The organism is Tropicimonas sp. IMCC6043, from assembly GCF_004146235.1.
Classification (GTDB): domain Bacteria; phylum Pseudomonadota; class Alphaproteobacteria; order Rhodobacterales; family Rhodobacteraceae; genus Tropicimonas.
Window position 1 is genome coordinate 114,213 of record NZ_SELO01000002.1, and the last position, 55,990, is coordinate 170,202.

Sequence of the window (55,990 nt, forward strand, 5' to 3'; positions counted from 1 at the left end):
CGCGGTGGTCGGCAACCGCGGTCGGGCGCTCACCGCAACCGGCAACCTCGCCGGGGCGATCCTCGGCACCGCGGCGGCACAGGCCGTGCTGCACCTGGCGGGCGCCCGCGCCATCAGCATCAGCTTCGAGATCCACGCCGGCGTTTGACTCGCGGTCGCACTGCCGCTCCTTGTCATCCTGAGACTGCGCGCGGACGCCAACCGGGCCGCCATCCATGTTCCGACCGGGACGCTCCCCCCGCTCCGCCCCGCCCTGCTGCGGCACTGGCGAGAGCTCCTCTCCGGCTGCATCTCCTGGTGCGCGATCTCGATCTACATCGTCTTCCTGCCGACCTGGTTTTTCGATTGCGGCCTGCCCCGCGCGCAGGCGCTCGCCGTCCCACTCATGCTGCTCGGCTCGCTCGCCGCGCAGCTCTCGAGCGCCGCGCTCGCTCGGGCTTTCCCGGCCGCCAGTGGCATGACCGCGCTGGCCCTCGGCATCGCAGCCACCCTCGCGGGCGGCGCCCTCCTCAGTGACTTCGCCGCGGCGCTCGGCTGCCTTGTCGCCGGGGCGGGCGCCGGCCTGTCCTTCCGCTGTGCGCTGGTGCTGCTCACGCGCGGCGCTTCGCCTGCCGGACAGGGGCGCCTCGCCTCGGCCTATGCGGCGATTACCTATCTCGCCGCGGCCGCGCTGGTGCTGCTCTGCGGTGCGCTGGTAAACCGTTTCGGGTCGACCGACGTCACAATGGCCCTGTTCGCCGCCACCGCCGCCGCAGCACTGTCCGCGCGGCGGTTCGCGCCGAGGATCGGCCGCCTCACGACGCCCTGACGCTCCGGCGGGGACCGCTCTAGCCCTTGCCGAATTTCGCCAGCGACGCCGCCAGCTCCGGATGGCTTTCGCCGAATTCGGCGAGCGGAATGCCCCGCTCCGCCGCCTCCCAGGCCTGCCGGATCGCCGTCACTCCGGCCGCCGGCCCCATCGGGTGGCCGTGGATGCCGCCCCCGCCGAGATACATCAGGTCGAGCCGTCGCCCCGTCCGCGCGTAGGTCTCCGGTGCCTGCCCGCCCCACTGACCGGAACAGACCACCGGCAGCGCTCGATCGGCCTCCGAGAAAATCGGCGTCAGGCAATCGTCGAAGCTCCGGACAAAGCTCTCGTCCGGCTCCCAATACTTCGCAGCGATCCCGTTGACCTGGAACTGGTCAACTCCGAGCAGGCGCCAGATCTTCTGATAGGCGCGGAATTCCATTCCAAGCGCCGGGTGGCGGGTCAGGATGTCCCAGCCGTTCCGGTGCGCGTGGAGGCAGAGCGCCGAGCGCTTGCGCAGGAAACTCATCCCGCCGTAGCCCACCGAATTGATGTTGATCACCGCGGCCCGCCCGCCGGCGGCATGAACGATGTCGTGGTTGCGCATCATCTGGTCCGGATCAGCCGAGGAGATGCCGAAGGCGTAGAGGACGCGCTTGCCCGATTTCTGCTCATGCGCGTCGATCACCGGCATGATCGCCGCGACCCGCTCTTCGAGCGGCGAATAGCCCGGCGACATCAGCTTCTCGTCATCTTTTATGAAATCCACGCCTGCTGCGCAGAGCTGGCCGATCACCTCCGCCGTCTCCGCCGGTGTCAGCCCGAGCGCCGGCTTGATGATCGAGGCGATCATCGGCCCTGCAGGCACACCCATCAGCGCCCGCGAGCCGGAGATGCCGAATTGCGGGCCGGGGTGGCAAGCCCATTCCGGCGGCAGGTCGAAATCCATGACGCGGACGCCCGAGAGCCCGCGCGCCGAATAGACCCCGCCCACGGTGATCGTCATCAGCGCGGCGATATCGGTGCCGACTGCTTCCAACGGATATGCGATCACTGCATCGCCGCGAAGGTAGCGCGTGCCGTCGGGGTCGCCCGGACGCGGGAAGCCGGGCGTCTCTGCCGACTCCAGCTCGGTCAGCCCGACCACGCGGGCGGCACAGCGCGCCTTGACCTCCGCCGTCTCTCCGGGAAGCTCGGTAAAGGTCCCGGTTGACTGGTCAGACGCGATCTTTGCCGCCATCGCCTCGAGGCTCGCCCCGGCCACTGCCGGCACTTCCAGCCGGTAGGTGACGCGTATCTCGTGCCTGGGCGCGCGGCTTTGCATGGGTCTCTCCTCGTCCAAATTAGGCGTGCTCATTATACCACTTGGAGTAGCGCTGTCACGCTCCGTCCGAGTCGACGGAAACGAGCGTGCCGAGGCCCACGGCCTTCGCGAACATCGCGCCGAGGTTGGTGAGTGCGTCGTTGGGAGTTTGCGGTGCCTGCGCCCGGACGGGGTCTTCGCCCGGAGCCGTGCGCGGATCGCGGCAAGCACCGGGGCTGTTCAGGTCGAGCCGCCCTTGCCGAAGAAAATCCGCCGCCCCTCCGGGACGGCGGATCCGTTCTCAATGCAGTCAGGCGCGCGGCAGGATGCGGCGCAGGGTCTGGAGGTTCTTGCCGCAGACCGACAGTCCGTCGCCGCCATAGCTCTCAAGCAGGATCGGGCTGGCGAAGCCTTCGGCCAACGCCATGCGGATCGCCTCGCGGTAGTTGATGATACCGAATTCGATCGGCACCGGAGCGGAGGAAATCGCACCCGTCGCCGGGTCCTCGTCACGGATGTAGTTCTTGACGTGCCAGTATTTCATGAAGGGCGCGACTTCGGCCATCATGACGTCCCATTTTGGCATCGGCCGGTGCAGGCGCACGAGGTTGCCGATATCGGCACAGATACCGACATTGTCGCGATCCACGTCCGTCACGAAGCGCACCGCGCTCTCAGGCGTGCCCATGTAGGTGTCTTCATACATTTCCATGGCGATGGAAATGCCGACCTCCTTGGCGTGATCGGCCAGTTCGCGGATGCGGTCGACGGCCAGCTTCCAGGTCTCCGGATCATCGGGGTTCTTGTATCCTTCGGCCAGCCAGAACCAGAGCACCTGCTTCTGCGCCTCGGTGAACGGCCCGAAGAAGCCGAACGCGACCTCCTCGGCGCCGAGATCGGCGGCAGTGTCGAGGAAGCGGTGGCAATAAGCCAGCATCGCGTCACCCTCGACCGGGTCGATCACGCATTTGCGCGAGGTCGACATCGCCGGGATCGTCAGCCCGGCTTCCTTCACAACCGCCTTGAACTCCTCGAGGCGCGGCTTCTCGAGATCGGCCACCCGCATCCAGCTGTCGGTCGGGTCGAGCTCCGTGAAGCCTTCGTCGGCCACTTGCGCGAGCGTTTCGGCCCAGACTTCGGCCGGCGCGTCCTGCACCAGGCTGCCATCGGGCAGCGTTGGCGCGAACGGGATCATCGCACAGGCGATCGGCCAGTTGTCCCGGGTCCATTTGTATTTCGACATGGTATTAGCCTCCGATTTTTCCGCCCAGCTCGTCATCGATATGGATGCGGATGATTTCGTCAAAACTGCTCTCGGCGGTGAAGCCGAGCTCGCGCGCACGGGTGCCGTCGAAGCGCTGTGCCCAGCCGCCGACGATGCCCCGAATGGTCTCGTCAGGAACGCGCTTGATCAGCGCCGCGACCTTGGGTCCGGCGACCCGTTCCAGCGCAGCGATCTGCTCGCCGACCGTGGCCGAGAGGCCCGGCATCGACAGATTGCGACGCGGACCGATCTTCGACGTGTCCATCGTCGCGGCATGCGTGAAGAAGCCCACCGCGGAGCGGGGGCTGGCGAACCAGTGGCGCACGCTTTCGTCGACCGGCAGCACCGCTTCCTGGCCTGCCAGCGGTTCGCGCAGGATGTTGGAGAAGAAGCCCGAGGCCGCGGCGTTGGGTTTTCCGGGCCGGACACAGATGGTCGGAAGCCGGATGCCGACGCCATCGAAGATGCCGCGGCGCGAATAATCAGCCAGCAGTAGCTCGCAGATCGCCTTCTGGGTGCCGTAGCTGGTGAGCGGCGTGCAGAAGAAATCGTCCGGGATCGACGGCGGGAAGGGCGCGCCGAAGACAGCGACCGAAGAGGCGAAGACCATCCGCGGGCAATAGGGCGCCTTCAGCCCCTCGGCGCGGATCGCGTCGAACAGCGCCCGCGTGCCATCGAGGTTGACGCGGTAGCCCTTGTCGAAATCGGCCTCGGCCTCGCCTGAGACGACGGCGGCCAGGTGGATCACGAGGTCGGGCCGCTCGGCGGCCAGAGCCGCGGCAGCGCCCGGCTCGGAAAGGTCGACCGTTTTCGAGCTCGACACCCCTGCGAGCGCCGCAGGCGCCTCGGGTGCAAAGACATCGACGAGGGTCAGGCTGTCGATCTGCCCTCCGAGCACGCCGGGCTCGGCGGCCACCTTTTCCAGCAGCTTGCGGCCGACCATTCCGGCCGCGCCGATCACCAATACCTTCATCTCGTCACTCCCTTGTCCTGCGCGCCCGGCGGGCGCCGTTTCGTTCGCACCCCGGCCGCGCCGGAGCGATTCCATTTCATCCCGTAGCCACCGGCGCGACCCGGAAGGCCGGCGTGTGGCAGGGATGGTCGAGCAGCCCTTTCAGCTCCGCGTCGAGATGCATCATCGTCACCGACATGCCGACCATGTCGAGCGAGGTGCAGTAGTGACCGGCCCAGCTTCTGGCCACGACGACGCCGCGCGCCTTGAGCCGTTGGCGCACCCGGCGGCCGATGATGTGCAGCTCCATCAGCGGCGTCGCCCCAAGCGAGTTGAGGAGCAGCGCCACTTCGTCGCCCTGCTTCGGGTCCATGGCGGTGAGGATCCGATCCACCACCAGGTCGGCGGTGTCGTCGGCGTTTTCCAGCGCCTGGCGCGCCACTCCGGGCTCGCCATGGATGCCGACACCCACCTCCATTTCACCGGCGCCAATGGCGAAGAGTGGCCGCTGCGTCTCGGGCAGCGAGCAGGGCTCGAGTGCTACGCCGATCGTATAGCTGCGGTCGTTGGCCTTGCGCGCCAGCGCCGCAACCTCGACGAGCGGCAGCATCCGGTCCGCCGCCGCCCCCGCCGCCTTGAAGACGAGGACATTGCCCGCCACCCCGCGGCGCGCCTGCCGCTCGCCGGCGGACGCAACGTCGTCGGTCGTCACCAGCGTCCGGACCGCGATCCCTCCGGAGTCCGCCATCTCCGCAGCCATCTCGAAATTCATCACATCTCCGGAATAGTTTCCGAAGAGGTGTAGCACGCCCGCCCCGCCGTCGGCGGCGCGGGTGGCGTCGAGGATCGGCCCCGGTGGCGGCGAGGCAAAGACATTGCCGATTGCCACGGCATCGGCCATGCCGCGGCCAACATAGCCGAGGAAGCAGGGGTCGTGCCCGGCGCCGCCGCCGATCACCACGCCGACCTTGCCCGGGCGAGGCCCGTCGAGCGCGACAAGCGCACGGTTGGACCCGCGCACCGGCCGCAGGAAGCCGGCATAGTCCGCCACCGCCCCCTCGAGCGCCTCGTCGACCGCCTCGTCGGGCGCATTGAGGAATTTCTTCACGCGGGTCCGCACGGGCAGTCCCGCGACGGTTTCCTGGCCGGGCCGAACCTGCGGCACGGAAAGGCCCTCGGCATGCAGGATCCCTGCCCCTGTCGCAGCGTCAGTCACCAGCACGTTGGCATGGCCGCCGCGCAGAGCCGCAAGGATCGCGGGGACCTTGTCGACCCCGCCGGCAATGGCGATCCGCTGCGGCACGCGGGCGAGATCCTCGAGCGTGATGCCGATCATCCGCGCCTCAAGCGGACCGGAGACCGGCAGACCGCGCGCGTCGACGAAATGGCCAGCAATCTCACCCACCGCACCGGCATAGGCGTCCCGGAACATCGGACCGTCCTTTAGCAGGCCCGAGGCATGCAGGGTCGAACTCGGCCGCATCGAAGCGATGCCAAGGACGATCCGGTTGAGTTCGGCGAGGCAGGCGAGTTGCTCGCGTACCGGGCTTTCGCGGCAGAGCAGGTCGCGCAGCTCGGGGGTCGAGACGATCGCCGGCGCTGAGAGCGGAATGCATTCCGCACCGATAGCCGCGGCCATGGCCGTCGCGCAGGCGGCGGGCGTATAGGGCACGTGTGCGCTGGTCGAGCCGGTCACCTGGACGACGCGGATATCCTGCAGCGCCTCGGTCGAGAGCGCCTTGGCCGCCGCAAGTACCGAGCGGCCCCAGCCCACCCCGATCGTGTCGCCGGAGCGGAAGAGCGCACGCAGCGCCTGTGCGCCGGCCGCGCCAAGGCTCTCGACCAGCGGCCGCTCACCGCCGGTGCTAGGGATGACCAGGCAATCCTTCAGCCCGAAATGCTCGGACAGGCTGCGAGCCACCGAGAGCGCGCGCAACCTGTTCGTCTCGATGGAGATATTCACGATCCCGCGGGTTCGCGCATCGGCCAGATAGGAGATGACGGACGCTCGCGAGACACCGATGATCCGGGCGATGTCGCTTTGCGTCATCCCTTCTTCGTAATAAAGCCAGCTCGCCCAGAGCAGCAGGTCGTCTCCGAAGCGCAGCGGCACCCCGGCGCCGGCATCGGCACCGCGGGCGCTTCCGGAGGAACTGCGCGGCGGCATCACCCGGCCCTCAGCGCGAGAACGTCGGCAAAGGCGGCGACGAGGATCGCTGCGGAGGCTGCGCCGGGGTCGACATGACCGAGGCTGCGCGCCCCGAGCCGCGCGGCGCGACCGCGCGACGCGGTCATGCTGCGCGTCGCCTCGGCCGATTGCGCTGCGATCTCCTTGAGATCGGCCAGCGTCGCGGCGAGCGGTGTGCCCCGCGCTTGTTCGGTCCTCGCCGCCTGTGCCACCGGAAGCCAGACATCCATCATCGTCTTGTCGCCCGCCGCGGCCTTTCCCCGCTGCCCGATACCTTCGGCAAGCGCGACCAGAAGCATCGGCGCTTCCGCCGCCGGAAGCGACTTGCGCCCCTCGGCCCAGGCACCCGCGCGCAGGAGACCCGACGCATAAAGAGGCCCGGCGGTCGCACCCACGGCATCTAGGAAGCTTCCGGCACAGAGCGCGAAAAGTGCCGTAAGATCGGTGGCGGCGGGATCGACCTCGTTCAAGGCCCGCAGAATGGCGGCGAAACCACGCGCCATGGTGGTGCCATGGTCGCCGTCGCCGATCGCGCCGTCGAGGCGGCCGAGTTCCTCGGTCGCTTCGGTCAGCCGCGCCGCCGCCTCGCGCAGCACCGCCATCACATCCTCGACGCCGACCTCGGCCATTTGCATGTCTCCCGCGGGCCGCCCGCTCACGCGTCCGACAGGCGGCTTGCAGTGCCCTTCGCGAGCGCGCAGAGGATCAGCGCACAGGAGGTGGCTCCGGCATCCTGTACCCCGCGCGAGCGCTCGCCGAGCCGCGCCGCCCGGCCGACCTTCGCCACCATGTCGATGGTCGCGTCGCGCCCGGCCTCGGCTGCCGCGCACATCGCCTCGAGCGCCGCCGACATACCGCTGCCGGCCGCGAGCGCCTTTCCGTAGGCGTCGACCGCCGGCACATAGGCGTCGAGCAGCGTCTTGTCGCCGGGCTCGGCCGAGCCAATGTCTCTCACCTCGTCGAGCCCTGCCTGCAGCATCGCGCCGAAATCCTCGGCGTCGATCTCTTCTGCGCCCTCGATCGCCTCGGCCATGCCGGAGAACATCATCCCGTAGAGCGGCCCCATCGAGCCGCCGATCTCCGACATCAGGACGTCCGACAGCACCGAGAGCGCCTCGGCCAGGCTCTCGCCGCCTTCCAGCCGCTCGGCCGTTCGACCGAACCCCTTGGCCATGTTCACGCCATGGTCACCGTCGCCGATCTTGCCGTCGATCTCCGAAAGCCATGCCTTGTTCTCGACGATGACGGCCGCCAGTTCGGCAACCAAGCCGCCATTTCCGGCATTCGCAATGCGTTCCATGATATCCTCCTGCTGACCCCGGGCGGCTCGGGCGTTTCGACACGCCGTCGAAGGAAGCCGCCGCGCCGAGCGTGTTCCGAGCCTGACGCTAGACCCGGGAGTGACATCTGTCAAATTCTTGGTGACATTTGAGTTTTTGAGAAATGCTATACATTTCAGTTCACTGAAGTGCGGGACATCCCGTCAATCCCGCCCCGTAACGAAATGTCACGCCCCCAACGCCCAAGGAAAAGGCCGCCGGAACGTTACGTTCCGGCGGCCTGTGCGGAGCCCACGAGGGAAGAGGCGCCGCTCTCAGAGAATGGACTGCCCGGTCGCGGCCCAGTCCTTGGAGAACTGCTCGAGCCCCTTGTCGGTCAGGACGTGCTTGGCGAGGCTCTTGATGACGCCCGGCGGAATCGTCGCCACGTCGGCACCGACGATCGCAGCTTCCTTGACATGGTTGGGCGAGCGAATCGAGGCGGCGAGGATCTGAGTCTCGTAGCCGTAATTGTCATAGATCGCCCGGATCTCCCGGATCAGTTCCATGCCGTCGATATGGATGTCGTCGAGCCGGCCGAGGAAGGGCGAGATATAGGTCGCGCCCGCCTTGGCGGCAAGCAGAGCCTGATTGGCTGAGAAGCAGAGAGTGACATTGGTCTTGACGCCCTTGTCGGTCAGATAGCGGCAGGTCTTGAGCCCGTCGAGCGTGAGCGGCAGCTTGACGACCACGTTGTCGGCGATTGCGGCGAGCACGTCGGCTTCCTTCACCATGCCCTCGTAATCAAGCGCGGCAACCTCGGCGGAGACCGGGCCGTCGACGATCTCGCAGATCTCGGCGATCACCTCCTTGAAGTCGCGTCCCGACTTGGCGATCAGCGAGGGGTTGGTGGTGACCCCGTCTAGCAGACCGTAATCGTTGAGTTCCTTGATATCCTCGGTCACGGCAGTATCGACGAAGAACTTCATCTGGCTTCCTTTCTTCTCAGCAACGCCCCAACCCGGGCGACGAGGGCACCGATACGATGCCACATTCCTTCCAGACCATCGAGTCCGCTGCGCTGCAACCCCGGACGACCGGCGGATTGCCCGCTGCGAGGCGCCGGGTCCGGCGGTGGCCTGTGACAACCGATTCCCTTGGCACGTCGCGCCTCTCGCCACATTCTATTAACGCAAACGTCACATGTGTTCAACACAATATCCCATTAATTGCGTTACAGAACGGGGAAAATGGTTGTGATTCCCACATGAGATGTTACAAACGGCCTGCACGCATGACGCACTCCGCGGCCTTCAGCCCTTCCACCTGCACGACGCAGGGAAGGGCGGCCGCCGGAAGAAAGGACCGAAAATGAAACTTGCAGTGGCCGGCGATTCCGCCGGCAAGGGCCTCGCCCACGAGCTCGCCGAATATCTCAAGGACCGCTACGAGGTGACCGAGGCCACCGCAGGCCCGGAAGGCGAGGAGAAATTCTACGCCGACATGGCTGACCGCGTTGCCTCTGCAGTGGCCGACGGCACCTATGACAAGGCCATCCTCTGCTGCGGCACCGGGATCGGTGTCTGCATGTCCGCCAACAAGGTGCCTGGCATCCGCGCAGCGCATCTGCACGACTGCTATTCCGCCGAGCGCGCGGCCCTGTCGAACAACGCCCAGGTCATCACGATGGGCGCGCGGACGCTCGGCGTCGAACTGGCCAAGAAGATCGCCGACACCTTCCTCGAGCTTACCTTCGACGAGGCAGGCCGTTCCGCCGGCAATGTCGACGCGATCAACAGGGTCGACGCGAAATACAACAAAAGCTGAGCTCCGAGGAGCATTCTGGGTGAAATGACCGGCGCGTACGAAAGGAGGCGCCGGTTTCCTTGTACCGTCATCGTGCGGACCCCGCTCTTGGGACTGCGTCTTGCTGAATTGCGCCGTCCGGCGAATGACGGCGGCAGGGGCCGACCAACACGGTCCCGGGCCTTCATGAGCGTTGACCTACCGCTCTGAACGCACTGACGGAAGCGCGCCGGCCGCGGCCTGTCTCAGCGGGCCGCGGCCGGCGATCTGTTTAGACGGGCGCCGGATATGCTCGTATCGGGGAAAGAACGCTCAGGCGGCTTCCTCGTGGTCGTGCCCATCTTCTCCGTCACCACCACTGCCTTTCTTCGCCTTCCCCTGATCGTGGCCTTGGCTGTTGCCTTGGCCCTGGCCGTGACCTTGGCCGTTGCCTTGGCCGTAGCAGTTTCCCTTGCCTTTCCCCTGGCCATGGCCCTGATCCTCGCCGTCATGGCCACCGCCATGACCTGGCTCTTCAGGCTCGGTCGTGGGGTCGGGCTCAGTGGTAGGGTCAGGCTCGGTCGTCGGGTCGGGCTCGGTCGTCGGCTCCGTAACTGGGGTCGAGACGGGCGTCGGCGTGACCGCAGCCGGGGCTGGCGTGGCAGCGGCAGGCGCGCTTGTTGGTGCGGCACTAACCTCTCTACCCGAACCGCCGCCACGTTCATCAGTGGCCCGGTCACGGCCGTCGCGGACTGGCGCGGACCTCAGCGAGGCCGTCGGCAGATCCGTGATGGCAACCGCAAGACCCACGCAGGACGACTCGAACCCGTCGACGAGGTCGAGAAAGTCCGACCGTCGCTGCAGATAGGTCACGGCGCCCCGAGTGATTGCGCCGCAGTTGCACAGGGCGTTCTCCTTGCCCTGGGAAATGGCGGCCCGAACGTAGTCGCGTGTGCAGGCTTGGTTGGTTTGCGCATTCGCGTTGCTTCCCGGCACGAACAAGGCAAGTACCAATATCGCTCCGGAAACTGTTCCAAAAAGATGACTTCTGGTCATTTCAGCCTCTCTTTTCCAAATTGCCCAGGGCCGGCGGCGCAGCTGGCAGCCGCCGGCACCAATCGCGTCTAGTTCGTTGCAGAGTGAGACAGGTCCTCCGGGATGGCATATTCATGGATAAACTCGATCACGGCGCGCGCATCGTCGGCTGCGAGCGTGTAGGCATCGAGAGTGCCGCTTCCGCTTACGTCGTCTCCCTCGAAAACTTCGAGATAGACATCGACGCTTTTCTCCACCCAGACGCCGTCCTCGAAGACAAGGACATCCACCATCACGCCGCCATAGGTATCCGAACGGTCATAGCTGAAGTCCGAATAGTCGATGTTGGCATAGGTGACGCTGTCGATCGTCTCGGTCTCAATGCCAAGGAAGGCATCGATATAGGCGATCTGGTCGGCGGTGAGTTCGCCCGACTTGTCAGTGGCCGCAGCGAGAAATGCGGTCGAGTAGGCGAGGTCCTCGGCTGTGAGCTGACCGTCGATCAGGAAGTCGAACTCATCACCCGGCAGATCGCCGACACCCGGGATCGTGCCCTCTGTCAGAAGGGCGACATAGATCGCCAGGTTCTCGAGCGGCGAGTCGATCGTCTTGGCCTCTCCGTCGATGGTGAGCACCAGCCTGCCCGCGGCGTCGGTCGTGATCTCGTCCGCATCTTTCAGCACCGCAACAACCTCGTCCTCGCGCGTGCTGAGGACATGGGACGGGGACCGCCCCACATTCAGCCGGCCGATCTCGACTTCCTGTGCGAGGTCTTCGTCGATCGGCATGCCCTCCTCGTCGAGCGGGATCAGGTTGCCGTCAGCGTCCACCGGCTGAACCCAGATGGTCGGGGAGCCGGAAATCACCACAGGCTCTCCGTCGACAAGCACCGGGTCGCCGAGATCATCGACTTCCACGAGCAGGTCGCTGCCATCAATGTCCACCAGCCGGACCAGGATGCCGTCGCTGGTGATCAGGATCGGTGTGCCGTCGTCGTAGCGGGCAATCACCCAGAGGTCGCCGAAGAGATCGCCCTTCCTGTCCGCCGCGCTGTCGGGCTTGCCGCCTCCGGTGGTCGGGCCGCCCGGGACGCCGGCCCATTCCGGTCGGTCGGAGTCACTGTCGTCGTCGCTCTCTCTTACAACCGGCCGCAGAGATTGAGCCGGGGCATTCCCTCCGCCGCCGCCCCTTGCTGCGGATTTGCCTTTACTGGACGGCGCCTTGCTGGGAGCAACATAGACCGGCGCCTTGGGAGCGCTTTCTGTTGCCGCCTTGTCGTGGGAACTGCCGCGGCTGGATTCACGATCCTCGCCACCGCCGGAGCGGCCACGATCCGATGAATCCCCGCGGCCCGACGCGCCACCGCGATCGGTCGATCCGCCGTGGTCGGACGGTTCGTCATGATCGGACGATTCGCCATGATCCGTTGCAGACGATCCGCCGCGCGATTCCGCGCGCCCGGCACCTCCTCTGCCATTTCCCCCAGAATCGTCTCCCTGTCTGCCAGCGGCGCTGGCAAAGGAGAGGTCGAATTGGCTGAGATCAACGGGGGCTGCAGCGAATACAAATGTCGCTGCGCTGCCCAACAGCAACGTCTTGAAAAGCAATTGGGATTTTCTGGGTCTGGTCATCACATCCTCCTGCCCTTTGGGGGGACACTCCGATGTGCGCTTTCTGTCGGCGCATCGAAGCGCCATGCAGCGAATGCGAGGGGCGAGACACTTGAACCGTTGCCACACCCACCATTGGCAACAGGCATCCCTCGCACCCGCCAATGAACTGTAATGTATGTATCAAATACTTAACATAACTGGTTAAAAAATTAATGATTTAGGTCATTTTACACAGGTGTAACCTATCTTTTTTGACATCCAGAGAATCATGAAGGTTTACGGCTAGGAGACGATCGGGTCGGCGCGTCCCACCATCGCGACCATTGGAGAGGTCCGACCAGCGCTTAGCCTTGGCAAATGAGTCCATGGCGACATCGCTCGGAGACGGTGTACGCAAGAGGGAACCGTGGTGCCGACCGTGGCCCGCGGCTATCCAACAGTTCTAATTGAATGTGCAGAAGACCGGCCCAATCGTTGGGCTTCACCGACTCCGCGCCCCTCCATCTCAGATCACTGCCGAGCAACGCGCGAGGATATCGAGATATCCCTCGACCTGCCAGGCCGACCGACCGATGAACAGCCCGTCGATCGACGGGCAACCGATCAGTTCCTCGCAGTTACCCGGATTGACCGAGCCGCCGTAGAGGCAGGGCACACGGCGCCCCAGCACATCTCCGGCGACATCGATGATCTCGGCCTGGCGGGCGTCTGCATAGTCCGATGTCGCCGGAATGCCGTTAACTCCGATCGCCCAGACCGGCTCGTAGGCGAGCAGGATCGTTGCCGCCTTTTCGTCTCCCTCAAGCAGCGCCAGCGCCCCGCGGACCTCCGCCGAGAGCACCTCCTGCGCCCGCCCCGCCTCGCGCTCCTCCAGCGTCTCGCCGATGCAGAGCAGCGGGATCAGTCCGTGGCGCACCGCGGCGGCGACCTTGAGCCCTGTCGTCTCGATCGTCTCGCCGAAATTGTGCCGCCGCTCGGAATGGCCGATCTCGACGATGTCGAGATGGCAGTCAGTCAGCATTACTGGCGAGATCTCGCCGGTCCAGGCGCCGGCATCCTCCCAGTGCATGTTCTGCGCCCCGACCTTCACAGACGTTTCCGCAAGGATTTCCTTGACCTCCCGTACCGCCGTAAAGGGTGGGATCACGAAACGCTGGATTCGTGCATCGCGCGCCGCGTCGGCCGCGGCCAGCGCCTCGGCAAAGGCGCGCGCCTCGGCAAGCGTCTTGTTCATCTTCCAGCTGGTGCCGATCCAGAAGGCTGCGTCGGTCATTGTATCAGGTCCCCTGCGATGTTCAGTTCAATCCCCGCCTCGCGCAGTTCGCCGAGACAGGAGCCACCGGGATCCGCATCGGTCAGGATGGCGTCGAATTCGCCAAGCTCGGCCATGACATGCAGGGCCGAATGGCCAAAGCGCTGGTGGCCGACGAGAAGATACCGCCGGCTCGCCGCCCGCATCATCGCCCGTTTCGCCCGTACCACCGCGTCATCCATGTGAAAGCTGACGAGGCCGGACACGGCCGGGCTCGATATGAAGGCGACATCGGCACGCAGCCGCGACAGGCTCTCCTCGGTCAGCAACCCGAAGAAGCCGTTGTATTTGGCCGAATAGCTGCCACCGAGCGCGATCAGGCCGATGCCGCGCTCGGACTGTAGCGCCTCGATCACGGCAAAATTGTTGGTGATGACGGTAAGCGGGCGTCGTTCGACGAGCATGCCGCCCAGCACCGCGGCCATCGAGCCGTCGTTGACGATCACCGTTGCGCCCGGCTCGACAAGGTTCAGCGCGGCACGCGCCATGAGCTGCTTGGCCGCGCCGCCCTGTCGCTCGCGGAATCGGAAATCGCTCTCGAACTGGGTGCCGGTTTCGATCGTTGCCCCGCCGCGCACCTTGCGCAGCACGCCGGCCTGTTCCAGATCGTCGAGGTCCCGGTGGATCGTCATGCGCGAAACGCCGAAATGTGTCGCCAGAGTTTCCAGCCCGACCGAGCCCTCCTGGACAAGCATGTCCATGATCTCCTGCCTGCGTACCTCTCGCTTCACCAAACGTCTCCGTCCGAGCACGGCCGCATCCAGAGCCGCAAGCGACAATCTAGCCGGAAACATCACAAAATCAACATGAAATTCGATTTTTTGTGGCATAAATTAGCAAAAGCGTCACGATAACGTATCAAACTCCCGCCCCGGGCCGACAGGGCAAATCCGGTTTGCCTTTCTGCCAGGTGGGCCGAATGGGTCGAACGCAACGCCGCACCACGCGATCGGACATGCCGGCAGGATTGTCGGGTCAAAGCGTTTGCATTTGTAGGGGAACGTGCTAAAGGCGGCGCAGTTTTCGGCTCGGTGCTCTCACGGTGGCGGGCCCGGGAAGGACTCCCGCGGCAGACGGGGCAGAGCCTCGCCACCGGGGCATGAATAAAAACGCCCGCACGGGCAAGGAGATACGCCCAGCCGGGCGCGGAGCAAGAACGGGCATGAATGCCCCAAAGGATGAGGAACTGACATGAGCGACATCGCCGATCGCGTGAAGAAGATTGTTGTGGAGCACCTGAGCGTCGAGGAAGACAAGGTCACCGACAGTGCGTCCTTCATCGATGATCTGGGCGCCGACAGCCTGGACACCGTCGAGCTGGTGATGGCATTCGAGGAAGAGTTCGGCATCGAGATCCCGGACGACGCGGCCGAGACGATCCAGACCTTCGGCGATGCGGTGAAGTTCATCACCGAAGCCTCCTGATCGCCACGCGATCCCACTCTGGGAATGGCGCCCGTTTCGGGCGCCTTTTTCTTTGCCCGCTCTCCGGGGATGCTCCGCATCCCGAGGCGATGATGCCGCTAGCACGAAGAATCTTATGCTGCGCCGCAGCATCAGATTTGACCAACTGCGGTCCTCGGTTACCATAGTCCGGTGTTCACATCTTCGCAGCGCGAGAGGCATGCATGCCCAAGGCTCCCATTGACGTCAAACCCGACTGGTGGCGGGGCGCGGTGATCTACCAGATCTACCCGCGCTCCTTCCAGGACAGCACCGACAGTGGCTCGGGCGATCTCGCCGGCATCACGCGGCGTCTCGATCATGTCGCTTCGCTTGGCGTCGACGCGATATGGATCTCGCCATTCTTCACCTCTCCCCTGGCAGACATGGGCTATGACGTGTCCGACTTCTGCGCGGTGGACCCGTCCTTCGGCACGATGGCGGATTTTGACGCGCTGCTGGCCAAGGCGCACGCACTCGGGCTCCGGGTCATCATAGACCAGGCCTTCTCGCTCAGTTCGGACCAGCATCCCTGGTTCAGCGAGAGCCGCCGCAGCCGGGACAACGCCAAGTCGGACTGGTATGTCTGGGCCGATCCAAAGCCCGACGGTTCGCCACCGAACAACTGGCTCTCGGCCTTCGGCGGGCCGGCCTGGGAATGGGACGGGTTGCGCCGGCAATACTACCTGCACAACCTCCTGATCCAGCAGCCCGATCTCAACTTCCACAACCCGGCCGTGCAGGAGGCCGTGCTCGAGATCGTGCGCTTCTGGCTCGACCGCGGGGTGGACGGATTCCGGCTCAGCGTGTGCAACTATTACTTTCACGACCGCAAGCTTCGCTCCAATCCCCCGCACCCGGTGGACAACAACCGAAAGCTGCCGGCCAACCCGTATGGCATGCAGCTCCACCTGCACGACAAGTCGCAACCGGAAAGCCTCGGCTATCTCAAGCGCCTCCGGCTGCTGCTCGATCAGTATTCCTCTCGCATCTCGATCGGCGAGATCATCGCCGAGGAACGCACGCTGGAAGTAGTGTCCGACTATACCGGAGGCGGCGACAAGCTGCACATGAGCTACACATTCGACCTGCTGTCGAGCGACGGAACGCCGACCCAGATTGCCAGCGCTATCGAGCGTTTCGAGGCCGCGGTGCCGGAGGGCTGGGTATGTTGGTCTCTCTCCAACCATGACGTGCCGCGGCATCTGACGCGCTGGCTACGACCGGGTGAGGACCCGACCCGCGTGGCCAAGCTCGCGGCGACGCTGCTGATGAGCCTTCGTGGCTCGATCTGCTTCTACCAGGGCGAGGAACTCGGGCTCGAGCAATCCGAGATCCCCTTCGAAAAGATGCAGGACCCACGTGGAATCCGCTTCTGGTCCGCCGACGAGGGCCGCGACGGTTGCCGCACGCCAATGCCCTGGGAGGCCGAGGCCGAGCATGCGGGTTTCTCCACTGTGGAACCTTGGTTGCCGCTCGATGCGCGCCACGCCGAACGGGCGGTGGACCAGCAGGGGGCGCCCGGCACCGTGCTCGACCACTATCGCCGGATGCTTGCCTTCCGGAAAGCGCATCCGGCGCTCGTCACCGGAGACATCCAGGTGCTCGAGGGGAGTGGCGACCTGCTCGCGTTCGACCGGATCGACGGCACCTCCCGGCTCCGGATGGTCTTCAACACAGGGCGCGACACGTTCGTCTACCGTCTGCCCGAAACCGCCCGGCTGCTCGCCCTGCCCGGTTTTCCGGATGTCTCGGCAGAGACCGGTCACCTGAAAATGCCGCCGCGATCGGCGGCCTGCTGCCAGATCGACTGACCGCTACTGGCGCGACGGTCGCTGAGAGCCGGGTGACGGGCTTTCCGGCCTGCCCGGAAAGGCTCATGGCGTGGCGCCCTGCCCGGCCATTTCGGCGGAAGCGCAGATCTGCTCGAGCGCCGCGCAGGCGTCGGACACGCGCAACCGAAGCTCCGATATCTCGACCGCGCCCGGCGGCAGGTCGGTCGATCGTGCCTGTGCTTCGATCTCCCGGGCCAGCCGCTCCACGCCGGCGATGCCGAGCAGGCCGGAAGCGCCGGCGAGCGAATGCGCGGCGTTGGCGACAGTATCCCGATCAAGCCTGTCGAGACCGGCCCGAATCGCCTCGACATGACGCGGCGCGCTTTCGAGGTAGGTCCGGATGACCCGGCAACCGCGTTCCCGCCCGAGCTGAGCGACATGGTGCTCGGCGACGCTCCATTCGGCCGGCGTTTCGTGGGGGCGTGGCGGTGGCGGTACCACCGGTCGCTCTCCCGTGACTCGCGTAATCTCCTGAGCGAGACTCGCCGCGTCATAAGGTTTGGCGAGAAGCCCGTCGGGGCGGGCGCGACGCGTGGCCTCAGACCGCATATCCTCGGCCGAGGCGGTCACCAGAATGACCGGGATACCGGGATTGACCCCTCCATCACCGCCACGGATCCGTTCCAGAAGGTCGAGCCCGCTGATCTCAGGCATGCGGTTATCGGTGAGCACGAGGTCGAAGCGCTCCCTGGCGAGCATGTCCAGGGCAGCGGTGGCGGCGGCGGCGCTCTGCGTCGCATGGCCGAGCCGCGCCAGGACGCCCTCGGCCACCATCCGGCTCACGGCGTCGTCGTCGACCACGAGTATCCGCAACGGCGCACCCCGCGCCGGTTCGACGGGAGCGACAGCGCCGGCGCGGGCGGGCGTCAGCGGCAGGATGAAGAAGAAGACGCTCCCGCCACTGGCCCCTGGCCGGCAGCCGATCTCGCCCGCCATCCGCTCGACGATCTTGCGGCAGATCGAAAGGCCGAGGCCGAGACCGCCGCGGGCGCACTTTCCTTGTGAAAACGGATCGAAGAGCCGGCCCGTCGGCCCTTCCGGAAGGCCGATCCCGGTGTCTCGCACCTCGAAACGGATGCGGGCTTCTGCTGCATCCGACGCCGCGTCGGTTTCCGGCAGCACCCGGATCTGAACCGTGCCGGAGTCGGTGAACTTGATCGCGTTATGTGTGAGGTTGAGCAACACCTGCCGGATCATAGAGGCGTCGCCGTTGAGCCGCGCCGGCAGGTCCCGGGCAATTTCGGTATCGAGCTCCAGCGCCTTCTCACCGGCCAGCGGCTCGGCCACCATCAGCACCTGCCGGACCAATCCCGCCAGATCGAAATCCTCCGCCACCGGAGGTCGTGCGCCAACCTCGGCCTGGCTGAAGTCGAGGATATCGCCGACCACCCCGGCAAGCAGCTCGGCCGAGGAGATGATACCGTCGACAATGTGGCGCTGGTCGTCTTCGAGGGGCGTATCGCGCAGCAACCGGGCGAGGCCGAGAGCACCGGCGATCGGCGTGCGGATCTCGTGGCTCATGGCCGCGAGGAAGGTCGACTTGGCGTGATCGGCCGCGCGCGCCTGGCTGAGCGCGCGCTTGTATTCGGAGACATCGTTGAGGATGATCACGGTGCCGTCGAACTTGCGGCTGACATCGAGCATCCGTTGCAGCTTGACGTTGAATTCCCGTGTTCCAGCCAGCGTCTCGATCACCATGTCGCTGCCCGCAGTGGCGCATTTCCGAAGGATCTCGGCGACCTGCGCGGCCAGCAGCGGACTGCGCAGTGCACCGTAGTAGGATGCCCCAGGCGCCACCTCGCCGCAGAACAGGCGATGGGCGGCGTCGTTGAGATGCACCGGGCCACCCTCTGCGTCGAGCAGAATGACCGGTTCGTGGATCGTCTCGAAGATCGTGAGATACTTGTTCTTCTCGTTGACGAGCCGTCTGTTCTTGGATTGCAGGTCGCGCAGCCGCCGTTCGTCGGGCACCGCGACCCATTCCTTGCACAGAACGATCTCGAGCCGGTCGAAAAAGTCGAAAATGTAGTAGCGCAATCGACGCGCATCCTCGGGCGCGACGGTATTCTCGTCGATCAGGTCGAGATAGGCGCGGCGATAATACTTGAGCAGGCCGATGAAATCGGCGAGCCGGATTCCGCGAGCGCGATGCTGCTCGGCCTGCCTGACCCCGAAGGCGACGATCGAGTCGCGCGCCTGCCCAAAGCCTTCGGCGGCGGCATCACCTGCATCGACCGCGGCGATGGCTTCGAGGATCGGCCCCGAGAGCCCGCAGATCGAGGCGCGCCAGGCTTCGCGCAGGGTGGAGGTGTTCTGCGCGAACCCCTCGATGACGGCGTAGTGGACGACGCGGTCGACGAGCCAGTCCTCGTTCTCGACGATCAGGGCTTCGAGCGTCTTCATGGGCGTGCCTCCTCGATGTGGATCGTATCGCTGGCGTGGCGCTGGAGAAAGGCGAGAATGAGCGCCTGGCTCTCCTCGGGAAGGCCGGTGCGCGGCCCCATGACCTTCAGATAACTGCGCCACTGGTTTGCGGTGTAGTTCTCCGGAACGCGGCGCTCATGGCAGGCCGTGCAACTGGTGGCAAAGAGCGCCCAGGCCGCCTCCCAGATCGGCGTGCGGCTGGGGCGGAGCGCCGCTTCGGCCACCCAGCCCTCGAGCCGCATTTCGACCCAGTCGGTCCCGGTGTCGGGATCCGTCTCGCGTGCGACGGGCACGAGCCGGCCCGTCTGCGCCCGCGGCAAGCGGGCGACGATGACCTGTTTGCCCGGCCAGGCAAAAAGGACCCGCTCGGCGCCAGGGCGGGCCCAACCGGTCACGGCGACTTGCCGGTACGCGCCATCTGACGCCAGGGTTTCGACCGCCGCGGCGATGCCGAGTTCGGCTATGGTGACGCTTCTGGTGTCGACCGTCGCAAGGAGCGGCGCGGGCTCTGCCAGGAAGACCGGATCGGCGGTAGCGGGCAGGACAGGGATCAGGCTGAAGACCAGCCCCCACAGCGCAGATACCCAGCCGCGCAGGCGCGCGGCCGGGCCGTGAGTGGAGTTCAGTTCGCCGGACATCCCAAGTCCTTGCGGGCGGGGCCGTCGCGCGGCCCCGGCCCTTTTCGCGTCAGCCCTCGGCGGGGGCCGAGAAGACATCGGGTGCGGGGGCGTCGCCCTCGTATTTCTCGATATCCGCGAGCGCCGTGTGGCCGCAGTTGCCCTGGGCGAGGCTCGAGGTGCCGATGCCCACGGTCAGGTTGTTGACATCTCCATAGGTGTCGAGAGCGCCGATCTCGCCGCCCGGGGCCGGGTCATACCAGCCGCCCTCCGCGACGCGGATCACGTTCGGTCGGATCGCGTCGGTCACCATCGCCCCGGCGAGAATCTGGCCGCGGTCGTTGAAGATCCGCACGATGTCGCCATCGACGATCCCCTTCGCCTCGGCATCCACCGGGTTGATCATGCAGGGCTCGCGGCCCGAGATCGCGTAGGTCTCGCGCAGCTTGGTGCCGCAGAGTTGCGAGTGCAGCCGCGAGGACGGGTGCGCGGTGTCGACGTGGAACGGGTATTTCGCCCCTTCCCCGCCAAGCCGCTCGACCGGCTCCATCCATGTGGGATGCGGCGGGCAGTCGTCGTAGCCCATCTTCTCGATGTTCTTCGAGTAGATCTCGATCAGGCCCGTGGGCGTGCCGAGCGGCTCGAGCAGCGGATCGTCGCGGAAGTCGCCGTAGCGGACGAACTGCCGGTTCTCCTCGGGGATCTCGAACTCGAGAATACCGGCCTCCCAGAACGCATCGAAGGCAGGCACCTCGATCCCGCGCGCCGGCGCCTGTTCGGCCGCCGCATCGTAGAAACCCTTGATCCAGGCCATCTCGTCCTTGCCCTCGGTGAAGGCGTCGCGCGCGCCGAGCCGCTCGCAGATATCCGCGAAGATGTCGAAATCGTTGCGGGCCTCGAACATCGGGTCGATGACCTTCTTCATCGCGACGATCGCGCGGGCCGAGTAGTCGCCGACATTCTCGATGTCGTTGCGCTCGTAAGCCGAGGTCGCCGGCAGGACGATATCCGCGAAGCGGGCCGTTGCCGTCCACTGGAAGTCATGCACGACGACGGTTTCAAGCTTCTGCCAGGCCTCGACCATCTGGTTCCGGTCCTGGTGATGCGAGAACGGGTTGCCGCCGACCCAGTAGGCCATCTTCACGTCCGGGAACTTCTGGGTCTTGCCGTTGAAGTTGAAGTCCTTGCCCGGATTGAGGATCATCTCGACCACGCGGGAGACCGGGATCGACGCCGCGCCGGCATCGGTCATCCAGGCCGCGCCTTCCACCGCACCGCCGCCGTCGCCGATGCCCGGCAGGACGATCGAGTTGGCGGAGGGCGCGCCGCCATTGGCGTAGTGGTAGGAGAGCCCGAAGCCGCCGCCCGGCAGTCCGATCTGGCCCAGCATGGAGGCGAGCGTGACCAGCATCCAGTGCGATTGTTCGCCGTGGTGCTGGCGCTGGATCGACCAGCCGGAGCTGAGCATCGTCCGGTTCGACTGGAAGAGCCGCGCCAGGTCGCGGATCTGGTCGGCGGGCACCTCGCAGATCTCGGAGGCCCATTCGGCCGTCTTCGGCGTGCCGTCGCTCTCACCGGTCAGATAGGGCAGGAAATCCTCGAAGCCGGAAGTGTATTCGTCGAGGAAGTCGGAATCATGCAGATCCTCTTCATAGAGCGTGTGCGCAATGCCTAGCATCAGCGCGACGTCGGTATGCGGCCGGATCGGCACCCATTCCGCGTCAAAGAACTGTGCCGTCTCGTTGCGCCACGGGTCGATGACGATGACCTTCTTCCCGGTGTCCTTGAACGCCTGGAGATAGGGGTAGTTGTCGTGGTCAGCCACGGTCCAGGCGATCTGGTTGGTCCGCACCGGGTCCGCGGCCCAGAACACCAGTACATCGGTGTTCTCGACGACCACCGGCCAGACGGTCTGTTGCTCGTAGACCTCGAGCGTGCCCATGACATGCGGCATAATGATCTGGCTGGCGGCGGTCGAGTAGTCGCCCGAGGCGTTCACGAAGGCGCCGTTGAGACCGAGGTTCATCATCCGCCGCATCAGGTTCTGGCAATTGTGCAGTTTGCCCGAGCTCTTCCAGCCATAGGAGCCGCCGAAGATGCCCGTCGGCCCATAGGTCTCGGACACGCGCTTCAATTCGCTGGCGACGAGGTCGAGCGCCTCATCCCAGCTCACGCGGACGAAATCGCCCGCACCGCGGGTCTCGGGGCTCGCCCCTGCGCCGCCTTCGAGGAAGGCGCGGCGGACCATCGGATACTTGATCCGCGAGGGCGACATCACCGAATCCATGATGCCCGGGAGTTGATGGCTCGGGGCGGGGTCGCCCTCCCAGGGCCGGATCTCGGTCCAGGTGCCGCCGTCGACCTTGGCGTAGAAGACACCCCAGTGCGAGCCGGTAATCACCTCGCCGTCCATGCCCGCGGCGTGCGCTGCGCCCGCCCTGAGCCAGGCCGGTGCCAGCACCCCCAACGCGCCGACCGCCGTCGCGCCCTTCAGCACGCTTCTTCTTGAAATCTGGGTGAAGTCTTTTCCGGACATTGTCCGCCCTCCGCTGATGGCATTGCACGCGAGTCACGAGCCCTGGCGCCTTGGGGGCTTTCCACCCCGCGAACGCTGGCCGTGCGCATGGGCGGAGCATAGATTCGCGGTGTAAACAGGGTTCTGGAGGGCGGTGAACCGGCTGTAAAATTATGTAAACGAGGTGTAAACGGGACCTCAGGCGGCGACGGCCAGCTGCGTCTCCACGGCGCGCAGCCAGGCCAACGTGGCCGGGCCGAGCTCGCGATAAAGCGGGATGGGTGCAAGTCGGGCACAAAGCGCGGCAAGCGTCGGCACCCAAGTCAGCAAATGGTCGCGCAGGTAGCTCGCTTCGGTCAGCCCCGCGTCTCCGCGCCCGCCGGCAAGCTCGGCGAGGATGTTGAGTTCGATGCCGATGTGGTCCAGGGGCTCGCGGAAACCCGGCGGCGGCGACATGTCGAGTTGCGAAAGAACCACTGCGCTTTGCCGCGCCGGTTCCTGCATCAGCAGGCCGCGCTCGCTCAGATAGGCCGAGGCGAAGAGCGGCACGGCGCGCGGCCCGCCTGTCAGAAAGAGCTTGCCATAGGCGGCCGCGAGATCGAGCCGGAGCGAGTCCGGATCCTGGTCGGTGCAAACAGTCTCGCGCAGCGCAGCGACGAGCGGCGCCAGAGACGGCAGGGCCGCGAGTTGGTCGAGCAGCGCGGCGCCGTCCGCGCCACGGTAGAGATCGATCGCCTCCCGGTCGACCTCCCCGAGAAAGAGCCCCGCAAGCCAGCGGTCGATCTGCTGGCGATCCTCTGTCGATACCGTCATTCCCGGCTCCTCAATGCGTACCGCCCGCCCCGCCCGTGTCACTGGCGTGCATCTGCAAGTATTTCTGAAGGAAGCGATACTGCTCCTTGTCGAGCGTGATGAAACGTTCCATCGCCTTCATGGTGCCGATCCACTGGTTGGCGAGGAAATGATCGGCCGCCGGCGCCGAGTGGCACGTGCCACAACTGGCGTTGTTCATCTCTTCGCCATAGGCCCAGAGCGCTTCGACATCGTCGATGAGATCGGCCTGGTCGACCCAGCCCTCGATACTGACTTCGTGCCAGACGAGATCGGTATCGGGATCGGTCATGGTGGAATGCTGCTCCACCCGGCCGGTCTCAGATTTCTTGACCGTGGCGGTAAAGATCCGTTGGCCGGCGAATTCATAGATCACGCGGTCCACTCCGTCCTGCTGCCAGCCATCGACACGGACTTTCAGAAGGTCTCCCTGGCGCTCGAGCACCTTCAGATGCGTCGCCCCGAGGATCTGACCGATCTCGTTGTCACCGGATTTCGCGTCATCAGCGCTGGCGTAGTAGGACTTGGTCTGGATCGTGTAGAGATCATCCGCCTTCGCCCCCTGTTCCGCGGCCTCGGCCACAAGGTCCTCGAACATTTTCTTGTAGCCCTGCGACATGTCGGGAAGCTTGTGGGCGACACCCTTGTGGCAGTCGATGCAGGTGTCGCCATTGGCGAAGCCCTCCTGCATCCTCTTGGACGCTTCCGGCGTCTGCAACTCGAAATTCATCGCATGTTCACTGTGGCAGGACCGGCATTCGCGGGAATCGCTCGCTTCCATCTCCGCCCAGACACGCTCGGCCATCTCCAGCCGGTGCGCCTCGAATTTCTCCGGCGTGTCGATCTTGCCGGTCAGCGAACTGTAGAGTTCGCCGATCGCGTAGTAGTGGTCGATTACCATCGGAACGAAAGGCTCGGGCACGTGGCAATCCGCGCAGCCTGCCTGTACGCCAGAGGCATTCGCGTAGTGTACGCTCTCCTGGTACTCAACATAGACGGTGTCGCGCAACTCGTGGCAGGAAACGCAGAATTCCGTCGTTTCCATGGACTTGAGCGTGGTATGCGCGCCGAAGAGCCCGACCGCGCCGATGACCGCGCCAACGAACAGCAGGAAACCGCTGGACAATACGCCCGACGGGCTTCGAAGCCAGGTCCAGAGTCGTCTCATCGGTGTGCCCCTTTCGAACAGAATCCGGCCGGGCGCCGATCAACGGCCGCGCCCGGGTCGGCCAAGGATTAGCGCGGCGCTGTAAATCAGCTGTTGAGGGGATATGAATGGCCTGTAGAAAATTGTAAACGCGATGTGAACAGGTAGGAGAGCGACCATGGAGGCCCCGAAGCGTGTGCTGATCGTCGAGGACGACCCGACGAGCCTCGAGCTGATGGCGGCCTATTTCGAGGAGGAAGGGTTCCGCGTCCTGCGCGCCAGCGATGGTGACGAGATGGATATCGCGCTTCGGAAGGCCAATGTCGACTTGCTCTGCCTCGACCTTAAGCTGCCCGGGCGCGACGGGTTGAGCCTCTTGCGCGAGCTCCGGCGCACATCGGACCTGCCGGTGATCGTGGTCAGCGCCAAGACCGAAGACATCGACCGCATCGTTGCGCTCGAGATCGGCGCCGACGACTACCTCGACAAGCCCTATAACCCGCGCGAGTTACTGGCCCGCGCCAACAACATCCTGCGCCGGATTGGGCGGTCTCCGCGCACGGCGAAAGTCGAGGTGGAGGAACGGATCCGCTTCCAGGGATGGGTGATCGACATTGCCGGGAGGCGGCTCATCGCGCCGGACGGCACGGATGTCCACCTGACCCGCGGCGAGTTCGAACTTCTGCTGGCGCTGGCGACGCATCGCGGGCGGGTGATGCAGCGCGAGCAATTGCTCGACGCGCTGAGCGGCCGCAACCGCGACCCGTTCGACCGTACGGTGGACGTGCTGATCGGCCGGCTACGAAAAAAGATCGAGCGCGACCCCAAGAACCCCGACAGGATCATCACCGTTCACGGGATCGGCTATGTCTTTCTGGACGGCGGGTCCGCGCAGGAGGAAGCCGCGGCATCGGCCGGCTGAACCGCGGATCGACACACTGAGAACCCGTTCAGGGGACGAGGTGCTCCGAGAAGAAGTCGAGCACCGCCGCACGGAACGCGGGCGTCTCCTCGTGTCCCGCGCTGTCGTCGGTGAGGATCCGAAGGGCGTCCTGCGCCGCCTGCTGCCGATATCCCACCCGCAACCGATCAAGCGCCGGCCAAAGCGCGGAGGGCGGCGTGAGCGGGTCTTCGAGACCGGCGCAAACGAGCAGCGGCCGCGGCGCGATCATCGCGGCGACATCGGCGGCGTCATGGGCTTTCAGCAGGCCGGGGACGACCATGTAGATACCGTGCAAGTCGAGCCCGCCCTCGTCGGCCAGCGGCGCGAGATTGGCGAAAACGCAGAGATGCGCGGCGCAGCGGATTTCGGGCATCAGCGCGGCGAGAAAGTAGGCCAGCGTGCCGCCCATGGAGATGCCGAAGGTGCCGATCCGGGCCGGATCCACCTCCGGCAGGGCGGCGAGCGCCCTAAACGCAATCGACTGATCCCGCAACATGTCGCCGAGCAGGCTGCGACCGCGCCAGAGAGCCGTCTTCGCCAGCGCCTGTTCGCTGCCCTCGGCCTGCCGCGCGCCGAAGCCCGGCATGTCGACACAGAGCACGGCGAAGCCGGCACGGGCAAGGACCGGTCCAAGCGGCGGGTCGAGCAGTGCGGGCCTGCCGTCGACGAGTTCGGATTTGCCAATGTCGTAGCGGTTGCCGTGGGCGTGGCAGTAGAGGATACTGGGAAAGCCTTTGTCGGAGGGCGGGCCGTCCGGCGTCAGCAACAGCGCCGGGAGCCTGCGCGACCCGGCCGAGAGACGCAGCGAAACCTGCCGGAACCCGGGCAACGCCTCGCGGGACTCCACGGCAACCGGTTCGGGCGAATCGGCAAATCCTTTGTCGTGGCCCAGAAGCGCCAGAAGCGCCCGCCGATCCAGCTCGGCCATGCCTGTTCCCACCCTCGTTCTGCCAAAATCGCGGATCGCCGACCGCGGGTCGACCGACGAAATCTTCCCGGGTCCATTCTCGAGTCTGTGGGGAAAAAAATCGAGTTTCAATTTCCGCGCTTGAAATGTCAGCGCTCAGGAGATTTGCTGAAGCCGCGATCAGAGAGGTTTCGCTTCAGGAATCCGGCGATCGGCAATCTAGGGAGGAATGAATGCAGAAACTTGTTCGTGGCTTGCTGCCTGTAAGTCTCGTTGCCGTGTCGCTCGCGACATCGGCCACGGCCCAGACCGAATTGCGGATGATGTGGTACAATGACGGAATCGAGGGCGAGGTGATGCAAGGCATCCTCGACCGGTTCGAGGAAGCCAATCCCGACATCTCGGTGACGCTGGACGTCGTTCCCTACAAATCCGTGCTCGAAAGCCTGCCGGTGCAGCTGGCCTCCGGACAGGGTCCGGATATTGCGCGCGTCACCGACCTCGGCGGCCTGTCCCAATACTACCTGGACCTCACGCCCTACATCTCGGACCCGTCCTATTGGCAGGAGAATTTCGGCCCGTTCCTGAAATGGCTCGACCCCCAGGGCGAAGCAATCTCGGGCTTCATGACGCAGCTCACCGTGACCGGCCCCTACGTCAACAAGACGCTCTTCGAACAGGCCGAGGTCGAGATGCCCGGCGAAGGCGCGACCTGGGACGACTGGGCGACAGCCGTGGTCGAGGTGGCCGACAAGCTCGAGATCCCGATCCCGATGGCCTGGGACCGCTCCGGCCACCGCGTCGCCGGCCCGGCGATCTCGATGGGTGCCCAGATGTTCGACGCCGAGGGCAACCCGGCGCTCGTCGATGACGGGCTCAAGGCGATGGCGCAGCGGCTCTATGACTGGCACCAGGACGGCACCATGTCCAAGGAGCTTTGGGGGTCGGTGTCGGGCAACACCTATCTCGGCGCCAACGAGGACTTCGCCAACGCCCAGGTCGTGATGTACATGTCCGGCTCTTGGCAGATCCCGCAATTTGCCGACAAGATCGGCGACGCTTTCGACTGGTGGGCCGTGCCCGCGCCCTGCGGCCCGGCCGCCTGCACCGGAATGCCCGGCGGCGCCGCGCTGGTGGCGATCAAGGACACCGAGCATCCCGAGGAAGTCGGCAAGCTGATGGACTTCCTGACCCAGGAGGAAAACCTCGCCGAATTCTACGGCAAGACGCTCTTCATCCCCGGCCATCTCGGCCTCGCCAAGGGCGGCGTCGAGTTCGCGACCGACGATCCGCGCGCCAAGCATGCGCTCGAGACCTTCGCCGGCGCCGTGCCGACGATCTCTCCGATCGCCTTCGACCTGCAGGGCTATGTCAACAACCGCATCATGTTCAACGCGCTGATCTCGCGTCTGGGCGAGGCGATCGTCGGCGAGCTCACGCTCGACGAGGCCTATGAGCGGATGACCGACGACGTCGCCAAGCAGCTCGCCGAAAAGGGACGGCAGTAATACATCCCGCCCGGCCCCCACGCGGGGCCGGGCTCTCTACTGGGGCCGAGCGTCATGGCTGATCCCGCCACCCTCACGATGTCCGAGCGCCTGACGGCACTTGTCGCCCTGCCGGCGCGGATGGTCTTCCAGGTGCTGGAATACCCGCTGATGCTGATCCAGCGGCTGGTCGGCATCCGGGGCATGCCGTGGGTCTTCCTGCTGCCGAACCTCGCCTTCTTCGGCATTTTCGTGGTCATCCCGCTCTTCATAAACTTCGCTTTCTCGCTGACCGGGGGTACCCAGCTTTTCCTCGCCGACCGGGTCTATACGGGCACCGAGCAATACGCCTATCTCTTCGACTGCGGCAATTACCTCGATCCCACGACCTGCCGCGAAGACCGGTTCTGGAAGGGCATCTTCAATACCTCCGTCTTCATTTTCTTCCAGGTCAGTTTCCTGGTCTTGTTCTCGCTGATCACGGCGCTGATCCTGAACCAGAAGATCCGCGCCCGCGGATTCTTCCGCGCTGTCTATTTCTTCCCGGTCCTGCTGTCGCCCGTCGTCGTGGCGCTGATCTGGAAATGGATCCTGCTGCGTGACGGTGTGCTCAACGCCTTCCTTGTCTGGCTCGGCTTCGACAAGATCCTTTTCTTCGTCAGCCCCGAATGGGCGATGTTCTGGGCGATCTTCGTCTCGATCTGGGCCCATATGGGCTTCTACACGCTGATCCTGCTCGCCGGTCTGCAGGCGATCGCACCCGATCTCTACGAGGCGGCCGAGATGGACGGCACCTCGCGCGAGCGCGTCTTCTGGCGCATCACCCTGCCGCTCCTGTGGCCCAACATGCTGGTGGTGATCGTGCTGGCGCTCATCAAGGGCGTGCAGATTTTCGACGAGGTCTTCGTGCTGACCGGTGGCGGCCCGGGCACGGCGACACAGTTCATCGTGCAATACATCTACAACACCGGCTTCACACAGCAGGTGCAGAATTTCGGCCTCGCCGCCGCGGCCTCGGTCGTTCTCGGCGTCGTGCTCTTCGTCCTGACGATGATCCAGCTCGCCGTGACCCGGAGACGCGACAATGGCTGAGACGCTCTACGAACGCCCCTCGGTCGCGGAGGTCGTCACCGCGAAGCGCGGCCGCGGCGGTCGGCTCCACTGGACCGACATCTTCACCTATGTCTACCTCACCCTCGGCGTCCTGCTGATGTTCGGGCCCGTCGTCTGGCTGGTCCTCTCGTCCTTCAAGACGCCGGCGGGCCTCATCGAGTTCCCGCCAACCCTGCTGCCGCTCGGGCAGATCTCGGTCGATGTCGAGGGTTACGACAAGCCCCTGCCGCTCTTCCGCGCGACGCTCGAGGACGGCAGCGTCCGGGATCTCGCGCAGGTCCGCCGGATCGGCATCGTAAGCCAGATGGTCGACCCGGCCGACCCGGAGACCACGATCAAAGTGCCGATCGGGCAGCGCGAGCCGGTACGCGAGTTCCGCCTCGCCTGGGAGAACTACAAGGACCCGCTCGAGCGCTTCAACTTCATGCGCTACCTGATGAATTCGGTGATCGTCACCACCGCGGCGACGCTTGTGACGCTGTTGATCAACTCGATGGCCGCCTACGGGCTTTCGATCTACGAGTTCCGCGGCCGGGGCGCGATCATGCTCTTCGTCATCGGCACGCTGATGATCCCGATCACGGTGATCCTCGTACCGGTCTATCTCGTCGTCACCAAGCTCGGCATGGTTAACACGCTTTGGGCGGTCATCCTGCCCGGCGCGGCAACGCCAACCGGGGTTTTTCTCCTGCGCCAATACATGCTGACGATCCCGAAGGATCTTATCGAGGCCGCGCGGATGGACAAGGCCAGCGAATGGGCAATCTACTGGAAAGTGGTGCTTCCGCTTGCCATGCCGGCCATCGCGGTGCTGGCGATCTTCTCGATCATGTGGCGCTGGAACGAGTTCCTCTGGCCGCTGATCGTGCTCAACCGCTCCGAGGTCTACACGCTCCAGGTGGGGCTCAACGCCTTCCAGGGCGAGCTTGACGTCCAGTGGCACTATATCCTGGCGATGACGGTGGTGACATTGATCCCGGTGGTGCTCGTCTTTGCCTTCCTGCAGAAGTTCATCACCACGGGCATAGCCAGTTCCGGAATGAAATGACCGAACCGCTGATCTTTCTCGATCCGTTCCCCCGCAACGAGGCGATGGTCTACACGCCCGACACGGCGGAGGCATTGGCCCGAATGGGCCGCGTCGTGACCCATTTCGGTTCCCGCGCGCCGGACGATCTGGTCGAGCAGAATCTCGCGGAGATGATCGTGCTCGTCGGCCAGACCGCAATGCCGAAGGAGCGGCTCGACCGCGCGCCGAACCTGCGCGCGATCCTCAATGTGAAGGCCAACTGGGAGCCCAATATCGACTATGCCGAGGCCGCGGCGCGCGGCATTCACGTGCTCTCGGCCGCGCCGGCAATGGCGCCGGCGGTGGCGGAGTTCTGCATCGGCCAGGCGATCGCACTGGCCCGCGGCCTGCCACAGGCCAACGCACTCTTCCGCACCGGCAGGGAGAAATACGGAATCGCCGGCAACGGGCGGGCGGTCTCGCTCTATGACGCCCCGGTCGGCCTCATCGGATACGGCAATCTCGGTCGCGAACTGGTGCCGCTGCTGCGCCCCTTCACACGCGACATCGCGGTCCACGACCCTTGGCTCTCGGACGGCTACCTTGCAACCCAAGGCGTCCGGCCCGTGGCGCTCGACGCGTTGCTGGCACAGTCCCGCGTGATCTTCATCCTCGCCGGCGTCACCTCGGAGAACGAAGGCTTTCTCGACGCCGCGTCCCTCGGGCGGATCGGTGAGGATGCGCTCGTCATCCTCGCCAGCCGCGCAGAGGTGGTGGATTTCGACGCGCTTCTGGCCGAAGCCGCGTCGGAGCGGCTGCGCGTTGCCATCGACGTCTTCCCGGAGGAGCCGGCGCCGGCCGATCACCCCGCACGAAACACGCCCAACGTGCTCTTCACCGCGCATCTGGCCGGCGGTCTCGCACCGTCCTATGCCCGCATTCGCGAGATGATGCTCGACGACATCGGCCAGATCCTGAAGGGCCTGCCGCCGCTCCGGATGCAGCGCGCCGACCCGGGGCTCGCCGCCAAAATGCGCAGCCGATAGGAAGCGGAAATCACCATGACACAGATCGTTCTCAGGGATGTCCGCAAGGCCTTCGGCGAGGTGAATGTCATCCACGGTATCGACCTCGTGGTCGAAAGCGGCGAATTCGTCGTCTTTGTCGGCCCGTCGGGTTGCGGGAAATCGACATTGCTGCGGCTGATCGCCGGGCTCGAGGACGTCACCTCGGGCGATGTCGAGATCGACGGCGAGGTGGTCAACCGGGTCAGCGCTTCGGAACGTGGCCTGGCCATGGTGTTCCAATCCTACGCGCTCTATCCGCACATGACGGTCTACCGCAACATGGCGTTTGGCCTCGAAAACACCCACATGCCGCGCGCGGAGATCGACTCGCGCGTCCGCACTGCCGCCGAGATGCTGCAGATCACGGACTATCTCGACCGCCGGCCCAAGGCGCTCTCCGGCGGCCAGCGCCAGCGCGTGGCCATCGGCCGCGCCATCGTGCGCGACCCAAAGGCGTTTCTCTTCGACGAGCCGCTCTCCAACCTCGACGCCGAGCTTCGCGTGGCCATGCGCAAGGAACTCGCGGCACTCCACGGCAAGCTCGGCGGCACGATGATCTACGTCACCCATGACCAGATCGAGGCGATGACGCTCGCAAACAAAATCGTCGTGCTGCAGTCGGGCCGCGTCGAGCAGATCGGAGCACCGCTCGAGCTCTACAACGCCCCCGACAACATCTTCGTCGCGGGCTTCATCGGCTCGCCGCGAATGAACATCCTCGAAGCCACGGTCGAGGAGGCCGGTGCGGCGACGCGGCTTCGTTTCGGCAACGCGACGATCACCCTGCCGGCGCAGGCAAGCCTTGCGCCCGGCGACAGCTGCCACATCGGCATCCGCCCCGAACATATCAGCGTCGCGGAACCGGAAACGGCGGACGTGATCGCGACTGTCGCTTATTCCGAACATCTCGGCGGCGAGACTTATCTCTACTGTGACGCCGACGGCCTTCCCCAGATCACGCTGCACCAGACCGGGCAGCTTCCCGTATCACGCGGTCAGCAGATTGCGCTTCACTTCGAACGCCCGAGGCTGCATCTCTTTGGCGCCGACGGAAAGACGATCGCCAACGGAGTTTCCCAATGAGTGAAAGGTTCGGCCTCGCCGTGGTCGGCTGCGGCATGGCCGCCAAGCCGCACGCCCTGGCGTTGCAGGCGCTGAAGGATCAGGTCGAGGTCGTGGGGGTCTTTGCCCGTGACCGCGCCCGCCGCGAGGCGTTTGCGTCGGAATACGGCTTCCCGGCCGCGGAGAGCGCCGAGGCGCTGGCCGCAGATCCGAGGGTGCAGGGCCTCCTGCTCCTTACCCCGCCAAACGCCCGTCAGCCCTACGTCGAGATGTTCGCCGCCGCCGGCAAGCACATCCTGAGCGAGAAGCCGCTGGAACGGAGCGCGCCCGCGGCGGACATCATCGCCGCGATCTGTCACAAACACGAGGTAACGCTCGGGGTGGTGTTCCAACACCGGTTCCGCGCAGCGTCCGAAGCGCTGGCCCGGCTGCTGGAGAGCGGCAATCTCGGTGCGATCCGAATGGTCCGCGTCGAGGTGCCCTGGTGGCGCGAGCAGGCCTATTACGACGAGCCGGGCCGCGGCAGCTATGAGCGCGACGGCGGCGGGGTGCTGATCAGCCAGGCGATCCACACGCTCGACCTGATGCTCTCGCTCACCGGTCCGGTGCGCGAGGTCCAGGCGATGGTCGCGACGACGCCGCTCCACAAGATGGAATCGGAGGATTTCGCCGCCGGCGCGATGCGGTTCGCAAGCGGTGCGGTCGGGGCCCTCTTTGCCACTACTGCCGCCTATCCGGGCGAGGCGGAATCGATCCGGCTCGACTGCGACAGGGGCTCGGCGCTGCTGAAATCCGGCACCGTGACCATCGACTGGCGCGACGGACGGCGCGAGGTGGTGGGCGCGGAGGCCGGCACTGGCGGCGGCGCGGACCCGATGGCCTTCCCGATGGACTGGCACCGGGACCTGATCGCCGATTTCTGCGCCGCCGTTTCCTCCGGCAGGCCCCCGCGGGTCACCGGCGAGGACGCGTTGCGGGTCCAGAGGTTCATCGCCGCCATCGAGCGCTCCTCGCGCGACGGGCGGTCCGTGACGATTGGAGAAGAGTGACATGGAACCGCTGACACTTGGCGTCATCGATATCGACCACCGCCATATCTATGGCCAGCTCGCCAACCTTCTGGCCCTCGGATGCACCTGCAAGGGCTGGTGGACGGAGGGAGAACCGGGCACGCTCGAGGGCTTCGTCGAGCGTTTTCCGGACGTTCCGCGCGTGGCCGACCGACGCGCGCTGCTGGACGATCCCGAGATCGACGTGATCCTGATGGCCGGCATCCCCGCCGTCCGGGCCGACCACGCCATCGAGGCGATGCGCGCCGGCAAGGACGTGATGACCGACAAGCCGGGCTGCACCACCATGGAACAGCTCGCCGCGCTGCGCACCTGCGTTGCCGAGACCGGTCGGATCTGGTCGATCGACTTTTCCGAGAGATTCGAGGTGCCGGCAGTGAGCCGCGCCGCCGAGCTCGTGCGCGCGGGCGCCATCGGCCAAGTCGTCCAGACCGTCGGGCTGGGGCCGCACCGGCTCAACCGGGATACGCGTCCCGACTGGTTCTTCGAGGAGGAGCGCTATGGCGGCATCCTGACCGACATCGCCTCCCACCAGATCGACCAGTTCCTGTTCTTCACAGGGGCCGAGGACGCGGAGGTCGTCTCCGCCAGCGTCGGCAATTTCGCCAACCCGGACGACAAGGGCTTGCAGGATTTCGGCGAGATCCTGCTCCGCAGCGAAGCCGGCCAGGGCTATATCCGCGTCGACTGGTACACGCCGGACGCACTGCCGACCTGGGGCGACGGCCGGCTTACAATCCTCGGCACCGAGGGCTATATCGAACTCCGCAAATATGTCGATGTCGCCGGGCGGCCCGGGACCGACCACCTGTTCCTCGTCAACGGCGATCGCTGCGAGCATATCGACGCCTCCGGCGACCCGCTGCCCTATTTCGAGAACTTCATGCGCGACGTCCGGGACCGCAGCGAGACGGCGATGGCGCAGAGCCATTGCTTCAAGGTCATGGAACTGGCGCTCCAAGCGCAGGAGAAGGCCGTGCGGCTGGGCAACCTGCAATGACCTACCGAGTCGCGATCCTCGGCGCCGGGATCGGGCGCGAGCATATGGATGGCTATACCGCGCTCGGAGAGCGTTTCCGGGTGACACAAGTCTGCGACCTCGACGCGGCGCGGGCCGAGGCGCTCGCCGCGCCCGTCGGCGCCGCCTGCGCGAGCAGTATCGACGCGGTCCTCGCCAATCCGGAGGTCGATATCGTCGATATCTGCCTGCCGCCCTCGCTGCACGTTCCGACCGCGGAACGGGTGCTCGCTTCCGGCAAGCACGTGATCTGCGAAAAGCCGATCGCGGGCTCCCCGAAGGATGCCGGTGCGCTGGCCGATGCCGAAGCCACGTCCGGCAAGCGATTCTTTCCGGTGTTCCAGTATCGCTTCGGCCCGGCCTTCTCCGCTCTCGAGGCATTGCGCACGGCCGGCCTGCTCGGCGCACCGCGCGTCGCAGCGGCCGAAACCCACTGGAACCGAAAGCGCGACTATTACGCGAATCACTGGCGCGGCACCTGGGCGCACGAGATGGGTGGCGCGGTGCTCAGCCACGCAATCCACATCCACGACCTTCTGCGGCACGAATTCGGCCCGGTAGCCGAGGTCTCGGCCTTTCTCGACACACTGATCAACCCGATCGAGACAGAGGATTGCGGCGCGATCCTGTTCCGCTTCGCAACCGGCGCGCTTGCAACCTCGTCGATCACTCTCGGCGCGGCAGACGACTGCTCGCGGCTCAAGCTTGTCTACGAACACCTCACCGCCGAGAGCGACAGCCTGCCCTACCAGCCCGGACAGGGCAACTGGCGGTTCCTCGCGCGGACCGCGGACGCCCAGGCCGAGGTCGACAGGATCGTGGCCGACGCCTCCGCGCGACGAGCGAATGGCTTCGCCGGACTGTTTGAGGCGATAGCCGATGCGCTCGACGGGGCCGACGAAAGGGCGCCGACGCTCGCCGACGGCATCGCTTCCATCCACCTCGCGGCGGCGATCTACCGGTCCCAACGCCACGGAATGCCGGTCGCGCTGCCGCTCGACGCGTCCAGCGAGGAATATGCAAGGCTCGCCCCCGAAGGTGCCTGACGCCGACCATGGGCCATGGCCGTCGCGCCATGTCAGCGGTCGGACGCATATCCGTTCCCAAGAAGATCGGCTTTCCTCCATACCGGAGCTTGGCCGCTTCCATTTCGGTGTCGCCATTTCCGACCGTGTCCGCGCAGAACCGCTCGCCGTCTTGAAAGCCTCTTAAGCAGGCCGCTCGCCGTCGGGATCGGCATGCGGGCCCTTCTCCAGATGCTCTTCCGTCTTCGCCTGCATGTCCTGGATGGCATCCGTCAGATGGGATGAGAACGCCTGCTCGAGCCGGGCACGGCTGGCATAGGCCGGGCGGAGAATCGACACGCTGCTGCTGACACGCGGCCGAAAGCGGCGCATGACAAGGTCTCGATGACCGGCCCCCAGGAGAATATGGCTGTAGGCCGTGATCATGTCGCACACCATGTAGCAGAAACCCTGGGTCACGAATTCCAGACCCGGAAGGGATGTCCGCAACTCCAGGCGCTTGTTGAACCGCGCCCCGGCCGATGCGAAGGCCGCCTCGGTCTGCGTGGCGGTCGTATGTTGCTCGAAGAGAACGGCCATCGGCTTGCCGTCGAGATCTCCCGGCGTGATCTCCCGGAGGCGGGCGAGCGGGTCCCCGACCGGCAGGATGCAGACGCATTCGAGGTCGAAATCCACCTGGCTGATGGACGCCCGGCGGGACGGTGTTTCCGCAAAACCGAGATCGAACTGCTGAGAGGCCACGAGATCCTCGATGAGGTCGGAGGAACGCATAATGAGCGCGATATCGACGTCGCGCTTGTCGGCGAGAAACCCGGCCAGAAGGCGCGGCATGAAAAGGCTGGACGCGGCCGGATGGCAGGCGACACGAAGGCGGCCGGTTTCGAGGGATCCGATCCGGATCAGCGTCTGCTTCGTGCGTTCGAGCCGTCCAAGGATGGCCTCGGCCTCCTCGAGGAAAAACTGCGCTTCGGGCGTCGGCGTCAGCTTGCCATGCTCACGGATGAACAGGGCGAAGCCCAGTTCCGTCTCCAGCGTGGCAATCATCGTGCTTACCGCGGGCTGCGTTCGCCCAACCGTCTTGGCCGCCCGCGAAATCGATCCGCTGCGCATCACTTCCCGAAAGGTGGTGAGTTGGCGGATCGAGAGATTCATGACACCAGCATAAAGTAGATTTATGATTTCAGAAAAATTATCAAATTGATTTAATGTCTCCTGTCCAGTGAAATCCAACGAAAGCTACGCCGGAAGAGCGTTGCACCGGGGGACGCCATGGACACCTTTTCGAAATACCTCCTCACGATCCTGATCGGCGTCGTCGCGCTCGGTCAGTTCGTGCAGGTGATCACGCGCTACGTTCTCCAGATTCCCGTCATGGGGCTGGAAGAGACGATGCTCTACCCGACCGTCTGGCTCTACATGCTCGGCGCGGTGAACGCCTCGCGTGAGAACACGCATATCCGCGCCAATGTTCTCGAGATCTGGCTGACCACCAAGCGGCAGCACACGATCCTCGCGATCGTCGGCGAGATCATCAGCCTTGTCGTCGGCCTCTGGCTGCTGAGCTGGGCGTGGGACTTCACGCGCTATTCCTGGCGTGTCTGGAAGGAGAGCCCGACCCTCTACATCCCGACGTTCTATTCCGACATCGCACTCTTCGTCGGTCTGACGCTGATGATGGTCTACACGGTGTGGCACCTGCTGCGACACATCCGCAGCCTCTCCAGGGAGACGGCCCGATGATCGAGATTGCACTCCTTGCCATCGCCGTACTTGTCCTGACTCTTACGCTGGGTGTTCCGCTGCCCTACTGCTTCGGCGCCGCCCTCATGGTGATGTATTTCATCGGCGACGTGACGATGAAGGGCATGATGCTCTGGGGCTTCCAGCAGCTCGGCAACCCTGTCCTGCTGGCCATCCCGCTCTTCGTGCTCGCCGGGACGATCATGTCTGAAAGCGGGATCGCGGCGTCGCTCCTGCGCTTCGTCAACGCCTTTATCGGCCATATTCGTGGTGGCCTCGGAGTCGTCGCCGCCGTGTCCTGTGCGGTCATCGGCGCCATTTCCGGCTCCGGCCTCACGGGCATTGCGGCGATCGGACCGCTGCTCATCCCGGAAATGGAGAAGCGTGGCTACCCGAGGGAATACGCCACAGCGCTCATCGCCAATTCCTCGATCCTCGGCCTGCTGATCCCGCCCTCGGTCACGATGATCGTCTATGGCTGGGTGACCGACACCTCGATCCTCGCCTGTTTCCTGGCGACGCTTGGACCGGGCCTCTTCATCATGTTCAACTTCTCGGTCGTGAACCTCTGGATGAGCCGCAAGTTCGACCTGAAGCTCGACGAGAAGCCGAGCTTCAGCGAACTGTCGAGCGAGGTCGTCAAGCGCGGTTTCAACGCGACGCCCGCGCTGCTCATGCCGGTGATGATCCTCGGTGGCATCTATGGCGGCATCATGACGCCCACCGAGGCGGCCGCACTCTCTGTGATCTACGCCATCCCCGTGGGCTTCTTCGTCTACAAGGGCCTGCGTTGGGAGAACTTCCTCGGTGCGGGCAAGGAGGCCGCGACCGCCGTGGGCGCGATTATGGTCATGATCCTCTTCTCGATGATCCTTGGCCAGATGTATGTCTACGAGAGCATCCCGCAGCAACTCGTCAGCGCGATCTTCGGCATCACCGAGAACAAGGTGATCCTGCTGATCCTCATCAACATCCTTCTGTTCCTGGTCGGCATGGTTGTGAATGACGTGACCGCCATCATCCTGATCGCCCCGCTCCTGCTGCCGCTGATGAACGCCATCGGCGTCACCCCGGTGCAGTTCGCCGCGATCATGGGCGTCAATACCGCGATGGGGGGCGTGACGCCGCCCTATGCCTCGATCCTCTATCTCGGCGCGCGGATCGGCAACGTGAAGGTCACCAAGGTGATCCCGCCCGCCATGGTCCTGATCGTCACGGGCTATGTGCCGGTCGTCTTCCTGACCTCGCTCTGGCCCGACCTGTCGCTCTTCCTGCCGAGGCTCTTCGGCTACTGACCAACCCCACGACGACCCTTTGAAATCCAACGGAGGACTACCCATGAAACGCTTTCTGATCGGCACCGCCGCCACCGCCCTGATGGCGCTCTCGAGCGTCGCCACCGCGGCGGATCTGAAGATGAGCCATGTGCGTCCGCAGGACGCCACCATCGACGTCGAACTGCGCGCCTTCTCGGAGGCTGTCGCAGAGGCCACCGGCGGCGACGTGACCATCAACATCTTCCCGGCCTCCGCGCTCGGCGACTACACGACCGTGCAGGAGCGGGTCAGCGTGGGCGCCATCGACATGGCCACCCAGCCCGCCGCCACCGCCGCCGACCGGCGCATGCAGATCAGCTCCTTCCCTTATCTCGCGAATAGCTGGGAAGAGGCCCGTGCGGCCTACGGCCCCGACGGCCCGGTCCGCACTGTCATGGCGGATCTCTATGCCGAGCAGGACATCACCATGCTCGCCGCCTACCCGGTTTACTTCGGTGGCATCTCGCTCAACACCGATCCGGTGAACCCGGGCGATCCGAGCCAGTCGAACGGCATCAAGGTTCGGGTGCCCGGCATCAAGTCCTTCCAGCTGACCGGCGAGGCGCTCGGCTACATCCCCTCGCCGATCCCGTTCTCCGAGGCGTTCACCGCGATCCAGACCGGCGTCGTCGACGGCGTGATCGGCTCCGGCGCGGAGGGCTACTACGCCTCGTTCCGCGACGTGACGAAGGCCTATATCCCGGCCAACACCCATTTCGAGGTCTGGTACATGATCATCTCGAACGGCTCGCTGGCCGAGCTCGACGCCGAGGATCAAGAGGCCCTGAAAGCCGCCGCTGCCGAGTTCGAGGCACAGCGCTGGACCGTCGCAGAGGCGGACCAGGGCAAGTGGGAACAGCGTCTCGTCGACGAGCTGGGAACCAACCTGGTGGAACTGACGCCGGACCAGCTCGCCGCAATGGCCGCCAAGGTCCGCGAAGAGGTCTGGCCGATTGTTCTGGAAGACGTCGGCGCCGAGTGGGGCCAGGGCATCCTCGACCAGATCGGAAAGTAACGACGTTCGGGGCGGCGCATCGCGCCGCCCCGCTCCCGGACCACTCTCTCCCAAGGACAAGACGATGGAAGCGGACTATGCGATCATCGGCGGGGGAGTCGTCGGCCTTTCAGTGGCCTGGGGACTCCTGAAACGCGACCACCGCGTCATCGTGCTCGACGGCGATGACGGATCCTTCCGTGCCAGCCGGGGGAATTTCGGCCTGGTCTGGGTGCAATCCAAGGGCATGAACCAGCCTTGTTACGCCCGCTGGTCGCAAGAATCCGCCGCGATCTGGGCAGAGTTCGCCGAGGAACTGGGCAACAACACCGGCCGCGAGGTGCCGCTGGAGCAGAAAGGCGGCTACGACCTGCATTTCTCGGAGGAGACGCTGGAAGCAACCGTCGAGAAATACGAGGTGCTCAAAGAGCAACTCGGCGGCAACTACCCGTACGAGGTTCTCGGCCACAACGCCCTTCGCAAGGAGGAGCCGCATATCGGCCCGACCGTCGTCGGAGCGATCCTGCACTATCAGGACGGGCACGCGAACCCGCTGAAGCTCCTGAGGGCGCTGGCCGATGACGTGCGCCGCATGGGCGGGCAGGTCCTGACCGGCAAGACCGTCACCGAGGTCGGAAAGCCGGATGGCTTTCGTGTGCAATGCAGCGACGGCACGACTGTCGAGGCGGCAAACGTCGTCCTGTCCGCCGGTCTCGGTGCGGCCGAACTTGGACCAAAGCTTGGCTTTAAGGCACCGGTGCGCCCGCAGCGCGGGCAGGTGCTCATCACCGAGAAACTGCCGAAGATGATCAACCGCCCCTCCCTGATCGCGCGCCAGGTGGACGAGGGCGGCATCCAGATCGGCGCCACCAACGAGGAAGTGGGCTTCGACGACCGCGTAACGCAGCCGGGCCTCTCCGGCCTCGCCGCACAGGCGATTGCAGCCTACCCGGCGCTCGGCAGGGCACAGCTTGTGCGCAGCTGGGCAGCGCTCCGGGTGCTGTCGCCCGATGGGTTGCCGATTTACCAGGAGAGCCGGGACATGCCCGGCTGCTACCTCGTCACCTGTCACAGCGGCATCACGCTCGCCGCCGCCCATGCCCGCTACCTGCCGGACTGGCTGGAGCGGACCGATGCCGCCCCGGATCTGGAGGTGTTCAGTGAAGACCGATTCAGCGTTTCTTGAGCTGGAGGACAGCCCGCGTGTCGCGGTCTGGTTCGACGGTGCGGAACTGGAATTGCCCGAAGGGGCAAATCTCGCCGCCGCGCTCCTCGCCGCCGGTGTCGGGGTCTTTCGCCACACGCCGGTCTCTTCCGAGCCGCGCGGCCCGTTCTGCATGATGGGCGCCTGTTTCGACTGCCTTGTCGAAATCGACGGCATCGTGCGCCAGGCCTGCATGACGGAGGTTGTCGAGGGGCTGCGCGTGTCCAGGCCGCACGGGACAGGGGGCGAGCATGAAGCGGAGTGACCTCGTCATCATCGGTGCCGGGCCCGCAGGGATGGCCGCGGCCACAACCGCGGCAGAGCACGGCCTGAGCGTGACACTTCTGGACGAACAGTCCCGCCCGGGCGGTCAGATCTACCGGGATGTCGACCGCGCGGTAGAGAAACGCGGCGGCATTCTCGGGCCCGACTTCGGGCACGGCAGGACCCTGACCCGAGCGCTCCGCGAGAGTGCAGTCGAGCATGTGACCGGAGCGGTGGTCTGGTCCATCGAGGACGGCTTCCGGATTTCCTACACCAAGGGGGGCCGCGCCGCGCAGGTTGCGGCCGACAGGATCCTCCTTGCCACCGGCGCGCTCGAACGGCCCATGCCGGTTCCGGGCTGGACCCTGCCCGGCGTGATGACTGCGGGGGCGGCGCAGATCCTGCTCAAGCAGTCCGGCGTGATCGCGCGCCGCGCCGTTCTCGTCGGCTCCGGCCCGCTGCTCTACCTCATCGCGGCGCAGATGGTGCGCGCGGGAACCCCGCCGCTGGCGCTTGTCGAGACTCAGTCGCGTGCCGATCTGCGCCGCGCGGCCCGCCATGCCGGCGGCGCGCTGCGCGGCTGGCCGTATCTTGCCAAGGGGCTGAAGCTTATGGCGGAAATCGCCCGGGCACGGGTGCCCCGCTTCACCGGTGCAACCGACATCGCAATCGAGGGCGCGGGGCGCGCCGAGACCGTGAGCTTCCGGAGCGGAGGAAAGAGCCGGCGTCTCGTATGCGACACGGTCCTGCTGCATCACGGTGTCGTCCCTAACACGCAGGCCGCGAGGTCGATCGGGGTGGCCCACCGCTGGAACGCGACACAGGCAGCGTTTTCGCCGGTTGTGGACCGATGGGGCATAACCGGAGTGGAAGGCGTCTATATCGCTGGAGACGGCGCCGGGATCGGCGGTGCCGAGGTCGCCGAGGTCGCGGGGCGCCTTGCATCCTTGCAGATCGCCGCAGAGGCCGGGCGGCTCTCCGAGGCCGAACGCGACAGGCTCGCCGCGCCGCTTTTCCGGAAAAAGGCGCGGGACATGGCGATCCGTCCGTTCCTTGATGCCGCCTTCCCGCCCGCCACCGAAGCGCTCCTGCCCGAGGACAAGACGATCATCTGCCGCTGCGAGGAGGTCACGGCGGGCGATATCAGGCGCTACGCTCAGATGGGCTCCCTTGGCCCCAATCAGACCAAGGCGTTCGGCCGGCCCGGCATGGGCCCCTGCCAGGGCCGCTATTGCGGGCTGACCGTCACCGCCATCCTGTCGGAGGCCAACGGGCAGACACCCGACGAGACGGGATATTTCCGGATCCGGCCGCCGCTGAAGCCAGTGACGCTGGGTGAGTTGGCGGCAATGGAAACGCCGCAACAGGACGCTGCGGAATAGGACCGCAACGGCGAGAGGATCGACCGGTTCGGAACCGGACTGCGAATAGGCCGCAGCGTCAGTCGCATTGGCGAAGACAGGCCTTTCTGTCGGCACGGCAGACTCAGGTGTCCCGGCATCGATCGGCTTCCGCGGCGCCTGAGACCCGGACCTAGCTCCATTCGCCATGCGTCCGGAATTAATACTATAGATATATACCCCTGACCGAATTCTCCGAATCGCGTGGATGCTGCACCCTGCGCCAGACCCAAGATTTCAGGAGCGATTCATGCCCGACGATTCCAGTGTGACCCCGGTGGCCGGCGATCTTGCCTTCACCCGAGAAGATTCTCGCGGGGTCGTTCCGGAGGCGAGCTATGCCGGCGCGCTCAGCTTCATGCGCCGTCGCTACACACGGGACCTCTCAGACGCCGATGTGGCGGTGATGGGCGTGCCGTTCGACCTCGCCGTTTCGAGCCGGTCCGGCACGCGTCTCGGGCCGCGCGCGGTACGCAGCGGCTCCTCGCATATCGCATGGTCCGCGCCATGGCCTTGGGCCGAGGACCCCTTCGAGGCCCTTCGCGTGGTAGACTACGGCGATTGCCAGCTCGACACCGGCTATCCGCAGGATGTTCCCCGTCAGATCGCCGAGGCCGCACGCCGGGTGTTGGCGAGCGATACGGCCCTGCTTTCCATCGGCGGCGACCATTTCATCACCTACCCGCTCTTGCAGGCGCATGCCGAGAAATACGGCCCCCTGAGCCTCATCCAGTTCGACGCCCACACCGACACATGGGCCGACGAGCCGGGACGTATCGATCACGGCACGATGCTCTGGCATGCCACCCGGGAAGGGCTGGTCGACCCCAGCCGCTCGGTGCAGATCGGCATCCGAACCCACAACCCCGAACCGCTCGGCTTCAACATCATCGATGCCATCGAGCTGCATCGCACCGGCCCGCAGGCCGTCGTCGAGAAGGCCCATGCGATCGTCGGAGGGAGTCCGTGCTACGTCACCTTCGACATCGACGCGCTGGAGCCGGCCTCTGCGCCGGGTACCGGCACGCCGGTGATCGGCGGGCTAAGCCCGTTCCAGGCGCAGGAGGTGCTCCGCGGCCTGGCGGGACTGGACGTCGTCGGGATGGATGTGGTCGAGGTCGCGCCGGCTTATGACATCTCCGAGATCACCGCGATTGCCGCGGCCACTATTGCGAACGACCTTCTGTGCCTGCACGCCGCGGCACGCGCCAAGACCCGCTGACCCGAGAGGACCAAAAAAGATGCAGACACGCTTCAGCACCACCGCGATCCTTGCGCCGCTCCTTCTCGTCGCCACGGCCCTGCCGAGTGCCGCACAGTATCTGTCGATCTACAACTGGGCAGACTATTTCGGCGAGACCACGATCTCCGGCTACGAGGCCGAGACCGGCACGAGCGTTGCCCTCGACTATTTCGACTCCAATGAGTTGCTCGAAACCAAGCTGCTGACCGGCGGCTCCGGCTACGATGTCGTCTTCCCCGCCGCCTCCAACGCCGAACGCGAGTTCGCCGCTGGCGCGCTTCAGGCCATCGACCCGGCTCGGCTGCAGAACTACGGCAACCTGGACCCCTGGATCCTCTCCGCACTCGACCGTGTTCCCGGCGGCCGACAGCTCGGTGTCCCCTATACATGGGGCACCATCGGCATTGCCTATAACAGCGAGATGATCGCGGAGCGGCTCGGCGAGGCGACCATCGACAGCTGGGATGTCCTCTTTGACCCAGAAATGGCGGCAAAGGTCGCGGATTGCGGTATCGCGGTCCTGGATTCTCCGATCGAAATGATCTCGATCGCCCTCAACTCCCTCGGCCACGACCCTTACTCGAACGACCCGGCCGCGCTCGACGCCGCCACGGCGCGGCTCACCGAACTTGCCGGATCAGCGCGCTATTTCTCGATCCAGAAGGCAGTGAGCGATCTTGCGGCCGGAAATGTCTGCATGGCGATCGTCTACAGCGGCGATGCCGGTATCGCCCAGGCCCGTGCCATGGAGGCCGAGAACGGGCCGGAGATCGTCTACGCGATCCCAAAGGAAGGGACGCTGCTCTGGATCGACCTGATGGCGATCCCAGCCGACAGCGGCAATGTCGATGAAGCCTATCGGTTCATCGACTACATGTTGCGCCCGGAGGTGATCGCCGAGGTGACCGACACGGTCTTCTTCGCCAACGCAAATGCGGCCGCGGACGCCGTCATCGACCCCGCGATCCGCGCCGATCCCGGAATTTACCCCGATGCCGAGACCCGCGCCAGACTGTTCCCGGACAAGAATGTCGACGCCCGAACGCTGCGCACGCGCACCCGGATCTGGACCAAGGTCAAGTCCGGCGTGTGAGACCCGGGCAGACCGGACACCCGTTCCCGGCCACGACCGCAATCGGCGGGCGTGGCCGGCCTGTGTTCTAGCCCGAAACCACCTCGAGGGACGTTTCGCCGTGCACCGGGACACTAGGCGTTGCCAAGTTCCGAACCGGCAGCCTATCAATGCCGCTGAGTCGCGGCGTCATGCCTCTTTGGCGTCAGGGCTTATTGCGCCACCAGTTTGAGAGCATCTAGGTGTCTGAAATACAATCCGTTTCGGTTATTGTCCCGTCGCGCAACAACGCGGAGTCGATTGCCGAGACCCTGCGATCCTTTCTCGATGACACGGTCGTTCGCGAGGCGATTGTCGTCGATCACCGGTCAACAGACGGAACGGTCCAAGTGGCGCGCGATCTCGGCGATCCGAGGGTCAGGGTGATCGAGGACGACGGCCGAGGGATCTCGCGCGCGATGAATATCGGGCTTGCGGCATCGACGGCGCCCTATGTCGCCAAGATCGACGCAGACGATCTGGTGCCGCGCGGCCGGTTCGCTTGGCAGGCCGACTTTCTCGACCGGACATCGGACGTGATGGCGGTCTGCGGCGCGTTCGAAGCGATCGATGATGCAGGGCGACAGCTCGAAACTTTCGCGGCGACCGATGCCGCACGCGACGTCACGGAGGAATATCTGCAGCAGAAGCGTCCGACCCATTTCGGGGCATGGCTTTGCCGGCGGGAAGGTTGGGAGGCAGTCGGCGGCTTTCGGGAATGGTTCGTCACGGCCGAAGACATCGACATGCCCTTTCGCCTCGCGCATGCCGGACGGATCAGTTTCGAGCCCCGCCTTTCCTATTCCTACCGAATCCGGACCGGGTCGATCACACGCACTCAGTCGAACACGCTGCGAGAGTTCTACGAGAATTCCGCAATCGAATTCGCCCGCCAGCGCCTCGCGACCGGCAGCGACGATCTCGACCGCGGCACCCCCCCGGCATTGCCGTCGAGCCAGTCAAAGAATCACACTTTAGCCGGTTCCCAAGCGGCCGGTTTTCTCACCGGTCGCGCGTGGCGCGAACACCACAAGGGGCAGCGGATACGTGCATTGAGAACGATGGCGCAAAGCGTTGCCGCAGCCCCGCCGCGTCAACGCTTCCGCCAGATCCGCGGATTTCTCGTCATGCTCGCCAAGTCGGCGGTTCCTCCGCGCGAGATGTGACGTCTCAGAAAGTCTGACTGGCTGGTGCCGGCAATCGTCTGGCCGCGCCGCAACCTGGGGCTAACCAGCACACAGATCGCCGGATCGCCCAGTGGGTGGGCGATGTCGATTTGCAGTGTCAGTTCGGAGCGGGCTGAGGAGGCGGCGGCGGGACGCGACCATCCCTCGGGCCCCTGCCCATCCGCCCGTCTCCCATCCGCCCGTCTCCCATGCGGTCGTCCTGCATGCGGCCCCACCGCTCACTCCGGTTTGCGAGCCGGTCAGCGAAGGCCGCGCGTTCGGCAGCGTTCATCCCCTCGAGCTGGCTTGTCATGATCTCGACCCCGACCTGACGGCTGCGTGCGGCAAGATCGGCCTGCGCCTCCATCACGGCGCGAAAGCGATCCGCGTCGAACGGCTCGCTGCGGATCGCCTCGAGCGAGGCGATATAGAGCCGGCGCCACGCGTCCCGGTCCTCGCGAAGTTCGCCGCGATGCGACCGCGCCTGCCGGTCGAGGGCGCGCCGGTCATTCGAGTCCATCGCCAGGACGAAGGGGCCGAGGCCGAGTTCGCGCGCGATGATCCAGGGGTGATCGTCACCGCGAGACACGTTCAGATACGCGCCGCCAACTATGCCGATCACCGCCAGGTTCAGCGCCAACGACAGGAAGAGAAGGATCCGCAACCCGGTCCGGCGACGCGGCGGGCGGGGCTCGATGGGCGTTGGGGTTTCCCCGGTCATCTCAGCAAGCTCCTATCCATCCGCCTGAACCTCGTCGAGATCGAGGATCGAGGCACTGAGCCCGACATCGTAGCCGTAGCTCTCGTTCAAGAGCGCCAGCGTCAGGCTGTCGAAGGCCGCCGGCGGATTGTATCCGATCCAGACCCCCGCGAGCGTCGCCGTCGCCAAGCCGGCCAGGGCCGGCCAGCCGCCAATCATGTCGATCAGGTTGCGCAGCCATCCCCTGCGCGGCGCTGGCGCGGCCGGTGCGACCGCCGTCCGGGCATCCTGCTCGGCGTATCCATCGGCCAGCACCCGCGCCAGAAGCTCCGGCGACGGCTCTTCGCGCGCCGCTCGCAGCGCCTCGAAGCAGGCGTCCAGTTCCCGCTCCATGTCTTTCGAGATTTCAGCCGTCATCGCTCAACCCCAGTTCTGCACGCCGTCGCCCGAGCAGGGCGACCAGCGCGCGTTTGCCCCGGGCGGTCAGGCTTTCGACCGCCTCGATGCCGATTTCCATCACAGCGGCGATCTCGGGGTTCGACAACCCCTCCAGATGCCGAAGCACCACGGCCTGCCGCTGCCGTTCGGGAAGCTCCGACAGCGCCTGGTGCAGCGCCCGGGCCCTGCCGTCGGCGTGCATCCGCTCCTCGACGGCCGGCTGCTCGTCGGCAGGCTCGGCGCCTTCGCCGAAAGCCTCCTCGATTCCCACGCCGCGCCGGCGCCTGAGCCGGTCGGTGCAGAGATTGGCCGCCACGCGGTAGAGCCAGGTCGAGACCTGTGCCTCGCCGGGACGCCAGTCGGGCGCCATTTTCCACAACCGCAACATCGACTCCTGCGCCACGTCCTCTGCCTCGCTCCGGTCGCCCAGCATCCGCACCGCCAATGCCAACACGCGCGGCGTGAGCCGCAAGGTCAGGATGCGCGCGGCTGCCCGGTCGCCACCGGCGTATTGCGCCAGCAGGGCGTCGTCGGAGATCTCTGGATTGGCATCGAGAGGCATGGTCATGGCATCCGTGGCCTAGCTCCGTTTCTGTCCCGGTGGCAATGGCCCGGCGCGATACGGGGCGCGTGGCACGCGGCCGCGTGCACCCTTTCACGTCAGGCGTCTCACTGACGCCAGAACGGCATCTGATCGCCTCGCTGGCCCCTGCCACGGCCGTCAAAGCTGCCGCGATTGCCGAAGTTGCCGCGCATGCCGCGGACGTCCTGGCCACCGCGCGGACCGAATCCAACCATCTGCTGTGCAGCGGCGAACTCGGTTTCGCTCAATGCGCCGTCCCGGTCGCTGTCGAATCGGGCGATCATGCGCGCGCCCGGATCGGCGGCACCCGGCCGAAACTGGCCGCGGCCGGCCTGGAGCGCGGCAAACTCCTCCTGGCTCACCAGACCGTCCTTGTCGGTGTCGAGCCGCGCAACCATCGCCTGCATACGCGAGGCGGCAACGCCAGCCCGATACGCCTCCATGCCGGCCTGCAACTCCGCGGCGCTGAGCTTGCCGTCCCCGTCCGTGTCGGCATCCAGAAAGCGCGCGGTCAGGCGCGTTTCGCCGAAGGTCCGGAATTCCTCGACCGTCACCTTGCCGTCCGCATCGGCATCGAGTTCGGCAAAGACGGGCGGTTGCGCGGGCACCATGAAGCCGCCGAAGGCCGGAGCATTTCCGCGCGCCTCGGCGCCCGTGGTTGCGGCGAGGCCGGCGAGGATTGCGGTGGTCAGAAGTGCATTTCGGGTCATGTCCATCTCCTGTTCTTGGTGTCGTCGTCTTCGGTGGCCTGTTCGCCTCCTTGTGCATCTCCAACGCGCCAGAAGAGCGTTTCCGTCGCGCGCCTTCGCGACATCGCGCCGCAAGGGCCCCACCGCCGCCTGCAAAGCCGCGCGAAAGCTGTCATCCTCGCCGGCGCGAACAGGATGCGACACAGGACAGAGAAGGAGACGTCATGGCGTCGGGGGAACGGACGGATCGGGAACGACCGCTCAAGCAGGCACTCGTGCGCGGCTGGCACCGGCGCTGTCCGAATTGCGGCCGCGGACCGCTGTTTTCCGGCTATCTCTCGGTGGCCGACCATTGCCCGGTCTGCGACCAGCAGTTTCACCATCATCGGGCCGATGACGGACCGGCCTATATCACCATCCTTCTGGTGGGCCATCTCGTGGCGCCGCTGCTGATAACCTCCTACACCTGGTTCCACCCGGACCCGCTGATCATGGCAACGCTTCTCTCGGTGCTCTGCGTGACGCTGTCGCTCTACCTCCTGCCGCGGATCAAGGGGGCATTCATCTGCTTGCAATGGTCGCGGCGGATGCACGGCTTCGAGGCGGACGAGAGCGGCGCCGGCTTTCGATCGCAGGGGTGAGAATGGCCGCCGGAACGGACAAGACGGCCATTCGCGACGCCGCAACAGTGGTGCTCTGGCGACAGGGCAATACGGGGGCCGAAGTGCTCATGGGCCAGCGCGGCGCGTCCGCGGCTTTCATGCCGGGCAAGTTCGTCTTCCCGGGCGGAGCGGTGGACTCGACGGATGCCGAGGTTCCGCTCGAGGGGCAGCCCGGCACGACCTGCCTGAGGCGGCTCGCGGTCGAGACCGACCCCGCCCGCATCCCGGCCCTGCTTGCGAGCGCCGTGCGCGAGCTCTGGGAGGAGACCGGCCTGATCCTCGGCCGGCCCGCGCACTGGCAACCGACCGGCGACGACTGGACACGCTTTGCCGAAACCGGCCACGCCCCGTCCGCCGAGGCGCTGACCTATATCTTCCGTGCGATCACCCCGCCGGGTCGGTCGCGGCGCTTCGATGCGCGCTTCTTCCTGGTTCCGGCGAGCGCCGTTCAGGGCGATCCGGAGGATTTCACCCATGCCTGCGACGAGCTGAGCCACCTGCAATGGATCCCGCTGGCGCGTGTGCGCGAGTTCGACCTGCCCTTCATCACAACCATCGTATTGGCCGAACTGGCGCCGCTGATCGCCGCCGGCGGTCCGCCACCGAGCGTTCCCTTCGTGCGAAACGACGACATCGTATCGGGAATAACGCGGATCGCCTGAGCGGCTCAGACCACCAGGACCAGCACGACGACGCTGACCGTCAGTAGCGCAGCGCCCGCATACTCCCGCCGCGAGAGGCGCTCGCCGAAGAAAAGCGCGCCGCCTAGGATGGAGAAGATGAGCTCGGTCTGGCCGACCGCATAGACATAGGCGGCGTTCTGCAGCGCGAAGGCGGAGAACCAGCAGAAGCTGCCGGCCATGCTCGCCGCGGCGAGCGCCAGTCCGGGGCGCCAGGCGGCCAGAACGCGGGCGATCTGGCCCCGGTCGCGCCAGAGGAACCAGGCAAGCATGAGAAGCGCCTGCGAGCCGGTGATCAGTGTCAGTTGCCAGGCCGCCCGGAGCGCCAGCGGTGCGTCGCCCAGCGACAGCATGGCGCCGCGATAGGCCACTCCAGCCAGCGCGAAGAAGATCCCGCTCGTCAGCCCGAGCGCGGCGGAAGGCGTGACGAGGCGCCGGAGCGCGCCCTGTCCGGGAGGTGGAATGACGGCGGTCTCCTTCGACAGCATCAGGAGCGCAACGGCGCCGAGCGCCAGTGCGGCGAGCCCGGCGCCCGAGGTCGCCTCGCCGAGGACGAGCCAGCCGACCAGCGCCGTCAGCAGCACCTCGGATTTCTTCAGCGTGATGCCGACGGCAAAATTGCGCCGCGAGAACAGCGCCACCACGCAGATCGTGGCGAGGATCTGACCGATCCCGCCAGCCAGCGCAAAAATCCAGAAGCGCGTCGAGAGCGGTGGCAGCTCCGTCCCGGTCGTCGCCGTCAGGAGCATCATCCCCACCGCCATCAGCGGTGCCGACCACAGGAAGCGCACCCACGTGGCCCCGGCTGCCGAGAGACCGGCCGTCTTCAGCCGCTTCTGCAGCGCGAAGCGGGCCGTCTGGAAGAACACCGCGGCAAGCGTGAAGGCGATCCAGATTTCCATCCCGTGCCGTCAGTCCTGGCAGAACTCGGCCACCTGGCCGTTTTCCAGCAACACCTCATGGCAGCCGATGAGCGGGATGACCGGAGCGCAGGTCCGCGAGCGGGCGAGGCACTGGCCCTCGCAATCGGTGGCCGTCGAACAGGACTGGTTTGCGTCTTTCGGTGTCACGTAGCAGATGTTGACCACGCCCGCGCTGCCGCTGCCGAAATTTCCACCGCGCGCTTCGCAGCGCGCGCGCGCCTGCTCGACGAAGGCTTGCGTGCCCTCCTCCGCCTCAGACGTGCGCGATCCCGAGAGCGGGTTGCAGGCGGCGAGGGCGAGAAGGCCGACGAGGACGAGGCGCATGGGGCTGCCTTTCAGAATGGCATCGGGTGGTCGCGATGGGCGGCATTGATCTCGTTCCGGACCTCCTCGGAGAGAGTCATCCCGATCCCCGCGAGGATGTGTTCGAGCTGGTCGACCCCGGTCGCCCCGAAGATCACAGACCCCATAAAAGGCCGGGCCGCGCAGAACGCCAGGGACATGTGCACAAGGTCGAGCCCGTGCCGCTCCGCGATCGCCGCATAGGCTTCGACGGCCGCATGCGCGCGCGGGTTCGCCCGTCCGCTGAGATTGGCGTTGATCGACATCCGGCTGCCCGGCGGCACGGCGCCGCCGCGATACTTGCCGGTCAGCAGGCCGGTGCCGAGCGGGGAATAGGCCAGCAGGCCGACCTCCTCGCGAACGGCAAGCTCGGCGAGGTCGGTGTCGAACTGGCGGCAGAGCATCGAGTATTCGTTCTGGATGGAGATCATCCTCGGCGCGCCGATCTCCGCGGCCAGCCGCAGCCACGCGGCGGTGCCCCAGGTACTCTCGTTGGACAGGCCGAAATGGCGCACTTTGCCCTCCCGCTGCAGGCGGGTCATCGCCTCGAGAACCTCAACTATGTTTGCCTCGATCTCGGCTTTCGTGCCGCCGCCTGGGACGTAGTCCCAATGCTGGCGGAAGTGAAAGGAGCCGCGGTTCGGCCAGTGCAGCTGGTAGACGTCGATCACGTCTGTCTGGAGCCGCTTCAACGACGAGTCGACGGCCTCGATCATCGTGTCGCCGTGGATCCCCCGCCCTCCGCGCACGGTGCCGCCGTTCTCGCCGGTGATCTTGGTGGCCAGAACAATCTCCCCGCGCCGTCCGGACGCCGCGATCCAGCGCCCGATGATCTCCTCGGTCCTGCCGACGGTCTCGGCCCGAACCGGGTTCACCGGATACATCTCGGCCGTGTCCACGAGGTCGATCCCGGCGTCGAGGGCCATGTCGATCTGCCGGTGGGCATCCGCCTCGCTTGTCTGGCTGCCGAAGGTCATGGTGCCGAGGGCGAACTGGCTGACCTCGAGATCCGATGTGCCCAAGAGTGTCCTGCGCATATTCGCTCCTGTCTTGCTTTTGACGCCAAGGGATACCGCGCGCCGCCGTGAGGGCAAGCCCTGAACGACTGGAGCCCAACGGGGTCGCCGCAATTCTTCGGGAGTTTTCCAGGGCATCTGGCCCTGCTATGGGGGCGGCATGACCACGCTTACGATCTGCATCACCTGCCGCAATGCCGAGACCCGCGAGAGCAAGCCGGGCGAGCCCACCGGCGAGTCCTTTCTCGCGGCGATCCGCGCCGCCACCGAGGGAAGGCCGTTCCGCGTCAGGAGCGTCGCATGCCTGATGGGCTGCGACCACGGCTGCAACATGGCGATCTCTGCCGAAGGCAAGCTCACTTATGTGCTCGGCCGGTTCGACGGTACCGCCGAGGATGCCGCGGCGCTCTCCGACTATGCGGCGCTCTACCACGAGAGCGAGACCGGCCGCGTCCCGTTCCGGCAATGGCCGCAAGGCGTGAAGGGGCATTTCATTGCCCGCGTCCCACCGCTCGACGCGGAGTGACGCTCAGCTTTCGTCGGCCGATTTCGCCACGGCGAGCAACCCGTCCAGATCCATGTGGCGTTCCAGATGCGCGGCCAGTGCGTCGAGCGTCTCCTCGACGCGGGCGCCATAGCCGAGAGCGGATGCCTGCCCGCCGAGACGGCCGAGGAAGGCCGCCCGGAAGCCGTCATCGGCAAAGAGCCCATGGAGATAGCTCCCCATGACCCGTCCGTCCCGCGAGATCGCCCCTTCCGGCCGCCCCGCCACCTCGGCAAAGGGCCGCGCCCGGTCCGGACCGTCGCTGCGGCCGATATGAATCTCGTATCCGCGGATCTCGCAGCCCGTGTCCACGTGCCGAGCATTGACCCGTGTGAGCCGCTTCTCGGGCACCATCTCGGTCTCGATGTCGAGCAGCCCCAGCCCCTCGGTTACGCCAGCCGGCCCCTCCAGACCGTCCCGGTCGACAATCCGCCGGCCCAGCATCTGGTATCCGCCGCAAAGCCCCAGCAACCGCCCGCCTCGCCGCAGATGCGCCGTGATGTCGATGTCCCAACCCTGCGCGCGCAGATAGGCGAGATCGCCGCGGGTGGATTTGGTCCCCGGCAGCACCACGAGATCCGCGTCGCCCGGGATCGCCTCGCCCGCCCGCACCATGCTGAGCCGCACCCCCGGCTCCTGCGCCAAGGGGTCGAGATCGTCGAAATTGGCGATACGCGACAGCACCGGGCAGGCAATGTGGAATGCCCCCGCCCCTTGCGTGCCGCGCAGGTCCAGCGCGTCTTCCGCCGGCAACCGCCCCGCCTCGGCAAACCACGGGACGAGCCCGAAGCCGCGCCAGCCGGTCCGCGCCTCGATCAGCCGGTAGCCGTCCTCGAACAGCGCCGGATCGCCGCGGAACTTGTTGATCGCGAAGCCGTGGATCAGCGCCGCGTCCGCAGGATCGAGCACCGCCCGCGTGCCGACAAGTTGGGCGATCACCCCGCCACGGTCGATATCGCCCAGCAGCAGCACCGGGCAGCCCGCCGCGCGCGCGAAACCCATATTGGCGATGTCGCCGGCGCGCAGATTCACCTCGGCCGGGCTGCCCGCCCCCTCGACCAGCACGAGATCCGCCTGATCGCCAAGCCGCTGGAAACTCTCCAGCACTGGCGCCAAAAGCCGCGGCTTCAGCCCCGCGTAATCACGCGCCGCCACCGTGGCCACGCGCTGGCCCTGCACCACGACCTGCGCGCCGGTCTCTGTCTCGGGCTTGAGCAGCACCGGGTTCATGTCCACCACCGGCTCGACCCCGCAGGCCAGTGCCTGCAATGCCTGCGCCCGGCCGATCTCCCCGCCATCGGCGGTCACGGCAGCATTGTTGGACATGTTCTGCGGCTTGAACGGCCGCACGGCGAGGCCGCGGCGGACAAAGGCCCGCGCCAGCCCGGCGACCAGCATCGACTTGCCGACATTGGAGCCGGCACCCTGGACCATCAGCGCGCCCATGCGGCTCACTTCCTGGCGTCGCCGGGCAGCGGCAGCCGGGCGAGGTGGAACTCGCGCAGGAACCGGACCGCGAGGCGCGCGGCGAAAAAGACCGAGCCAACGAGGAAAAGCCACGTTCCGGGGATCTGCCAGGCATCGAAGAAGAACATCACCGAACCAACGACGAAACAGAGCGCGGCGGAAAGGTCGATCATGGTGTAAAGCTTCTCGTAGAAGCCGTAGACCGCGATGTGATCCGGCCCGGCATCGTGCAGCCGCGGGTCGAACATCAGAACTCGACCCCCGCCTGCGCCTTCACGCCGGAGCGGAACGGGTGTTTCAGGAGTTCCATCTCGGTCGCGAGATCGGCGATCTCGATCAGCTCCTCCTTGGCGTTGCGCCCGGTGAGCACGACATGGGTCATCGGCGGCTTGTGCTCTGTCAGGAAGGCGACCACCTCGGCGATGTCGATGTAGTCATAACGCAACGCGATATTGATCTCGTCGAGCAGCACCATCCGGTTGGTCTCGTCGGCGATCAGCTCCTTCGCCTTCGTCCAGGCCGCCTGCGCCATCTCGATATCCCGCGCGCGGTCCTGCGTCTCCCAGGTAAAGCCCTCGCCCATGGCATAGAACGGGCAGGCATCGGCGAAATGCTCCTGAATCAGCGTCCGTTCGCCGGTCTCCATGCCACCCTTGATGAACTGCACCACGGCGCAGGGCATTCCATGCGCGATGCAGCGAAAGATCATCCCGAAAGCGGCCGAGGACTTCCCCTTGCCCTTGCCGGTATGGACGATGATGAGGCCCCGCTCCTCGGTCTTGCCGGCCATGATCTTGTCGCGCGCGGCCTTCTTCTTGGCCATCTTGGCATTGTGACGGTCAATCTCGTCGCGGTCTGTCGGTTCGCTCATTCGGGCTCTCCCTCGGTGGCGCCGCGCGTGTAGCGGGGCAAGTCGTCGTCGATCCTGAGCCACGGCAGATGGGCGCCGTGGTGGACAAGGAATGTCGATTTCAAATCTGCCTGCATCTCCGGCAAGGTCGTCGGCGGCAGCGATCGGCGCGACCGTGCCAGCGGAGCCGACTGCCGTTCCTGGACGATCCGACGCCGGTGCCCGTCGCAGGAGCCATGGCTCGCCTCCGGGATCCCGCGACTCATTCTGCGCGCTCCGCTCTCAGATCAGCCAGCATCGCACGAGCCGAGTTCGAGCGCGGCACCCAGAGGCCGCGCTCGATCGCCTCCTCGAAGCGCTCCGCCATTTCCCGCAGCGCCGGAGCGTTCGCTTCGGCGATGAAATCCCGCGTCTCGTCGTCGTCGAGATAGGCCTCGTAGACGAGGTCGAAATGGTGGTTCCTGACCGCCCGCGTCGTCGCGGCAAAGGCAAAGAGATAATCGACCGTCGCTGCCATCTCGAACGCGCCCTTGTAGCCGTGACGCTTCACGCCCGCGATCCATTTCGGGTTGGCGGCCCGGGCACGGACGACGCGGCCGATCTCCTCGTCAAGCGTGCGGATCACCGGGCGCTCTGGGCGGGAGTGATCGTTGTGATAGACCTGAGGCGCCTCGCCGCGGAGCGTCTCCACCGTCGCCGCCAGGCCGCCCTCGAACTGGTAGTAGTCGTCGCTGTCGAGAAGGTCGTGCTCGCGGTTGTCCTGATTCTGGACCACCGCCTCGACGCGCGCCAGCCGTCCGGCGAAGTCGTCTCGCGCCGCCGTGCCCTCGGCGCCTTCGCCATAGGCATAGCCGCCCCAGGTCAGGTACGCCTCCGCGAGATCGCCCCTGCTCTCCCAGAGCTTCTCGTCGATCATCGCCTGCAGGCCGGCACCATAGGCCCCCGGCCGCGAGCCGAAGACGCGATAGCCTGCACGCGCCGCGCCGACCGCCTCCGCCTCCACCCGGTAGCGCGCCGCCGCCGGGTTCTCTGCCTCGGGCTCGTCGAGCTGCATGACCGCGCGCGCGGCGGACGCCACGAGGTCCACCTGCGCCGGGAAGGCGTCGCGGAAAAAGCCCGAGATCCGCAGCGTCACATCCACCCGCGGGCGCCCGAGCGCCGAGGCCGGGATGATCTCGAAGCCGGTCACACGGCCCGACATCTCGTCCCACACCGGCTTCACCCCCATCAGCGCCAGCGCTTGGGCGATGTCATCGCCACCCGTACGCATGTTCGCCGTGCCCCAGGCCGTGAGCGCCAGGCGGCGTGGCCAGTCGCCATGCTCCTGCAAATGCCGGTCAATCAGGAGGCTTGCGGATTTCCACCCCAGCGACCAGGCCGCCCGCGTCGGGATCGCGCGGGCATCGACCGAGAAGAAGTTCCGTCCCGTCGGCAGGACGTCGAGCCGGCCCCGTGTCGGCGCGCCGGAGGGGCCGGGCGCAAGGAAGCGACCGTCGAGCGCCATGAGAAGACCCTCCATTTCGTACCGGCCGGTTGCGGCGATGACAGGGCGCAGGGACGCATCGATCTCCTCCAGCACCTGCGCGGAGGCCGGACCCGGCGCGGATTCGGCGCCGGATTCAACCAGCCGGGCGGCGAGGATCTCCA

General features: G+C 65.9%; 56 protein-coding genes (2 of these 56 only partly in view). 26 read left to right on the forward strand and 30 right to left on the reverse strand.

The genetic code is table 11. The features are described 5' to 3' along the window. Positions 1–148, forward strand: the end of a protein-coding gene (locus EU800_RS02835) for a hypothetical protein (RefSeq protein WP_129628356.1). Its footprint begins 383 nt before the window's first position; 148 of the gene's 531 nt are visible here — the last part of the coding sequence; its start codon lies off the left edge, out of view; its stop codon occupies positions 146–148. 237 nt (positions 149–385) lie between these two features. After that, a complete protein-coding gene (locus EU800_RS02840) occupies positions 386–808 on the forward strand; it encodes a hypothetical protein (protein WP_129628358.1) in 423 nt (140 codons plus the stop codon). Between the two features lie 19 nt (positions 809–827). Here EU800_RS02840 and oiaX read toward each other — a convergent pair whose 3' ends face one another. The 7 genes from oiaX to fsa form a co-directional block, all read right to left on the reverse strand. Next, positions 828–2,111, reverse strand: coding sequence for a 3-oxo-isoapionate-4-phosphate decarboxylase OiaX (gene oiaX / locus EU800_RS02845; RefSeq protein WP_129628360.1), 1,284 nt, complete (start codon positions 2,109–2,111; stop codon positions 828–830). Positions 2,112–2,400: 289 nt separating this feature from the next. Beyond that, a complete protein-coding gene (locus EU800_RS02850; protein ID WP_129628362.1) occupies positions 2,401–3,333 on the reverse strand; it encodes a sugar phosphate isomerase/epimerase in 933 nt (310 codons plus the stop codon). A gap of 4 nt (positions 3,334–3,337) precedes the next feature. After that, a complete protein-coding gene (gene denD, locus EU800_RS02855; RefSeq protein WP_129628364.1) occupies positions 3,338–4,327 on the reverse strand; it encodes a D-erythronate dehydrogenase in 990 nt (329 codons plus the stop codon). Between the two features lie 76 nt (positions 4,328–4,403). Beyond that, positions 4,404–6,473 (reverse strand): bifunctional sugar-binding transcriptional regulator/dihydroxyacetone kinase subunit DhaK, encoded by a 2,070-nt coding sequence (locus tag EU800_RS02860; RefSeq protein ID WP_129628366.1) that lies wholly within the window; start codon positions 6,471–6,473, stop codon positions 4,404–4,406. Next, on the reverse strand, positions 6,473–7,123 hold the full coding sequence (gene dhaL, locus EU800_RS02865) for a dihydroxyacetone kinase subunit DhaL (RefSeq protein WP_165354548.1): 651 nt from the start codon (positions 7,121–7,123) through the stop codon (positions 6,473–6,475). The genes EU800_RS02860 and dhaL (EU800_RS02865) overlap by 1 nt, the downstream gene beginning before the upstream one ends. Positions 7,124–7,149: 26 nt before the next feature. Continuing rightward, a complete protein-coding gene (gene dhaL, locus EU800_RS02870) occupies positions 7,150–7,794 on the reverse strand; it encodes a dihydroxyacetone kinase subunit DhaL (RefSeq protein ID WP_129628370.1) in 645 nt (214 codons plus the stop codon). Positions 7,795–8,088: 294 nt separating this feature from the next. Continuing rightward, complete coding sequence (gene fsa, locus EU800_RS02875) at positions 8,089–8,742, reverse strand: fructose-6-phosphate aldolase (protein ID WP_129628372.1); 654 nt, start codon at positions 8,740–8,742, stop codon at positions 8,089–8,091. 382 nt (positions 8,743–9,124) lie between these two features. Here fsa and EU800_RS02880 point away from each other — a divergent pair, with 382 nt between their 5' ends. Beyond that, complete coding sequence (locus EU800_RS02880; protein ID WP_129628374.1) at positions 9,125–9,580, forward strand: RpiB/LacA/LacB family sugar-phosphate isomerase; 456 nt, start codon at positions 9,125–9,127, stop codon at positions 9,578–9,580. 291 nt (positions 9,581–9,871) lie between these two features. Here the strand turns inward: EU800_RS02880 and EU800_RS02885 are convergent, their stop codons facing one another. The 4 genes from EU800_RS02885 to EU800_RS02900 all read right to left on the reverse strand — a co-directional run bounded on the left by EU800_RS02885 (position 9,872) and on the right by EU800_RS02900 (position 14,229). After that, positions 9,872–10,594, reverse strand: coding sequence for a hypothetical protein (locus EU800_RS02885; protein WP_129628376.1), 723 nt, complete (start codon positions 10,592–10,594; stop codon positions 9,872–9,874). Positions 10,595–10,662: 68 nt separating this feature from the next. Beyond that, a complete protein-coding gene (locus EU800_RS02890; protein ID WP_129628378.1) occupies positions 10,663–12,204 on the reverse strand; it encodes a hypothetical protein in 1,542 nt (513 codons plus the stop codon). A 487-nt stretch (positions 12,205–12,691) separates the two neighbouring features. Beyond that, positions 12,692–13,459 (reverse strand): triose-phosphate isomerase, encoded by a 768-nt coding sequence (locus EU800_RS02895; protein ID WP_129628380.1) that lies wholly within the window; start codon positions 13,457–13,459, stop codon positions 12,692–12,694. Beyond that, positions 13,456–14,229 carry a DeoR/GlpR family DNA-binding transcription regulator gene (locus EU800_RS02900; RefSeq protein WP_129628382.1) on the reverse strand — a complete coding sequence of 258 codons (774 nt, stop codon included), beginning with the start codon at positions 14,227–14,229 and terminating at the stop codon, positions 13,456–13,458. Before EU800_RS02900 ends, EU800_RS02895 begins: the two co-directional genes overlap by 4 nt. A 460-nt stretch (positions 14,230–14,689) precedes the next feature. On the opposite strand from EU800_RS02900, the gene EU800_RS02905 reads away from it, so the two are divergent. Then, the gene (locus EU800_RS02905) at positions 14,690–14,923 is read left to right on the forward strand and encodes an acyl carrier protein (RefSeq protein WP_129628384.1); all 234 of its coding nucleotides are present in this window, start codon (positions 14,690–14,692) and stop codon (positions 14,921–14,923) included. A 203-nt stretch (positions 14,924–15,126) separates the two neighbouring features. Further along, positions 15,127–16,755 carry an alpha-amylase family glycosyl hydrolase gene (locus EU800_RS02910; RefSeq protein WP_129628386.1) on the forward strand — a complete coding sequence of 543 codons (1,629 nt, stop codon included), beginning with the start codon at positions 15,127–15,129 and terminating at the stop codon, positions 16,753–16,755. Positions 16,756–16,818: 63 nt separating this feature from the next. Here EU800_RS02910 and EU800_RS02915 read toward each other — a convergent pair whose 3' ends face one another. The 5 genes from EU800_RS02915 to EU800_RS02935 form a co-directional block, all read right to left on the reverse strand. Further along, positions 16,819–19,179, reverse strand: a complete 2,361-nt coding sequence (locus EU800_RS02915) for an ATP-binding protein (protein ID WP_129628388.1) — start codon at positions 19,177–19,179, stop codon at positions 16,819–16,821. Next, entirely contained in the window at positions 19,176–19,838 is a 663-nt protein-coding gene (locus EU800_RS02920; protein WP_129628390.1) for a hypothetical protein, read from the reverse strand. Before EU800_RS02920 ends, EU800_RS02915 begins: the two co-directional genes overlap by 4 nt. A 49-nt stretch (positions 19,839–19,887) precedes the next feature. Next, positions 19,888–22,353 carry a trimethylamine-N-oxide reductase TorA gene (gene torA / locus EU800_RS02925; protein ID WP_129628392.1) on the reverse strand — a complete coding sequence of 822 codons (2,466 nt, stop codon included), beginning with the start codon at positions 22,351–22,353 and terminating at the stop codon, positions 19,888–19,890. Positions 22,354–22,530: 177 nt separating this feature from the next. Then, the gene (locus EU800_RS02930) at positions 22,531–23,145 is read right to left on the reverse strand and encodes a molecular chaperone (protein ID WP_129628394.1); all 615 of its coding nucleotides are present in this window, start codon (positions 23,143–23,145) and stop codon (positions 22,531–22,533) included. A gap of 10 nt (positions 23,146–23,155) precedes the next feature. Next, positions 23,156–24,331, reverse strand: coding sequence for a NapC/NirT family cytochrome c (locus EU800_RS02935; protein ID WP_129628396.1), 1,176 nt, complete (start codon positions 24,329–24,331; stop codon positions 23,156–23,158). A gap of 157 nt (positions 24,332–24,488) precedes the next feature. On the opposite strand from EU800_RS02935, the gene EU800_RS02940 reads away from it, so the two are divergent. Then, entirely contained in the window at positions 24,489–25,232 is a 744-nt protein-coding gene (locus EU800_RS02940) for a response regulator (protein WP_129628398.1), read from the forward strand. 28 nt (positions 25,233–25,260) lie between these two features. Here the strand turns inward: EU800_RS02940 and EU800_RS02945 are convergent, their stop codons facing one another. Continuing rightward, positions 25,261–26,181 carry a S9 family peptidase gene (locus EU800_RS02945; RefSeq protein ID WP_129628400.1) on the reverse strand — a complete coding sequence of 307 codons (921 nt, stop codon included), beginning with the start codon at positions 26,179–26,181 and terminating at the stop codon, positions 25,261–25,263. A gap of 212 nt (positions 26,182–26,393) precedes the next feature. Here EU800_RS02945 and EU800_RS02950 point away from each other — a divergent pair, with 212 nt between their 5' ends. From EU800_RS02950 to EU800_RS02985, 8 genes are read left to right on the forward strand one after another with little or no spacing between them, the layout of a single operon-like run. Then, positions 26,394–27,668 carry an ABC transporter substrate-binding protein gene (locus tag EU800_RS02950; protein ID WP_129628401.1) on the forward strand — a complete coding sequence of 425 codons (1,275 nt, stop codon included), beginning with the start codon at positions 26,394–26,396 and terminating at the stop codon, positions 27,666–27,668. 54 nt (positions 27,669–27,722) lie between these two features. Further along, complete coding sequence (locus tag EU800_RS02955; protein ID WP_129628403.1) at positions 27,723–28,739, forward strand: carbohydrate ABC transporter permease; 1,017 nt, start codon at positions 27,723–27,725, stop codon at positions 28,737–28,739. Then, the gene (locus EU800_RS02960; protein WP_129628405.1) at positions 28,732–29,808 is read left to right on the forward strand and encodes a carbohydrate ABC transporter permease; all 1,077 of its coding nucleotides are present in this window, start codon (positions 28,732–28,734) and stop codon (positions 29,806–29,808) included. Before EU800_RS02955 ends, EU800_RS02960 begins: the two co-directional genes overlap by 8 nt. Continuing rightward, complete coding sequence (locus tag EU800_RS02965) at positions 29,805–30,815, forward strand: NAD(P)-dependent oxidoreductase (RefSeq protein WP_129628407.1); 1,011 nt, start codon at positions 29,805–29,807, stop codon at positions 30,813–30,815. Before EU800_RS02960 ends, EU800_RS02965 begins: the two co-directional genes overlap by 4 nt. Before the next feature lie 15 nt (positions 30,816–30,830). Then, positions 30,831–31,919, forward strand: a complete 1,089-nt coding sequence (locus EU800_RS02970) for an ABC transporter ATP-binding protein (protein WP_129628409.1) — start codon at positions 30,831–30,833, stop codon at positions 31,917–31,919. Next, entirely contained in the window at positions 31,916–32,947 is a 1,032-nt protein-coding gene (locus tag EU800_RS02975; protein WP_129628411.1) for a Gfo/Idh/MocA family protein, read from the forward strand. Before EU800_RS02970 ends, EU800_RS02975 begins: the two co-directional genes overlap by 4 nt. Before the next feature lies 1 nt (position 32,948). Beyond that, on the forward strand, positions 32,949–33,968 hold the full coding sequence (locus EU800_RS02980) for a Gfo/Idh/MocA family protein (RefSeq protein WP_129628413.1): 1,020 nt from the start codon (positions 32,949–32,951) through the stop codon (positions 33,966–33,968). Continuing rightward, a complete protein-coding gene (locus EU800_RS02985) occupies positions 33,965–35,032 on the forward strand; it encodes a Gfo/Idh/MocA family protein (RefSeq protein ID WP_129628415.1) in 1,068 nt (355 codons plus the stop codon). The genes EU800_RS02980 and EU800_RS02985 overlap by 4 nt, the downstream gene beginning before the upstream one ends. 162 nt (positions 35,033–35,194) lie before the next feature. On the opposite strand, the gene EU800_RS02990 is transcribed toward EU800_RS02985, so the two are convergent. Continuing rightward, positions 35,195–36,163 (reverse strand): LysR substrate-binding domain-containing protein, encoded by a 969-nt coding sequence (locus EU800_RS02990; protein WP_129628417.1) that lies wholly within the window; start codon positions 36,161–36,163, stop codon positions 35,195–35,197. A gap of 117 nt (positions 36,164–36,280) precedes the next feature. On the opposite strand from EU800_RS02990, the gene EU800_RS02995 reads away from it, so the two are divergent. The 9 genes from EU800_RS02995 to EU800_RS03035 all read left to right on the forward strand — a co-directional run bounded on the left by EU800_RS02995 (position 36,281) and on the right by EU800_RS03035 (position 45,449). Beyond that, positions 36,281–36,751: a TRAP transporter small permease gene (locus EU800_RS02995; RefSeq protein WP_129628419.1), complete on the forward strand. Its 471-nt coding sequence runs from the start codon at positions 36,281–36,283 to the stop codon at positions 36,749–36,751. Continuing rightward, positions 36,748–38,046 carry a TRAP transporter large permease gene (locus EU800_RS03000; protein ID WP_129628421.1) on the forward strand — a complete coding sequence of 433 codons (1,299 nt, stop codon included), beginning with the start codon at positions 36,748–36,750 and terminating at the stop codon, positions 38,044–38,046. The genes EU800_RS02995 and EU800_RS03000 overlap by 4 nt, the downstream gene beginning before the upstream one ends. Positions 38,047–38,089: 43 nt before the next feature. Beyond that, on the forward strand, positions 38,090–39,082 hold the full coding sequence (dctP, locus tag EU800_RS03005; RefSeq protein WP_129628423.1) for a TRAP transporter substrate-binding protein DctP: 993 nt from the start codon (positions 38,090–38,092) through the stop codon (positions 39,080–39,082). Between the two features lie 64 nt (positions 39,083–39,146). After that, a complete protein-coding gene (locus EU800_RS03010; protein WP_129628425.1) occupies positions 39,147–40,247 on the forward strand; it encodes an FAD-binding oxidoreductase in 1,101 nt (366 codons plus the stop codon). Continuing rightward, on the forward strand, positions 40,222–40,530 hold the full coding sequence (locus tag EU800_RS03015; protein WP_207209842.1) for a (2Fe-2S)-binding protein: 309 nt from the start codon (positions 40,222–40,224) through the stop codon (positions 40,528–40,530). Before EU800_RS03010 ends, EU800_RS03015 begins: the two co-directional genes overlap by 26 nt. Next, positions 40,517–41,911 carry an NAD(P)/FAD-dependent oxidoreductase gene (locus EU800_RS03020; protein ID WP_129628429.1) on the forward strand — a complete coding sequence of 465 codons (1,395 nt, stop codon included), beginning with the start codon at positions 40,517–40,519 and terminating at the stop codon, positions 41,909–41,911. The genes EU800_RS03015 and EU800_RS03020 overlap by 14 nt, the downstream gene beginning before the upstream one ends. 268 nt (positions 41,912–42,179) lie before the next feature. Continuing rightward, entirely contained in the window at positions 42,180–43,151 is a 972-nt protein-coding gene (gene speB / locus EU800_RS03025) for an agmatinase (RefSeq protein ID WP_129628431.1), read from the forward strand. A 19-nt stretch (positions 43,152–43,170) separates the two neighbouring features. After that, the gene (locus tag EU800_RS03030) at positions 43,171–44,265 is read left to right on the forward strand and encodes an extracellular solute-binding protein (RefSeq protein ID WP_129628433.1); all 1,095 of its coding nucleotides are present in this window, start codon (positions 43,171–43,173) and stop codon (positions 44,263–44,265) included. 221 nt (positions 44,266–44,486) lie between these two features. Continuing rightward, positions 44,487–45,449, forward strand: a complete 963-nt coding sequence (locus EU800_RS03035) for a glycosyltransferase (protein ID WP_129628435.1) — start codon at positions 44,487–44,489, stop codon at positions 45,447–45,449. 118 nt (positions 45,450–45,567) lie between these two features. On the opposite strand, the gene EU800_RS03040 is transcribed toward EU800_RS03035, so the two are convergent. The 4 genes from EU800_RS03040 to EU800_RS03055 form a co-directional block, all read right to left on the reverse strand. Continuing rightward, positions 45,568–46,170 (reverse strand): periplasmic heavy metal sensor, encoded by a 603-nt coding sequence (locus EU800_RS03040; RefSeq protein WP_129628437.1) that lies wholly within the window; start codon positions 46,168–46,170, stop codon positions 45,568–45,570. 12 nt (positions 46,171–46,182) lie between these two features. After that, positions 46,183–46,566 carry a hypothetical protein gene (locus EU800_RS03045; RefSeq protein ID WP_129628439.1) on the reverse strand — a complete coding sequence of 128 codons (384 nt, stop codon included), beginning with the start codon at positions 46,564–46,566 and terminating at the stop codon, positions 46,183–46,185. Then, the gene (locus EU800_RS03050; protein WP_129628441.1) at positions 46,556–47,155 is read right to left on the reverse strand and encodes an RNA polymerase sigma factor; all 600 of its coding nucleotides are present in this window, start codon (positions 47,153–47,155) and stop codon (positions 46,556–46,558) included. Before EU800_RS03050 ends, EU800_RS03045 begins: the two co-directional genes overlap by 11 nt. 101 nt (positions 47,156–47,256) lie before the next feature. Continuing rightward, positions 47,257–47,880 (reverse strand): EF-hand domain-containing protein, encoded by a 624-nt coding sequence (locus tag EU800_RS03055; protein ID WP_165354549.1) that lies wholly within the window; start codon positions 47,878–47,880, stop codon positions 47,257–47,259. A gap of 203 nt (positions 47,881–48,083) precedes the next feature. Here EU800_RS03055 and EU800_RS03060 point away from each other — a divergent pair, with 203 nt between their 5' ends. Together EU800_RS03060 and EU800_RS03065 are read left to right on the forward strand one after the other, a co-directional pair. Continuing rightward, positions 48,084–48,500, forward strand: a complete 417-nt coding sequence (locus EU800_RS03060; protein ID WP_129628445.1) for a DUF983 domain-containing protein — start codon at positions 48,084–48,086, stop codon at positions 48,498–48,500. Positions 48,501–48,502: 2 nt separating this feature from the next. After that, positions 48,503–49,183: an NUDIX hydrolase gene (locus EU800_RS03065; RefSeq protein WP_129628447.1), complete on the forward strand. Its 681-nt coding sequence runs from the start codon at positions 48,503–48,505 to the stop codon at positions 49,181–49,183. A gap of 5 nt (positions 49,184–49,188) precedes the next feature. Here the strand turns inward: EU800_RS03065 and EU800_RS03070 are convergent, their stop codons facing one another. The 3 genes from EU800_RS03070 to EU800_RS03080 are packed head-to-tail and all read right to left on the reverse strand — an operon-like array spanning position 49,189 to position 51,503. Further along, positions 49,189–50,103, reverse strand: coding sequence for a DMT family transporter (locus EU800_RS03070; protein ID WP_129628449.1), 915 nt, complete (start codon positions 50,101–50,103; stop codon positions 49,189–49,191). Positions 50,104–50,112: 9 nt separating this feature from the next. Beyond that, positions 50,113–50,448, reverse strand: a complete 336-nt coding sequence (locus tag EU800_RS03075; protein WP_129628451.1) for a hypothetical protein — start codon at positions 50,446–50,448, stop codon at positions 50,113–50,115. 11 nt (positions 50,449–50,459) lie between these two features. Beyond that, on the reverse strand, positions 50,460–51,503 hold the full coding sequence (locus EU800_RS03080) for an aldo/keto reductase (RefSeq protein ID WP_129628453.1): 1,044 nt from the start codon (positions 51,501–51,503) through the stop codon (positions 50,460–50,462). A 139-nt stretch (positions 51,504–51,642) separates the two neighbouring features. Between EU800_RS03080 and EU800_RS03085 the strand changes: the two genes are divergently transcribed. Then, entirely contained in the window at positions 51,643–52,008 is a 366-nt protein-coding gene (locus EU800_RS03085) for a DUF1636 domain-containing protein (protein ID WP_129628455.1), read from the forward strand. A gap of 3 nt (positions 52,009–52,011) precedes the next feature. On the opposite strand, the gene EU800_RS03090 is transcribed toward EU800_RS03085, so the two are convergent. The 5 genes in view from EU800_RS03090 to cobN are tightly spaced (at most 5 nt apart) and all read right to left on the reverse strand, a layout consistent with a single transcriptional unit that may run on beyond the window. Continuing rightward, on the reverse strand, positions 52,012–53,472 hold the full coding sequence (locus EU800_RS03090) for a cobyric acid synthase (protein ID WP_129628457.1): 1,461 nt from the start codon (positions 53,470–53,472) through the stop codon (positions 52,012–52,014). Between the two features lie 5 nt (positions 53,473–53,477). After that, on the reverse strand, positions 53,478–53,741 hold the full coding sequence (locus tag EU800_RS03095) for a YrhK family protein (RefSeq protein WP_129628459.1): 264 nt from the start codon (positions 53,739–53,741) through the stop codon (positions 53,478–53,480). After that, entirely contained in the window at positions 53,741–54,364 is a 624-nt protein-coding gene (cobO, locus tag EU800_RS03100) for a cob(I)yrinic acid a,c-diamide adenosyltransferase (RefSeq protein WP_129628461.1), read from the reverse strand. Before cobO ends, EU800_RS03095 begins: the two co-directional genes overlap by 1 nt. Beyond that, the gene (locus EU800_RS03105; protein ID WP_129628463.1) at positions 54,361–54,609 is read right to left on the reverse strand and encodes a hypothetical protein; all 249 of its coding nucleotides are present in this window, start codon (positions 54,607–54,609) and stop codon (positions 54,361–54,363) included. Before EU800_RS03105 ends, cobO begins: the two co-directional genes overlap by 4 nt. Next, on the reverse strand, positions 54,606–55,990 hold the 3' end of the coding sequence (gene cobN / locus EU800_RS03110; RefSeq protein ID WP_129628465.1) for a cobaltochelatase subunit CobN. Its footprint extends 2,362 nt past the window's final position; only the last 1,385 of its 3,747 coding nucleotides appear in the window; its start codon lies off the right edge, out of view; its stop codon occupies positions 54,606–54,608. Before cobN ends, EU800_RS03105 begins: the two co-directional genes overlap by 4 nt.

Coding starts and splice junctions, on each gene's coding strand:
- EU800_RS02990 (WP_129628417.1), bottom strand. CDS start 36,163: ATGAATCTCTCGATCCGCCAACTCACCACCTTTCGGGAAGTGATGCGC.
- EU800_RS03010 (WP_129628425.1), top strand. CDS start 39,147: ATGGAAGCGGACTATGCGATCATCGGCGGGGGAGTCGTCGGCCTTTCA.
- cobO (WP_129628461.1), bottom strand. CDS start 54,364: ATGAGCGAACCGACAGACCGCGACGAGATTGACCGTCACAATGCCAAG.
- EU800_RS02940 (WP_129628398.1), top strand. CDS start 24,489: ATGGAGGCCCCGAAGCGTGTGCTGATCGTCGAGGACGACCCGACGAGC.
- EU800_RS02895 (WP_129628380.1), bottom strand. CDS start 13,459: ATGACCGACGCAGCCTTCTGGATCGGCACCAGCTGGAAGATGAACAAG.
- EU800_RS03000 (WP_129628421.1), top strand. CDS start 36,748: ATGATCGAGATTGCACTCCTTGCCATCGCCGTACTTGTCCTGACTCTT.
- EU800_RS02930 (WP_129628394.1), bottom strand. CDS start 23,145: ATGACGGTATCGACAGAGGATCGCCAGCAGATCGACCGCTGGCTTGCG.
- EU800_RS03020 (WP_129628429.1), top strand. CDS start 40,517: ATGAAGCGGAGTGACCTCGTCATCATCGGTGCCGGGCCCGCAGGGATG.
- EU800_RS03040 (WP_129628437.1), bottom strand. CDS start 46,170: ATGACCGGGGAAACCCCAACGCCCATCGAGCCCCGCCCGCCGCGTCGC.
- speB (WP_129628431.1), top strand. CDS start 42,180: ATGCCCGACGATTCCAGTGTGACCCCGGTGGCCGGCGATCTTGCCTTC.
- EU800_RS03090 (WP_129628457.1), bottom strand. CDS start 53,472: ATGGGCGCGCTGATGGTCCAGGGTGCCGGCTCCAATGTCGGCAAGTCG.
- EU800_RS02945 (WP_129628400.1), bottom strand. CDS start 26,181: ATGGCCGAGCTGGATCGGCGGGCGCTTCTGGCGCTTCTGGGCCACGAC.
- EU800_RS03070 (WP_129628449.1), bottom strand. CDS start 50,103: ATGGAAATCTGGATCGCCTTCACGCTTGCCGCGGTGTTCTTCCAGACG.
- EU800_RS03060 (WP_129628445.1), top strand. CDS start 48,084: ATGGCGTCGGGGGAACGGACGGATCGGGAACGACCGCTCAAGCAGGCA.
- EU800_RS03045 (WP_129628439.1), bottom strand. CDS start 46,566: ATGACGGCTGAAATCTCGAAAGACATGGAGCGGGAACTGGACGCCTGC.
- EU800_RS02850 (WP_129628362.1), bottom strand. CDS start 3,333: ATGTCGAAATACAAATGGACCCGGGACAACTGGCCGATCGCCTGTGCG.
- EU800_RS02935 (WP_129628396.1), bottom strand. CDS start 24,331: ATGAGACGACTCTGGACCTGGCTTCGAAGCCCGTCGGGCGTATTGTCC.
- EU800_RS02965 (WP_129628407.1), top strand. CDS start 29,805: ATGACCGAACCGCTGATCTTTCTCGATCCGTTCCCCCGCAACGAGGCG.
- EU800_RS02905 (WP_129628384.1), top strand. CDS start 14,690: ATGAGCGACATCGCCGATCGCGTGAAGAAGATTGTTGTGGAGCACCTG.
- EU800_RS03105 (WP_129628463.1), bottom strand. CDS start 54,609: ATGAGTCGCGGGATCCCGGAGGCGAGCCATGGCTCCTGCGACGGGCAC.
- EU800_RS03050 (WP_129628441.1), bottom strand. CDS start 47,155: ATGACCATGCCTCTCGATGCCAATCCAGAGATCTCCGACGACGCCCTG.
- fsa (WP_129628372.1), bottom strand. CDS start 8,742: ATGAAGTTCTTCGTCGATACTGCCGTGACCGAGGATATCAAGGAACTC.
- EU800_RS02910 (WP_129628386.1), top strand. CDS start 15,127: ATGCCCAAGGCTCCCATTGACGTCAAACCCGACTGGTGGCGGGGCGCG.
- EU800_RS02950 (WP_129628401.1), top strand. CDS start 26,394: ATGCAGAAACTTGTTCGTGGCTTGCTGCCTGTAAGTCTCGTTGCCGTG.
- EU800_RS03065 (WP_129628447.1), top strand. CDS start 48,503: ATGGCCGCCGGAACGGACAAGACGGCCATTCGCGACGCCGCAACAGTG.
- EU800_RS02975 (WP_129628411.1), top strand. CDS start 31,916: ATGAGTGAAAGGTTCGGCCTCGCCGTGGTCGGCTGCGGCATGGCCGCC.
- EU800_RS02920 (WP_129628390.1), bottom strand. CDS start 19,838: ATGTCCGGCGAACTGAACTCCACTCACGGCCCGGCCGCGCGCCTGCGC.
- EU800_RS03095 (WP_129628459.1), bottom strand. CDS start 53,741: ATGTTCGACCCGCGGCTGCACGATGCCGGGCCGGATCACATCGCGGTC.
- EU800_RS03080 (WP_129628453.1), bottom strand. CDS start 51,503: ATGCGCAGGACACTCTTGGGCACATCGGATCTCGAGGTCAGCCAGTTC.
- torA (WP_129628392.1), bottom strand. CDS start 22,353: ATGTCCGGAAAAGACTTCACCCAGATTTCAAGAAGAAGCGTGCTGAAG.
- dctP (WP_129628423.1), top strand. CDS start 38,090: ATGAAACGCTTTCTGATCGGCACCGCCGCCACCGCCCTGATGGCGCTC.
- oiaX (WP_129628360.1), bottom strand. CDS start 2,111: ATGCAAAGCCGCGCGCCCAGGCACGAGATACGCGTCACCTACCGGCTG.
- EU800_RS03055 (WP_165354549.1), bottom strand. CDS start 47,880: ATGACCCGAAATGCACTTCTGACCACCGCAATCCTCGCCGGCCTCGCC.
- EU800_RS02980 (WP_129628413.1), top strand. CDS start 32,949: ATGGAACCGCTGACACTTGGCGTCATCGATATCGACCACCGCCATATC.
- EU800_RS02985 (WP_129628415.1), top strand. CDS start 33,965: ATGACCTACCGAGTCGCGATCCTCGGCGCCGGGATCGGGCGCGAGCAT.
- EU800_RS03075 (WP_129628451.1), bottom strand. CDS start 50,448: ATGCGCCTCGTCCTCGTCGGCCTTCTCGCCCTCGCCGCCTGCAACCCG.
- EU800_RS03030 (WP_129628433.1), top strand. CDS start 43,171: ATGCAGACACGCTTCAGCACCACCGCGATCCTTGCGCCGCTCCTTCTC.
- EU800_RS02955 (WP_129628403.1), top strand. CDS start 27,723: ATGGCTGATCCCGCCACCCTCACGATGTCCGAGCGCCTGACGGCACTT.
- EU800_RS02995 (WP_129628419.1), top strand. CDS start 36,281: ATGGACACCTTTTCGAAATACCTCCTCACGATCCTGATCGGCGTCGTC.
- dhaL (WP_129628370.1), bottom strand. CDS start 7,794: ATGGAACGCATTGCGAATGCCGGAAATGGCGGCTTGGTTGCCGAACTG.
- EU800_RS02970 (WP_129628409.1), top strand. CDS start 30,831: ATGACACAGATCGTTCTCAGGGATGTCCGCAAGGCCTTCGGCGAGGTG.
- EU800_RS02885 (WP_129628376.1), bottom strand. CDS start 10,594: ATGACCAGAAGTCATCTTTTTGGAACAGTTTCCGGAGCGATATTGGTA.
- EU800_RS02960 (WP_129628405.1), top strand. CDS start 28,732: ATGGCTGAGACGCTCTACGAACGCCCCTCGGTCGCGGAGGTCGTCACC.
- EU800_RS02860 (WP_129628366.1), bottom strand. CDS start 6,473: ATGCCGCCGCGCAGTTCCTCCGGAAGCGCCCGCGGTGCCGATGCCGGC.
- dhaL (WP_165354548.1), bottom strand. CDS start 7,123: ATGGCCGAGGTCGGCGTCGAGGATGTGATGGCGGTGCTGCGCGAGGCG.
- denD (WP_129628364.1), bottom strand. CDS start 4,327: ATGAAGGTATTGGTGATCGGCGCGGCCGGAATGGTCGGCCGCAAGCTG.
- EU800_RS03085 (WP_129628455.1), top strand. CDS start 51,643: ATGACCACGCTTACGATCTGCATCACCTGCCGCAATGCCGAGACCCGC.
- EU800_RS02840 (WP_129628358.1), top strand. CDS start 386: ATGCTGCTCGGCTCGCTCGCCGCGCAGCTCTCGAGCGCCGCGCTCGCT.
- EU800_RS02915 (WP_129628388.1), bottom strand. CDS start 19,179: ATGAAGACGCTCGAAGCCCTGATCGTCGAGAACGAGGACTGGCTCGTC.
- EU800_RS02890 (WP_129628378.1), bottom strand. CDS start 12,204: ATGACCAGACCCAGAAAATCCCAATTGCTTTTCAAGACGTTGCTGTTG.
- EU800_RS02880 (WP_129628374.1), top strand. CDS start 9,125: ATGAAACTTGCAGTGGCCGGCGATTCCGCCGGCAAGGGCCTCGCCCAC.